General features: G+C 67.8%; 59 protein-coding genes and 1 pseudogene (1 of these 60 only partly in view). 24 read left to right on the forward strand and 36 right to left on the reverse strand.

Annotated features, from left to right (window positions below):
• Positions 1-931, reverse strand: partial view of a uroporphyrinogen decarboxylase gene (hemE, locus tag AU187_RS10725; protein ID WP_059099859.1) — the 5' portion only. 134 nt of this gene lie to the left of the window's left edge; the window shows 931 of its 1,065 coding nt (coding positions 1-931); its start codon is at positions 929-931; its stop codon lies off the left edge, out of view.
• Positions 932-1,096: 165 nt separating this feature from the next.
• Here hemE and AU187_RS10730 point away from each other — a divergent pair, with 165 nt between their 5' ends.
• Together AU187_RS10730 and AU187_RS10735 are read left to right on the forward strand one after the other, a co-directional pair.
• Positions 1,097-1,633 carry a DUF3000 domain-containing protein gene (locus AU187_RS10730; protein WP_231740335.1) on the forward strand — a complete coding sequence of 179 codons (537 nt, stop codon included), beginning with the start codon at positions 1,097-1,099 and terminating at the stop codon, positions 1,631-1,633.
• Between the two features lie 2 nt (positions 1,634-1,635).
• A complete protein-coding gene (locus AU187_RS10735; protein WP_059099857.1) occupies positions 1,636-2,916 on the forward strand; it encodes an HRDC domain-containing protein in 1,281 nt (426 codons plus the stop codon).
• Here the strand turns inward: AU187_RS10735 and AU187_RS10740 are convergent.
• The 5 genes from AU187_RS10740 to AU187_RS10760 all read right to left on the reverse strand — a co-directional run bounded on the left by AU187_RS10740 (position 2,913) and on the right by AU187_RS10760 (position 9,446).
• Positions 2,913-3,824 carry an alpha/beta fold hydrolase gene (locus AU187_RS10740; RefSeq protein WP_059099856.1) on the reverse strand — a complete coding sequence of 304 codons (912 nt, stop codon included), beginning with the start codon at positions 3,822-3,824 and terminating at the stop codon, positions 2,913-2,915. The two genes, AU187_RS10735 and AU187_RS10740, sit on opposite strands and share 4 nt — an antisense overlap.
• Before the next feature lie 13 nt (positions 3,825-3,837).
• Positions 3,838-5,028: an alpha/beta hydrolase family protein gene (locus tag AU187_RS10745; RefSeq protein ID WP_059099855.1), complete on the reverse strand. Its 1,191-nt coding sequence runs from the start codon at positions 5,026-5,028 to the stop codon at positions 3,838-3,840.
• 103 nt (positions 5,029-5,131) lie between these two features.
• Positions 5,132-7,045 carry a 1-deoxy-D-xylulose-5-phosphate synthase gene (gene dxs / locus AU187_RS10750; RefSeq protein WP_059099854.1) on the reverse strand — a complete coding sequence of 638 codons (1,914 nt, stop codon included), beginning with the start codon at positions 7,043-7,045 and terminating at the stop codon, positions 5,132-5,134.
• 28 nt (positions 7,046-7,073) lie between these two features.
• Complete coding sequence (nhaA, locus tag AU187_RS10755) at positions 7,074-8,402, reverse strand: Na+/H+ antiporter NhaA (protein WP_059099853.1); 1,329 nt, start codon at positions 8,400-8,402, stop codon at positions 7,074-7,076.
• A 177-nt stretch (positions 8,403-8,579) separates the two neighbouring features.
• The gene (locus tag AU187_RS10760; protein ID WP_059100142.1) at positions 8,580-9,446 is read right to left on the reverse strand and encodes an SAM-dependent methyltransferase; all 867 of its coding nucleotides are present in this window, start codon (positions 9,444-9,446) and stop codon (positions 8,580-8,582) included.
• A gap of 119 nt (positions 9,447-9,565) precedes the next feature.
• On the opposite strand from AU187_RS10760, the gene AU187_RS10765 reads away from it, so the two are divergent.
• Positions 9,566-10,030 carry an Rv1443c family protein gene (locus AU187_RS10765; RefSeq protein ID WP_059166683.1) on the forward strand — a complete coding sequence of 155 codons (465 nt, stop codon included), beginning with the start codon at positions 9,566-9,568 and terminating at the stop codon, positions 10,028-10,030.
• On the opposite strand, the gene AU187_RS10770 is transcribed toward AU187_RS10765, so the two are convergent.
• The 3 genes from AU187_RS10770 to AU187_RS10780 are packed head-to-tail and all read right to left on the reverse strand — an operon-like array spanning position 10,012 to position 12,409.
• Positions 10,012-10,770 carry an Rv2686c family ABC transporter permease subunit gene (locus tag AU187_RS10770; RefSeq protein WP_059099851.1) on the reverse strand — a complete coding sequence of 253 codons (759 nt, stop codon included), beginning with the start codon at positions 10,768-10,770 and terminating at the stop codon, positions 10,012-10,014. The genes AU187_RS10765 and AU187_RS10770 overlap by 19 nt on opposite strands.
• Positions 10,767-11,507 (reverse strand): fluoroquinolone export ABC transporter permease subunit, encoded by a 741-nt coding sequence (locus tag AU187_RS10775; protein WP_059099850.1) that lies wholly within the window; start codon positions 11,505-11,507, stop codon positions 10,767-10,769. Before AU187_RS10775 ends, AU187_RS10770 begins: the two co-directional genes overlap by 4 nt.
• A complete protein-coding gene (locus AU187_RS10780) occupies positions 11,504-12,409 on the reverse strand; it encodes an ABC transporter ATP-binding protein (RefSeq protein WP_059099849.1) in 906 nt (301 codons plus the stop codon). Before AU187_RS10780 ends, AU187_RS10775 begins: the two co-directional genes overlap by 4 nt.
• 208 nt (positions 12,410-12,617) lie before the next feature.
• Here AU187_RS10780 and AU187_RS10785 point away from each other — a divergent pair, with 208 nt between their 5' ends.
• Positions 12,618-13,031 carry a GbsR/MarR family transcriptional regulator gene (locus AU187_RS10785; RefSeq protein ID WP_082683910.1) on the forward strand — a complete coding sequence of 138 codons (414 nt, stop codon included), beginning with the start codon at positions 12,618-12,620 and terminating at the stop codon, positions 13,029-13,031.
• On the opposite strand, the pseudogene AU187_RS24965 reads toward AU187_RS10785, so the two are convergent.
• The 4 genes and pseudogenes from AU187_RS24965 to AU187_RS10800 all read right to left on the reverse strand — a co-directional run bounded on the left by AU187_RS24965 (position 12,986) and on the right by AU187_RS10800 (position 18,828).
• A pseudogene (locus tag AU187_RS24965) lies at positions 12,986-13,466 on the reverse strand (MSMEG_6728 family protein). The gene AU187_RS10785 and the pseudogene AU187_RS24965 overlap by 46 nt on opposite strands.
• 4 nt (positions 13,467-13,470) lie before the next feature.
• Positions 13,471-15,579, reverse strand: coding sequence for a catalase (locus tag AU187_RS10790; protein WP_059099847.1), 2,109 nt, complete (start codon positions 15,577-15,579; stop codon positions 13,471-13,473).
• A 19-nt stretch (positions 15,580-15,598) separates the two neighbouring features.
• Positions 15,599-16,846: a class I SAM-dependent RNA methyltransferase gene (locus AU187_RS10795; RefSeq protein WP_502687752.1), complete on the reverse strand. Its 1,248-nt coding sequence runs from the start codon at positions 16,844-16,846 to the stop codon at positions 15,599-15,601.
• A complete protein-coding gene (locus AU187_RS10800) occupies positions 16,834-18,828 on the reverse strand; it encodes an APC family permease (protein ID WP_059100141.1) in 1,995 nt (664 codons plus the stop codon). Before AU187_RS10800 ends, AU187_RS10795 begins: the two co-directional genes overlap by 13 nt.
• Before the next feature lie 86 nt (positions 18,829-18,914).
• On the opposite strand from AU187_RS10800, the gene AU187_RS10805 reads away from it, so the two are divergent.
• A complete protein-coding gene (locus AU187_RS10805; protein ID WP_059099845.1) occupies positions 18,915-19,586 on the forward strand; it encodes a potassium channel family protein in 672 nt (223 codons plus the stop codon).
• 37 nt (positions 19,587-19,623) lie between these two features.
• Entirely contained in the window at positions 19,624-20,289 is a 666-nt protein-coding gene (locus tag AU187_RS10810) for a potassium channel family protein (protein WP_059099844.1), read from the forward strand.
• Positions 20,290-20,316: 27 nt separating this feature from the next.
• On the opposite strand, the gene AU187_RS10815 is transcribed toward AU187_RS10810, so the two are convergent.
• Both AU187_RS10815 and AU187_RS10820 read right to left on the reverse strand, forming a co-directional pair.
• The gene (locus AU187_RS10815) at positions 20,317-21,021 is read right to left on the reverse strand and encodes a DUF3159 domain-containing protein (RefSeq protein ID WP_059099843.1); all 705 of its coding nucleotides are present in this window, start codon (positions 21,019-21,021) and stop codon (positions 20,317-20,319) included.
• The gene (locus AU187_RS10820) at positions 21,018-21,389 is read right to left on the reverse strand and encodes an OB-fold nucleic acid binding domain-containing protein (RefSeq protein ID WP_059099842.1); all 372 of its coding nucleotides are present in this window, start codon (positions 21,387-21,389) and stop codon (positions 21,018-21,020) included. The genes AU187_RS10815 and AU187_RS10820 overlap by 4 nt, the downstream gene beginning before the upstream one ends.
• Before the next feature lie 134 nt (positions 21,390-21,523).
• On the opposite strand from AU187_RS10820, the gene AU187_RS10825 reads away from it, so the two are divergent.
• Positions 21,524-22,225: an alpha/beta fold hydrolase gene (locus AU187_RS10825; RefSeq protein WP_059099841.1), complete on the forward strand. Its 702-nt coding sequence runs from the start codon at positions 21,524-21,526 to the stop codon at positions 22,223-22,225.
• 107 nt (positions 22,226-22,332) lie between these two features.
• Here AU187_RS10825 and AU187_RS10830 read toward each other — a convergent pair whose 3' ends face one another.
• Both AU187_RS10830 and dut read right to left on the reverse strand, forming a co-directional pair.
• Complete coding sequence (locus tag AU187_RS10830) at positions 22,333-23,133, reverse strand: DUF3710 domain-containing protein (RefSeq protein WP_059099840.1); 801 nt, start codon at positions 23,131-23,133, stop codon at positions 22,333-22,335.
• Position 23,134: 1 nt separating this feature from the next.
• Positions 23,135-23,599: a dUTP diphosphatase gene (gene dut / locus AU187_RS10835; RefSeq protein ID WP_059099839.1), complete on the reverse strand. Its 465-nt coding sequence runs from the start codon at positions 23,597-23,599 to the stop codon at positions 23,135-23,137.
• Between the two features lie 25 nt (positions 23,600-23,624).
• Here dut and AU187_RS10840 point away from each other — a divergent pair, with 25 nt between their 5' ends.
• Positions 23,625-24,101, forward strand: coding sequence for a DUF3093 domain-containing protein (locus tag AU187_RS10840; protein WP_059099838.1), 477 nt, complete (start codon positions 23,625-23,627; stop codon positions 24,099-24,101).
• A gap of 22 nt (positions 24,102-24,123) precedes the next feature.
• Here the strand turns inward: AU187_RS10840 and AU187_RS10845 are convergent, their stop codons facing one another.
• On the reverse strand, positions 24,124-24,426 hold the full coding sequence (locus AU187_RS10845; RefSeq protein ID WP_014815424.1) for a DUF4193 domain-containing protein: 303 nt from the start codon (positions 24,424-24,426) through the stop codon (positions 24,124-24,126).
• Positions 24,427-24,591: 165 nt separating this feature from the next.
• Here AU187_RS10845 and cei point away from each other — a divergent pair, with 165 nt between their 5' ends.
• A complete protein-coding gene (gene cei, locus AU187_RS10850) occupies positions 24,592-25,248 on the forward strand; it encodes an envelope integrity protein Cei (RefSeq protein ID WP_059099837.1) in 657 nt (218 codons plus the stop codon).
• Between the two features lie 38 nt (positions 25,249-25,286).
• Here cei and AU187_RS10855 read toward each other — a convergent pair whose 3' ends face one another.
• Positions 25,287-26,135: an inositol monophosphatase family protein gene (locus tag AU187_RS10855; RefSeq protein WP_059099836.1), complete on the reverse strand. Its 849-nt coding sequence runs from the start codon at positions 26,133-26,135 to the stop codon at positions 25,287-25,289.
• Between the two features lie 135 nt (positions 26,136-26,270).
• Between AU187_RS10855 and ppgK the strand changes: the two genes are divergently transcribed.
• Positions 26,271-27,077: a polyphosphate--glucose phosphotransferase gene (ppgK, locus tag AU187_RS10860; RefSeq protein WP_059099835.1), complete on the forward strand. Its 807-nt coding sequence runs from the start codon at positions 26,271-26,273 to the stop codon at positions 27,075-27,077.
• A gap of 179 nt (positions 27,078-27,256) precedes the next feature.
• Positions 27,257-28,786: an RNA polymerase sigma factor gene (locus AU187_RS10865; protein WP_059100140.1), complete on the forward strand. Its 1,530-nt coding sequence runs from the start codon at positions 27,257-27,259 to the stop codon at positions 28,784-28,786.
• 4 nt (positions 28,787-28,790) lie between these two features.
• Here AU187_RS10865 and AU187_RS10870 read toward each other — a convergent pair whose 3' ends face one another.
• The 3 genes from AU187_RS10870 to AU187_RS10880 form a co-directional block, all read right to left on the reverse strand.
• Entirely contained in the window at positions 28,791-29,270 is a 480-nt protein-coding gene (locus AU187_RS10870; protein ID WP_059099834.1) for a hypothetical protein, read from the reverse strand.
• Positions 29,271-29,429: 159 nt separating this feature from the next.
• Positions 29,430-30,212 (reverse strand): hypothetical protein, encoded by a 783-nt coding sequence (locus AU187_RS10875; protein ID WP_059099833.1) that lies wholly within the window; start codon positions 30,210-30,212, stop codon positions 29,430-29,432.
• Positions 30,213-30,279: 67 nt separating this feature from the next.
• Positions 30,280-30,639, reverse strand: coding sequence for a DUF952 domain-containing protein (locus AU187_RS10880; RefSeq protein WP_059099832.1), 360 nt, complete (start codon positions 30,637-30,639; stop codon positions 30,280-30,282).
• 131 nt (positions 30,640-30,770) lie between these two features.
• On the opposite strand from AU187_RS10880, the gene AU187_RS10885 reads away from it, so the two are divergent.
• Together AU187_RS10885 and AU187_RS10890 are read left to right on the forward strand one after the other, a co-directional pair.
• Positions 30,771-30,965: a DUF7455 domain-containing protein gene (locus tag AU187_RS10885; RefSeq protein ID WP_059099831.1), complete on the forward strand. Its 195-nt coding sequence runs from the start codon at positions 30,771-30,773 to the stop codon at positions 30,963-30,965.
• Positions 30,966-31,029: 64 nt separating this feature from the next.
• Positions 31,030-32,019: a YihY/virulence factor BrkB family protein gene (locus AU187_RS10890; RefSeq protein WP_059099830.1), complete on the forward strand. Its 990-nt coding sequence runs from the start codon at positions 31,030-31,032 to the stop codon at positions 32,017-32,019.
• Here the strand turns inward: AU187_RS10890 and AU187_RS10895 are convergent.
• A complete protein-coding gene (locus AU187_RS10895) occupies positions 32,009-32,245 on the reverse strand; it encodes a DUF3039 domain-containing protein (RefSeq protein WP_059099829.1) in 237 nt (78 codons plus the stop codon). The two genes, AU187_RS10890 and AU187_RS10895, sit on opposite strands and share 11 nt — an antisense overlap.
• A 66-nt stretch (positions 32,246-32,311) precedes the next feature.
• Between AU187_RS10895 and AU187_RS10900 the strand changes: the two genes are divergently transcribed.
• The 3 genes from AU187_RS10900 (at position 32,312) to AU187_RS10910 (ending at position 34,662) form a co-directional block, all read left to right on the forward strand.
• Positions 32,312-32,725 (forward strand): DUF3099 domain-containing protein, encoded by a 414-nt coding sequence (locus AU187_RS10900; protein WP_059166684.1) that lies wholly within the window; start codon positions 32,312-32,314, stop codon positions 32,723-32,725.
• A gap of 147 nt (positions 32,726-32,872) precedes the next feature.
• On the forward strand, positions 32,873-33,832 hold the full coding sequence (gene sigB, locus AU187_RS10905) for a sigma-70 family RNA polymerase sigma factor SigB (protein ID WP_059099827.1): 960 nt from the start codon (positions 32,873-32,875) through the stop codon (positions 33,830-33,832).
• Positions 33,833-33,969: 137 nt separating this feature from the next.
• A complete protein-coding gene (locus AU187_RS10910; protein WP_059099826.1) occupies positions 33,970-34,662 on the forward strand; it encodes an iron-dependent transcriptional repressor DtxR in 693 nt (230 codons plus the stop codon).
• Positions 34,663-34,705: 43 nt separating this feature from the next.
• Here the strand turns inward: AU187_RS10910 and AU187_RS10915 are convergent, their stop codons facing one another.
• Positions 34,706-35,746, reverse strand: a complete 1,041-nt coding sequence (locus tag AU187_RS10915) for a DUF4192 domain-containing protein (protein WP_059100139.1) — start codon at positions 35,744-35,746, stop codon at positions 34,706-34,708.
• A gap of 171 nt (positions 35,747-35,917) precedes the next feature.
• On the opposite strand from AU187_RS10915, the gene sthA reads away from it, so the two are divergent.
• The 4 genes from sthA (at position 35,918) to AU187_RS10935 (ending at position 40,342) form a co-directional block, all read left to right on the forward strand.
• A complete protein-coding gene (gene sthA / locus AU187_RS10920; protein ID WP_172800232.1) occupies positions 35,918-37,324 on the forward strand; it encodes a Si-specific NAD(P)(+) transhydrogenase in 1,407 nt (468 codons plus the stop codon).
• Positions 37,325-37,510: 186 nt separating this feature from the next.
• On the forward strand, positions 37,511-38,509 hold the full coding sequence (locus AU187_RS10925; protein WP_059166685.1) for a proteasome assembly chaperone family protein: 999 nt from the start codon (positions 37,511-37,513) through the stop codon (positions 38,507-38,509).
• 65 nt (positions 38,510-38,574) lie between these two features.
• Entirely contained in the window at positions 38,575-39,597 is a 1,023-nt protein-coding gene (locus AU187_RS10930; protein WP_059099824.1) for an alpha/beta fold hydrolase, read from the forward strand.
• A gap of 58 nt (positions 39,598-39,655) precedes the next feature.
• Positions 39,656-40,342, forward strand: a complete 687-nt coding sequence (locus AU187_RS10935) for a PhzF family phenazine biosynthesis protein (RefSeq protein ID WP_059166686.1) — start codon at positions 39,656-39,658, stop codon at positions 40,340-40,342.
• 19 nt (positions 40,343-40,361) lie between these two features.
• Here AU187_RS10935 and nrdR read toward each other — a convergent pair whose 3' ends face one another.
• A complete protein-coding gene (gene nrdR, locus AU187_RS10940; protein WP_059100137.1) occupies positions 40,362-40,832 on the reverse strand; it encodes a transcriptional regulator NrdR in 471 nt (156 codons plus the stop codon).
• A 159-nt stretch (positions 40,833-40,991) separates the two neighbouring features.
• Positions 40,992-41,444 carry a LysM peptidoglycan-binding domain-containing protein gene (locus tag AU187_RS10945; RefSeq protein ID WP_059100136.1) on the reverse strand — a complete coding sequence of 151 codons (453 nt, stop codon included), beginning with the start codon at positions 41,442-41,444 and terminating at the stop codon, positions 40,992-40,994.
• Positions 41,445-41,663: 219 nt separating this feature from the next.
• On the opposite strand from AU187_RS10945, the gene lexA reads away from it, so the two are divergent.
• On the forward strand, positions 41,664-42,356 hold the full coding sequence (lexA, locus tag AU187_RS10950; protein WP_059099822.1) for a transcriptional repressor LexA: 693 nt from the start codon (positions 41,664-41,666) through the stop codon (positions 42,354-42,356).
• Here lexA and AU187_RS10955 read toward each other — a convergent pair.
• Positions 42,353-44,434 (reverse strand): LGFP repeat-containing protein, encoded by a 2,082-nt coding sequence (locus tag AU187_RS10955; protein ID WP_172800217.1) that lies wholly within the window; start codon positions 44,432-44,434, stop codon positions 42,353-42,355. The two genes, lexA and AU187_RS10955, sit on opposite strands and share 4 nt — an antisense overlap.
• 610 nt (positions 44,435-45,044) lie before the next feature.
• Here AU187_RS10955 and mbp1 point away from each other — a divergent pair.
• Complete coding sequence (mbp1, locus tag AU187_RS10960) at positions 45,045-45,305, forward strand: microaggregate-binding protein 1 (protein ID WP_059099821.1); 261 nt, start codon at positions 45,045-45,047, stop codon at positions 45,303-45,305.
• A gap of 63 nt (positions 45,306-45,368) precedes the next feature.
• Here the strand turns inward: mbp1 and hflX are convergent, their stop codons facing one another.
• The 5 genes from hflX to AU187_RS10985 are packed head-to-tail and all read right to left on the reverse strand — an operon-like array spanning position 45,369 to position 50,220.
• The gene (gene hflX, locus AU187_RS10965; protein ID WP_059099820.1) at positions 45,369-46,814 is read right to left on the reverse strand and encodes a GTPase HflX; all 1,446 of its coding nucleotides are present in this window, start codon (positions 46,812-46,814) and stop codon (positions 45,369-45,371) included.
• 45 nt (positions 46,815-46,859) lie between these two features.
• Complete coding sequence (dapF, locus tag AU187_RS10970) at positions 46,860-47,732, reverse strand: diaminopimelate epimerase (protein ID WP_059099819.1); 873 nt, start codon at positions 47,730-47,732, stop codon at positions 46,860-46,862.
• Between the two features lie 4 nt (positions 47,733-47,736).
• Positions 47,737-48,645: a tRNA (adenosine(37)-N6)-dimethylallyltransferase MiaA gene (gene miaA / locus AU187_RS10975; RefSeq protein ID WP_059099818.1), complete on the reverse strand. Its 909-nt coding sequence runs from the start codon at positions 48,643-48,645 to the stop codon at positions 47,737-47,739.
• Positions 48,642-49,322 carry a class III extradiol ring-cleavage dioxygenase family protein gene (locus AU187_RS10980; protein ID WP_059100134.1) on the reverse strand — a complete coding sequence of 227 codons (681 nt, stop codon included), beginning with the start codon at positions 49,320-49,322 and terminating at the stop codon, positions 48,642-48,644. Before AU187_RS10980 ends, miaA begins: the two co-directional genes overlap by 4 nt.
• A gap of 10 nt (positions 49,323-49,332) precedes the next feature.
• Positions 49,333-50,220, reverse strand: coding sequence for a DMT family transporter (locus AU187_RS10985; RefSeq protein ID WP_059100133.1), 888 nt, complete (start codon positions 50,218-50,220; stop codon positions 49,333-49,335).
• Between the two features lie 159 nt (positions 50,221-50,379).
• Between AU187_RS10985 and AU187_RS10990 the strand changes: the two genes are divergently transcribed.
• Positions 50,380-51,705 (forward strand): DUF349 domain-containing protein, encoded by a 1,326-nt coding sequence (locus tag AU187_RS10990; protein ID WP_082683894.1) that lies wholly within the window; start codon positions 50,380-50,382, stop codon positions 51,703-51,705.
• A gap of 4 nt (positions 51,706-51,709) precedes the next feature.
• On the opposite strand, the gene AU187_RS10995 is transcribed toward AU187_RS10990, so the two are convergent.
• Positions 51,710-52,123, reverse strand: a complete 414-nt coding sequence (locus AU187_RS10995) for a lipoprotein LpqH (RefSeq protein ID WP_059099816.1) — start codon at positions 52,121-52,123, stop codon at positions 51,710-51,712.
• Positions 52,124-52,267: 144 nt separating this feature from the next.
• Here AU187_RS10995 and AU187_RS11000 point away from each other — a divergent pair, with 144 nt between their 5' ends.
• Complete coding sequence (locus AU187_RS11000; RefSeq protein ID WP_059099815.1) at positions 52,268-52,705, forward strand: lipoprotein LpqH; 438 nt, start codon at positions 52,268-52,270, stop codon at positions 52,703-52,705.
• Here the strand turns inward: AU187_RS11000 and AU187_RS11005 are convergent.
• From AU187_RS11005 to AU187_RS11015, 3 genes are all read right to left on the reverse strand, one after another.
• Entirely contained in the window at positions 52,702-53,781 is a 1,080-nt protein-coding gene (locus AU187_RS11005) for a S1C family serine protease (protein ID WP_231740325.1), read from the reverse strand. The genes AU187_RS11000 and AU187_RS11005 overlap by 4 nt on opposite strands.
• 92 nt (positions 53,782-53,873) lie before the next feature.
• A complete protein-coding gene (locus tag AU187_RS11010) occupies positions 53,874-54,200 on the reverse strand; it encodes a hypothetical protein (RefSeq protein ID WP_231740324.1) in 327 nt (108 codons plus the stop codon).
• A gap of 14 nt (positions 54,201-54,214) precedes the next feature.
• Positions 54,215-55,072: a SigB/SigF/SigG family RNA polymerase sigma factor gene (locus AU187_RS11015; protein ID WP_286131902.1), complete on the reverse strand. Its 858-nt coding sequence runs from the start codon at positions 55,070-55,072 to the stop codon at positions 54,215-54,217.
• Positions 55,073-55,129: the final 57 nt, after the last annotated feature.

Genomic DNA, 55,129 nt, shown 5'->3' on the forward strand with positions numbered 1-55,129 from the left:
CACGCGCTGCGCGTTCCGCGACCGGCCAGCCCGCCAGCAACACCACCGGGTCGAGGTTGCCCTGCAACGCCGTCCCGGGCACGACTCGGGCGGCGGCGTCGGACAGCGACGTGCGCCAGTCGACCCCGACGACGGCCGGGGCGCCGTGGCCGGAGGCCGCCTGCGACATCGCGCCCAGCAGTTCGGCGGTACCCACCCCGAAGTGCGTCATCGGCACCCCGGCGCCGGCCAACGTCGCGAACACCCGGGCGCTGTGCGGCAGCACGTAGCTGCGGTAATCGGCCAGCGACAGGGTGCCCGCCCACGAGTCGAACACCTGGATCGCGTCCACGCCGGCGTTCACCTGGACCTGCAGAAACGCGATCGTGATGTCGGTCAGCGCCGTCATCAATGCATGCCAGGTGTCGGGTTCGCCGAACATCATCGCCTTGGTGCGCTCGTGGTTGCGGCTCGGTCCCCCTTCGACCAGGTAGGACGCCAACGTGAACGGCGCCCCGGCGAACCCGATCAACGGCACGTCGCCGAGCTCGGACACCAACATGCTGACGGCCTCGACGACCGGCGCGACCTGCTGCGGCTCGAGCGGCCTGAGGGTGGCGACGTCGCCGGCAGTGCGGATCGGATGCTCGATCACCGGGCCGACGTCGGGCACGATGTCGAGGTCGATACCGGAAGCCCGCAGCGGCACCACGATGTCGGAGAACAGGATGGCGGCGTCGACCCCGTGCCTGCGGACCGGCTGCAGCGTGATCTCGGTGATCAGCCCGGCATCGAAGCAGGCCTGCATCATCGTGTTCTTCGCCCGCAGCGCGCGGTATTCCGGCAACGACCGGCCGGCCTGTCGCATGAACCACACCGGCACACGACTGGGTTTGCGGCCGCTCGCGGCGGCCAGATACGGCGACTCGGGCAGCTCACGGCGGATGTTCATCGCTTTCAATGCTGCCATGCGGACCGCCAACGACCGCCCTCGCCTCGAGGCGGACCGATGCCCGGCCGAATCGGCGCGCCATGCGCACAGACCAGCTCAGATCGGCTAGCGTGGATCGTCGTGACCACCGCCGAACCGGCTCAGTTCCGCGAAGCGGTGGCGGCAATGACTGCCACCACCGTCCGACCGGAGATCGAGCTCGGCCCGATCCGCCCGCCGCAGCGTCTGGCGCCGTTCAGCTATGCGTTGGGCGCCGAGGTCCGACATCCCGAAACGGTGATCGTCCCGGAGCGCTCGGAAGGCGATGCGTTCGGTCGGCTGATTCTGCTGCACGACCCCGAAGGCGCCGAGGCCTGGGACGGCACCATGCGGCTGGTCGCCTACATCCAAGCCGACCTGGACCCCAGCGAGGCGGTCGATCCGCTGCTGCCCGAAGTGGCGTGGAGCTGGCTCGTCGACGCGCTCGAGGAGAGGGCCGAACACGTCACCGCGCTGGGCGGCACCGTCACCGCCACCACCTCGGTGCGCTACGGCGACATCTCCGGCCCCCCGCGCGCTCATCAGCTCGAACTGCGAGCCTCGTGGACGGCGACGACGCTCGAGTTGGGGCCGCACGTCGAGGCGTTCTGCGAGGTGCTCGAGCACGCGGCCGGTCTGCCTCCTCAAGGCGTCACCGACCTGGGCTCGCGCACCCGCGCTTGACGATGACCAAGGCTTCATCGGAGGCATCTGGGGCCGAACACGCCGAGCCGGAAGCCACGCCGCTGCTGAGACCGCACGGCGGGGTGCCCCAACTGTCGAGCAGCGTCAGCGAAATCCGCAGGGCCGCCGACCTTCTGGCGTCCGGCCACGGGCCGTTTGCGGTGGACGCCGAACGCGCATCCGGGTTCCGTTACTCCAACCGCGCCTACCTCGTGCAGATCCGGCGCGACGGCGCGGGCACCGTCTTGATCGACCCGGTGAGCCACGGCGCCGATCCGGTCGAGACCTTGGCGCCGGTGGCCGAGGTGCTGGCCAGCGACGAGTGGGTGCTGCACGCCGCCGACCAGGATCTGCCGTGCCTGGCCGAACTCGGTATCCGGCCGGTCACCGTGTACGACACCGAGTTGGCCGGCCGACTGGCCGGCTTCGAGAAGGTCAACCTCGCCGCGATGGTGCAGCGCCTGCTGGGCCTGCAACTCATGAAGGGGCACGGCGCCGCCGACTGGTCCCGGCGACCGTTGCCCGACGAATGGCTCAACTATGCGGCGCTGGACGTCGAGGTGCTGATCGACCTGCGCGACGCGATCGCCGCGGAACTCGAGAAGCAGGGGAAAACCGACTGGGCGGCACAAGAATTCGACCAGCTGCGAAACTTCGAGGGGGCACCGACGCGGCGTGACCGCTGGCGGCGCACATCGGGCATCCACAAGGTCCGCGACCCGCACGCCCTGGCCGCGGTGCGCGAACTGTGGACCACCCGCGACCATATTGCCCAGCGTCGCGACATCGCGCCCGGCCGCATCCTGCCCGACTCGGCGATCATCAACGCCGCCACCGCCGATCCCGACACCGTCGAGAAGCTGACCGCGCTCCCGGTGTTCGGCGGAAACCGGCAGCGGCGCAGCGCGAAGGTGTGGCTGGACGCGCTCGCGCGGGCGCGCACCACGCAGGACCTGCCGTCGTCGCAGGAGCCCTCGAACGGGCCACCGCCCGCATCCCGGTGGGTCAGGCGCAAACCCGAAGCCGCCGCCCGGTTGGAGGCGGCACGGGCCGCGATATCCGAGGTGTCGCAGCGGGTTTCGGTGCCGCCGGAGAATCTCGTCTCCCCCGACGTCGTGCGCCGGTTGTGCTGGGATTGGGAGCCGCCGCGGGACTCGACCGTCGCCGCGGCGGTCGAGGAGTTTCTCCGCGAGGCGCGGGCCCGCCCGTGGCAACGCGAGTTGACCGTGCCGGTGCTGGCCGACGCTTTGGAGCGCACGCCAAGCCCCGGCGAGCCGAGTTAGCCGGTCACCTTATCGACGTGGGCGAAGAAGTGGCGCACCACTTCTGCGGGCGCCTCGAGTTGCGGCCAGTGACCGATGTCGTCGGCAAGCATCACGACGTCGGCATCGGGAATCACCTCGGCGTAGCGACGGGCCATGTGGGCGCCGGAGTTCGGGTCGACCGGGCCGTCGATCAGGCGCATCGGCACCGCGGTTTCCCGCATCGCGCGCACCCAGCGGTTGCGATGCGTGTAGCGGTCGCCGAGGAAACGTCCGACCTTGTGCAGCACCCGTTTCCCGTCGTTGTACTCGAGGATCTGGTGGAAGCGGTCCATCAGCTCACGTGACGGTTTGGTGTTCGGGCCGAACATCTCGTTGATCGTGGACTCGAGCAGGCGCCGCGACAGCGGGCTGCCCTGCAGCGGGCTCATCAACCCGCCCAACGGTGTTGCCGACATCAGCTTCTGCATGGTGCGCGGCGTGTACGCCTCGTTGAACAGCCCACCGTTGAGCCAGGTGATCGACTGGTACTGCACCGACCCGTAAGCCTGTTCGCGAAATTCGCTGCGGGCCAGCAGTTCCTGACCGACCGAATCGCCGAGGTCGTGGACCAGCACGTGGCAGCTCTCGACGCGCAGATGGTCGAGCAGCGCCTCGTGCATGTCGGCGTGATCGGCCACCGAGTACCGGTAGGCAGCCGGTTTCGCCGAGAACCCCAAGCCGATCATGTCCGGCGCGATGACGGTGAAGCGCTCTGTGAGCGTCGGCCAGATCAGCGACCAGTCCCACGAGTTGAACGGATAGCCGTGGATGGTCAGCAGCGTCGGCGCCTCGCCGAGCGGCGGACCGTCGACCCGGTAGAAGATGTCGAAGCCGAGGTAGTCGAAGTATCGGCCCGCGGCCTTCCAGCTCTTCAGCTCCGCATCCATCACCGCAGCCTAGTCAGCGGAACTGCTGCGCCAAGAACGGCGTGGAATCCGGCAGCGAAGCCAACACGGTGCCGCTGTGGTCCTCGTCGGGGTAAACCTTCAACGTGACGTCTTGACCGTTGGCGGTGAGCCGGTCGTTGAACCGCAACGTCAGGCTCGGCGGCACGTCGCGATCGAGCAGTCCGACGCCGAGAAATATCGGCCGGTCATACCCGTCCGCGGGGATTCCCATGAACGCGTCGACGGCCTCGACAGCGCCCGGAATCGACGCCAGGGGTTCATCGAAGAAGCCGGGCACCGTCATGTCGGCCAACGCCGCGGACAGCTCAGCGACACACACGGTTTCGGCCTGATCGGCGGCGGCGCGGCCGGCCGGGGTGAGGATGCGGTTGATGTCGAGGTCGGGGCGAGCCTCCCGCAGCGCGGCCACGATGTAGGCGGTGTAGGCGTTGGCGACCGGACCGAGTTCCGGGGGGACAGCCATGTTCGGGCCTGCCTGCTTGACGATGCTCTCGACATCGGCGGGGGTTCCGGTGGCGACAACTGCGCGATAGTCGAGACCCGAACCGGCACTGAACTCCGTGGCCCATCGGGCGGTGGCGACGGCTGCTCCACCGCCCTGCGACTGACCCACCACAGCCCATTTGGGTGACAGCGGCAGACCCATCTGGTGTGCCGCGATCATCGAATCCACCACGCCTCGGGCCGTGGTGACGCTGTTGAGGTAGCTCATCAATCCCGGGGTGCCCAGTCCCGCGTAGTCGCTGCCGACGACCGCGTAGCCCTGGTTCAGCCAATGCGTCAGGTACTCGTTGTCGCGTTCACTGCGCGGCTGTGCCGACGGCGTGCAGGCGTCACCGAGCCCGACAGTCCCGTGCGCCCAGGCGATGACGGGCCAGCCGCCCTGTGGCGGAGGGTTTTTCGGAGTGAAGACGACTGCCGTGCTCACCGCGGGGCGGTCGTGCTGGTCGATGGTGGCGTACAGGATGCGATAGGCCTCACCGGCTCCGGCCACCGAGAGAGCAGGGTCGAGCGGGACCGTCTCGATCAAACCGCCCGGCGCCGGGATCGGACCGTCGTAGGCGCGCGCATCGAGACCCGACCACTGCGGCGCCGCAGCCGATGCCGTGCCGGTTGTCCCCACCAGTGCGACCGCACACACCAGCGCGACAATCAGAACACGAACTACCCCAGCGAATTTCATTTCTACAGCCTAGACGCCTGCCCCCTACCGAGCTGACCAGACGCTAATTGCCCCAATACGGCGGCGTTTCGGGGCATTCTGCGTCTGCTCGCGCTGTCAACGACTAGTCGAACCGCTCGCTGACTTCGGGCTCGGTGGCCGCCGCGCCCTGCGCGGCGACCCACCCGGTGATCTGGCGGGCCACGGTGCGATCGGTCAAGCCGACCTCCGCGAGCACCTCGCTGCGGGACGCCTGCGCGAAGAACTCCTGCGGAAGGCCCACGTCGCGGCACGGCACGTCGATCTCCGCGCGACGCAGCGCCGCCGAGACCGCCGACCCGACACCGCCGTTGACGCCGTTGTCCTCGAGCGTCACGACGAGTTTGTGCTCGCGCGCCAGCCCGGCGATCGCCTCCGGCACGGGCAGCACCCACCGCGGGTCGACGACCGTCACGCCGATGCCCTGGTTGCGCAGCAGTTCGGCGATGGCTAACGCCATTGACGCGAACGGGCCGACCGCCACCAACAGCACGTCGTCGGCGAGACCGTCGGCGGGCACGGCCAGCACGTCGACGCCGCCGCGCCGTTCGACAGCCGAAATGTCTTCGCCGACATCGCCTTTCGGGAACCGGATGGCGGTCGGACCGTCATTGATGTCGAGGGCCTCGCCGAGTTCCTCACGTAGCCGGGTGCCGTCACGCGGTGCGGCCACCCGTATACCGGGCACGATGCCCAGCATCGACAGGTCCCACATGCCGTTGTGGCTGGCGCCGTCGGGGCCGGTGATCCCGGAGCGGTCCAACACCATCGTCACGGGCAACTTGTGCAGCGCCACGTCCATCATGACCTGGTCGAACGCGCGGTTCAGGAACGTCGAGTAGATCGCGACCACCGGATGCAGCCCACCCATCGCCAGCCCCGCCGCCGACGTCATCGCATGCTGCTCGGCGATGCCGACGTCGAAGAACCGGTCCGGGAAGCGCTGCCGGAACGCGCTGAGCCCCGTCGGGCCGGACATCGCCGCGGTGATCGCCACGACGTCGCGACGACGGGCGGCATAGCCGACGAGCGCCTCGGAAAACGTCGACGTCCAGCCGGGGCCGGGCACCGACGTCGCCAACCCGGTCTCGGGATCGATGACGCCGCACGAGTGCATCTGGTCGGCTTCGTCGTTCTCCGCGGGCGCGTAGCCCATGCCCTTACGGGTGACGACGTGCACTATGACGGGCCTGCTGAAGCCCCGCGCCCGGCGCAGCGCGATCTCCACCGCATGCTCGTCGTGGCCGTCGATCGGGCCGACGTACTTCAGCCCGAGGTCGGTGAACATCACCTGCGGCGACAACGCGTCCTTGATGCCGGCCTTGATGGAGTGCATGCTCTGATAGCACAGCTCACCGATGATCGGGACGCCGCGCACCGCCTTGCGGCCCTCTTCGAGCACCCGTTCGTAGCCCGGTTGCAGCCGCAGGCCGGCCAGGTGCTCGGCGAGACCGCCGATCGTCGGCGCGTAGCTGCGGCCGTTGTCGTTGACGACGATCACGACCGGCCGTCGCGCGGCGGCGATGTTGTTCAGCGCCTCCCAGCACATGCCGCCGGTCAGGGCGCCGTCGCCGACGACGGCGACCACGTGCCGGTTGCGGTGCCCCGACAACTCGAACGCCTTGGCCAGCCCGTCGGCGTACGACAGCGCCGAACTGGCGTGGCTGGACTCCACCCAGTCGTGCTCGCTCTCCTCGCGCGACGGGTAGCCCGACAGGCCGCCCTTCTTGCGCAGCGTGTCGAACTCGTGGCTGCGTCCGGTCAGCATCTTGTGCACGTACGACTGGTGTCCGGTGTCGAAGACGATCGGGTCGTGCGGCGAATCGAACACCCGGTGCAGCGCGAGCGTGAGCTCGACGACGCCGAGGTTCGGGCCGAGATGTCCGCCGGTCGCAGCAACCTTGTGGATCAGAAACTCGCGGATCTCACGTGCCAGATCGCTTAGTTGCGACTGCGTCAGGTGCTGCAGATCGGCGGGACCGCGGATCTGTTCAAGCATTCGTTCAGTTTACGCACGCCTGTGGTGGTCAGTCGTGTCGAGCTTCATAGATGTCGGGCACACCGTCGCGGTCAGTGTCGGCGGTCTCCAGCCGCCAGATGGCCCGGTAGCGGCGGTTGCGCAGCCGTAACAGCACCGCCGCCAGCAGCGCCGCGCACACCGATCCGGTCAGCACGCCGATCTTCACGAATTCGTCACGTTCCGACCCGATGCCGTAGGCGAGGTCCCCGATGAGCAACGACACGGTGAACCCGATTCCGGCCAGCATTGCGATGCCGAGCACGTCGATCCACCGGAGCGCCTCGTCGAGGTTGGCGCGCGTGACCGCGGCCAGCACTCTGGTGGTCAGGTAGATGCCCACGGGTTTGCCCACTACCAGCCCGAGCACGATGCCGAGCGTGATGGGATCGCCGAGCGCCCGGGTGAAGCCCTCGACACCGCCGATGCCCACACCGGCGGCGAAGAAGGCGAACACCGGCACCGCGACACCCGCCGACAGCGGGCGCAGGCGGTGTTCGAAAAGTTCGGCAAGGCCCGGTCCGGCCTCCGGCCCGCCCGCCGCAGCGGAGCGGATCACCGGCACCGTGAAGCCGAGCAGCACACCGGCCACCGTGGCGTGGATGCCCGATTCGTGCATCAACGCCCATGTCGCGACCCCGAGCGGTACCAACAGCCACCACGACCGGACCCGGCGTTGCACGCAAACCGCGAAAATAGCCAGCGGCGCGAACGCGGCCAACAGTGCCGCCCCGTTGATGCCTTCTGTATAGAAGACCGCAATCACCAACACCGCGAGCAGATCGTCGACGACCGCGAGAGTCAACAAGAACGTGCGCAGGGCCGAGGGCAGGTGGGTTGAGACGACCGCCAGCACCGCGACCGCGAACGCGATGTCGGTTGCGGTCGGGATGGCCCAACCTCGGGTGGCGCCGTCGCCGACGTGCGCCGTCGCCGCGACGAAGATCAGGGCGGGTACCACCATTCCGCCGACGGCGGCGGCGATCGGCAGTGCCGCGCGGGCGGGGTCGCGTAGATCGCCGGCCACGAACTCCCGCTTGAGTTCGAGACCGACCACGAAGAAGAACACCGCCAGCAATCCGTCGGCCGCCCACGTGCCCAGAGCGAGGTCCAAGTGCAGGCCGAACGGCTCTGCGCCCACTTTCAGATCTCGCAGCGCGAAATAGCTCTCGGACCAGGGGGTGTTGGCCCAGACGAGGGCCACAGCCGCCGCCAGGAGCAGGATCGCGCCGCCGACCGTTTCCTTGCGCAGAATCGCGGCGATGCGGTTCGTCTCGGACCACGACCCCCGCGAGAACAACGTCCGACGTGCGAACCGACGGGGTTGATTGGCGGTCAAGGCAAGTCCCGATCTGTGGCTGCGGTTGACAAAGAATCGCCGACCAGACTTCCCGGCACACCTGCAATCAGCTTATGCCACCGATAGGTAGGTCTGCGGCGGCGGGTCTCGTGCGCCCAGCGGACGCGAGTGCATTCCTCGCTAGGTGCGCGCTACTTCGTGCTCGCCTGACGGAGCTCAGCGCTCGGCATAGACGGCACGCTCGATCTCCGAGACCCCGTCGTCACGGCCGGCAGGCTTGAGATACCGGGACGCGTATTCATCGGGCCCGACCTGTTCGACCTCATGCCAGCCGTATTCGGCGAGGAATCCGCTCACTTGATCGGGATTCAGTCCGAAGTGCCAGAGTCCCCGTTTCACCACGGCTTCTTCGTGGATACCGCCCGCTCCATACCTTTCGTGGCCGTCCAGAAAGTCCCTGCGAATGAAGGTGAAAATCAGCCTGCTGCCGGGCGCCGCGCCCGACAGGTATTCCATCGTCTTGCGCACGGCCGGCTCGGTGAGATACATGGTCACGCCCTCCCAGATGTAGAAGATGCGCTTGTCTGGTCCGAAACCTTCTCGCGTGAGAGCCTCTGCGAGACTGTCGGATTCGAAATCGACGGCCAACAACCTCACGTGCGTCGGCACGCAATCGAAGCACCGCCGCACCGCGGCCGCCTTTTGTGCGACGTTACCGGGCAAGTCGACTTCGCAGACCGGGACAGTCGCCAACTCGGATAGGCGATACGCGCGGGTGTCGAAACCGGCGCCCAGAATGACGACCGCGTCGATGCCTTCGTCGACAGCGCTGAGCAGTTGATCGTCGACGTACCGCTTCCGGCACAAGAAGTTGGACCAGCCGCCGCCTATGCGCCTGTCGGTTATCGCCTTGAACGCACGTCGAGCCGCTGCCCACCGGGTCGACGATGCGGCGAACCGGCCGCCTAAAGGCAGTATCTTCGCGGCCCACGGATCGACGACCAAGGGCGGAGTTTCGTACTGGTCCGCCGCGACGATCACCATCGGACCGATAGCGGTTCGCTCAGCAGGATTCTTCACGATGTGCTCCCTGTTAGTCGGAATCGAATTGCCGACCAGGCTTCCCGGCACACCGCTGCCCAACCTAGCAGTGCATGCGGTGGCGCCCCGGGACCCGGCCACGTCGAATACCGTCAGAGGGCATGATCATCGAGCGCCAGAGCATCGTCGAGGCACCCGCCGAAGCGGTATGGGCCCGCGTGGTCACCCCGGAAGGCATCAACGACGAACTGCGGCCGTGGATGACGATGTCGATGCCGCGCGGCGCCGGGGATCTGACGGTCGACACTGTTCCGGTCGGCACTCCGGTCGGCCGGTGCTGGCTGCGGCTGTTCGGCGTGGTGCCCTTCGACTACGACGACCTCACGATCGCCGAGCTGTGGCCCGGGCGAGGCTTCCACGAGGAGTCGACGATGCTGTCCATGCGGCGCTGGCGCCATGAGCGCACCATCGAGTCCACCGCCGACGGCAAAACCATTGTGCGCGACCGCCTCACGTTCGACCTCAGAGCGCCTTTACGGCTTTTCACACCGCTCGTCGGGGCAGGCATCGGCGCGCTGTTCGGCCACCGGCACCGACGGCTGGCACGCTACTTCGCCGGACGCTGAGCCTTCGCCATGAAGCGCTGGAACAACATCCAGGCGACGGTCACGTTGTACACGACGCCACCAACGAGATATGGCCACCAGACGCCATGATCACTGGCTACCCAGAACGCCTTGGCAGCCCAGTAGGGCGGCAACACTCCAAAGGCCAGGTTCCACGCCGAGTCGATGAACCACGGCAGGCAGGGCAGCCCGGCGATCAGCATGCCAAGGGCGCGAATCATCGCGATGCCCTGAATCTTGTTGCTCGCCACCGCGACGATCAGCAGCAGCGTCACCACAGCCGACAACCCCGCCACCAGCCCGATCGGAATGAGGACAGGAATTAGCCCAGGCTCCAAAATTCCGCTGAAACCCATCGTTGCGACCACATAGATGGTGGTCACCACCATGACGGTGCCCGCACGATAGGCGAAGTAGGTAACCAGCGGTACCGGCGTCACCCGCAGCGCGGCCATCGTGCCGCCGTCCAGCTCGTCCAACACCAACATCGCCGCCAACCCGCCGACGATGATGATGCTCGTCAGCAGCAGGAACGCGGTGAGCACCAAGGGGTAGTACGGCACCAGGTCGAAACCGTAACGCTGCGAGAGCATCTCGGTGAACATCGGTGTCAGAAACGCCACCCCGGCAGTCCAGATGACGGGTGCGAGGACGACCATCACCAGCAGCGGTTCCCGATAGGTGCCGCGAATGTCGTTGCGGCCGAAGGCGGCCAGTGCGTTCGCCGATGCCGCCCTCACAGCACACCCGACCTCTCGACGACGTACCGGTCGAAGGCCGCCTTCGCCACCCAGCACAGTCCGGCCACGCAAACAAGCGGATACAGCACCGCATAGAGGACTTGCCACGGCGCGAGCGTCACCTGACCGAACGCCGAACCCAGCAGCAGCAGCGGCCCCTGCGAGGGGATGAGGTACATCACCGGGTTCGGCCACACGCCGGCGTAGAAGAGAATCGGCAAGCTCAACACCGCGAGCGGGATGGTCGCGGCGAGGAACCAGTCGGTCACCGACGAAAACGGCAGTGAGCTGATGAAACTCACCAGGAGCATCACCAGCGTGCCCAGCACAACACCGACGACCACGCGAACAGGGTCATAGCCGAACCCACTGGAGATCGTCGCCACGACAACCGCCACGAAGAGTGAAACAAACACCAGCACTGCGATTTTCGCAGACAGATACTCCCAGAACCGCAGCGGGGTGGAGACGATGGCGCCGATCGTGCGCTCCTGCTTCTCGAAGAAGACGATGCCCCCGATGAAGAAGAACCCGATGATCGAGATGTCGCCGAAGAGAACGTAGGGTTCGGTGACCGGGCGCAGGCTTCGCGGCATCGGCAACAACACCGCCAGCCACATCAGCCCGGAGAAGACGCCCGCGTGCAGGAACTTCTGCCTGTACTGCAGCGTCGCCTCGATGCGCACCGCACTGATCCACCTGGCCCAATGTCGCCGGAGTCCCGGCTCCGGTGTCATGTCAGTTGCCTTCCGGTGGTCTCGACGAAGACGTCGTCAAGCGTCGCCTCCCTGCTGTGGATCGTCTCGACGTGTTGGTTGCGGAGTACGGCGTGAAAGCCCGGGTCGTCTGCGAGCCCGTCCATACCGAACTCGGCCACATCGAGGCGTCCGCCTTCGCCGCGGTACTCCACGCGCACGCGCCGCTGGCTGCGGGCGATCTTGAGCTCGGCCGGGGTATCGAGCGCGACGATCCGGCCGTCGACGACGAAAGCCACTCTGTCGCAGAGCTCATCGGCGGTTGACATGTCGTGAGTGGTCAGAAAGATCGTTCGACCCCGCGCCTTCAGATCCAGGATGATGTCTTTGACCTTGCGCGCGTTGACCGGATCGAGACCCGAGGTGGGCTCGTCGAGGAACAGCAGCTCGGGGTCGTTGATCAGCGACCGGACGAACGTCAGCCGCATCTGCATTCCCTTGGAGTACTTGCCAACCCGCGTGTGCGCGTCGTCGGCCAGGCCCACCGCCTCCAGCAGTGCCACCGGGTCCGCCCTTTGGCCGCTGTAGAGCGAAGCGAAGAACTGCAGATTCTCCAGCCCGGTGAGCTTTTGGTAGTGATTCGGTAGCTCGAACGAGACGCCGATGCGCTCGTAATAGTCGGATCCCCAGGCCCGCGGATCCTTGCCCCACACCGTGGCATCTCCGCCGTGGCCATGCAGCAGACCGATCAGCAGTTTCTGGGTGGTCGACTTTCCGGCACCGCTGGGTCCGAGAAAGCCGAAGATCTCGCCCCGGCCGACGGCGAAGTCCATGCCGCGTATCGCCGGCTCGGCGGCCTCTGGATAGGTGAACGTCAGTCCACGGACACTTATCACGTCGGTTTCGACCCCACAGGGTGCGCCGGCCGATTCGGCAGTGTGCATCGCTGGTCAGATCCCTTCTGCGAACGAGTCAACAAAGATTCCGACCAGACTTCCCGGAGCGCCGCCCGCTAATATACTGAACTTTCAGAGAATTCTGAAGACGATTGTCGTTCAAGGCTTTGAGAGGAGTGCGGTGCCGGAAGCGCGCGACCAACAGGAGGCCGCCGAACGGCTCGCCCTGGTGTTGACCGATCACGGTCTGCAACGGATGACGGCTCGCGTTCTGTCCACGCTGCTGTGCACCGAGCAATCGGCGATGACTGCCGGCGAGCTGGCGGATCGCTTACAGGCAAGCTCCGGCGCGATTTCGGGTGCGGTCAAGATGCTCACCTCCGTCGGACTTGTCGAGCGCGTGCCCGTGCCGGCGAGCCGGCGCGACCACTACCGGTTGCGCGATGACGCGTGGGCCACTTTGTATACCGCGCAGAACGACGTGATCGGCGCGATGCAGGCGGCGGCAGATGACGCAATCGCTGTTACCGGCCGCGACAGCACTGCCGGGCAGCGGCTGACGCAGATGCGCGACTTCTACGCCTTCCTCATGGATGAACTTCCGGCGCTGCTGGACCGGTGGCGTCAGATCGACACCCGTCGGACGCGGTCTGACGCGGGCCAGACATAGGGCAGATCGTCGGGCACGTCGGGGAAAGAACCGGCGGTAGTGCTGCGGGTCCTTGCGCACCAGCACCGACTGGTGGCTGCGGTGAAACGCCGGATCGCCCAGCCACGGCGGCACCTCCCCCGCCGCCACCAGCTCCTCCTGCGTGCGCGGCGTGCCGATCCCGGTGCCGGTGGCGAGGTCGCTGACCATCGTCGCCGCGCACGTGTCGGCATGGCCCAGTCGACACCATGCAGCGCAGATGTCGAGCCCGTAGCGGACCAGGGCCTCTTCGTAGCCGGCCCACATCGCCGCGGCGGGGTGATGGCGCCACCCGTAACCCGGGACCGTCAGCGCCCGGACCACCTGGATGGCCTCCACCCGCTGCTTGCCCAGCCGCTTCGTGTCCAGGACGCCGGCGGTGTCGCCGAAGCCCGGGTAGGGCAGGAAGGTCTGCACGCGATCAGGCCGGTACCGGATCGGTCTCCCGGTCCCACGCCCGATGTTGGGCCAGCACCGAAGCCAGCGCCTCGGCGAACTCGTCGGTGAGGTCGCCGGCGGCCGCGGCGGTCGAGACAACGCCGTGGGACACAACGACGTTCGTGTCGTCGGCGAGTTCTTCGGCGACGCCGGCCTTGGGCAGCAGGTCCACGCCGGAACCCCATGCGCCGACGGCCTTGAGATGCTTGTACGCCTCGGTGATGAAGTGCATCGCATACCCGTCACCGGAGAGCGTCTGCGCCGAATCCGGCCCGCACGGCACGATCACCGCGTCGTACAGCACCGAAGCCATCGTCGTGATCGCGCGGTCGACGGGCAGTTCGCCGCCCGATCCGCCGGACAGCGTGCCGCCCGCGACCGGCGCCAACACCTCGACCACCGCACCGCGTTGCTGCAGCGCCTCGATGGTTCGCTGCGCGCCCTCCACGTCGACGCCGTCCGCGGCCAGCACCGCGATCTTGCGGGTGGCGATGCTGTCGGTCGCCGTGTTCAGCTGCGACAACGCCGGTGACGCGGGCATCTTGTCGTCCACCGCCTGCTCGGCGGGTTCGGGTAGCCCCAGCTTGCCTGCGACCTGCGCGGCCAGGTCGTGATCGACCTGGTTGAGCTGTTCGACGGTGCGCGCCCGAATCTCCTCCACCTCGACCTTGCCGAGTTCGAACGCGAACGCCGCGACGATGTGCTTGGCCTCCGGCGCGGACATGCTCTTCCAGAACATGCGCGCCTGGCTGTAGTGATCCTCGAAACTCTTGGCGCGCTGGCGGATCTTGTTGCCGTCGACTTTCTCGGTGTAGTGGCGGAACACGTTCTCGTCGGCCAGTGCCGGGCAGCCGCCCCCGAGGCTGTTCGGGAAGTAACTGGAGCGTCCCCGCGGTATCGCGTGCTGTCCGTAGCCGTCGTGCTGATTGTTGCGGACGTCTGCCAGCGGTCGGTTGACCGGCAGCTGCGCGAAGTTGGGCCCGCCCAGCCGGATCAGCTGGGTGTCGAGGTAGGAGAAGTTGCGGAACTGCAGCAGCGGATCGTTGGTGAAATCGATGCCGGGCACCACGTTGGCGGTGTGGAACGCGACCTGCTCGGTTTCGGCGAAGAAGTTGTCCGGGTTGAGGTTGAGCACCATCTTGCCGACGGGCCGGACGGGAACCTGTTCCTCCGGAATGATCTTGGTGGCGTCGAGCAGATCGAAGTCGAAGTTGAACTCGTCGCTCTCGGGCACCAGCTGCACGCCCAGCTCGTACTCGGGGAACTGGCCGGCCTCGATGCTGTCCCACAGGTCGCGCCGGTTGAAGTCGGGGTCCTTGCCCGCGATTTTCTGGCACTCGTCCCACACCAGCGAATGCACACCCAGGCGCGGCTTCCAGTGGAATTTCACGAAAGTGCCTTCGCCGCGGGCGTTGACGAACCGGAAGGTGTGCACGCCGAAGCCCTGCATCATCCGGTAGCTGCGCGGCAGCGCCCGGTCCGACATCAGCCACATGATCGTGTGCAACGTCTCCGGTTGCAGCGACACGAAGTCCCACAATGTGTCGTGCGCGGACTGCGCCTGCGGAATTTCGTTGTGTGGCTCGGGCTTGACGGCGTGCACGAAGTCGGGGAACTTGATCCCGTCCTGGATGAAGAACACCGGAAAGTTGTTTCCCACCAGGTCGTAGTTGCCTTGGTCGGTGTAGAACTTCGTGGCGAAGCCGCGCACGTCGCGCACGGTGTCGGCCGACCCGCGGGAGCCGGCCACCGTGGAGAACCGCACGAAGACCGGCGTCTGCTTGCCTGGCGTGGTGAGGAACTTCGCGACGGTGTATTCGGCGAGCGAATCGTCGTACGGCTCGAAGTAGCCGTATGCGCCGGCGCCGCGGGCGTGCACGACCCGCTCCGGGATGCGTTCGTGGTCGAAGTGGGTGATCTTCTCCCGGGCGTGGAAGTCCTCGAGCAGCGTGGGCCCGCGCTCCCCGACCGTCAGCGCGTCGTCGGTGTGGTCGACCCGCACCCCCTGCTGCGTGGTCAGGTAGCCCGTCGTCTTGTCGAACCGGGATCCGTCGAGCTGTTCTTGCTTTGCGTTCTGGCCATTGTCCGTCATGCCGGGGCGGGTACCCAGATCAGCGGGTGAGAACCGCGATGCACTCGACGTGATGCGTCAACGGGAACGAGTCGAAGACCCGCAGCGCCTGCACCGCATAGCCGTGCCCCTGGTACAGCCCGATGTCGCGGGCGAAAGAGGCTGCCTCACATCCGATGTGGATCACCCGCGGCACCCCGGCGCCGGCCAGCAGGTCGATCACCTCGCGACCCGCCCCCGTCCGCGGCGGATCCAGCACCGCGACGTCGGCCCGCTCAGGCTGGGCCATCAGCGCGCGGCGCACGGAGTCGGTGATGACCGACACCCAACCCATGTCGGCCAACGCGGCGCGTGCCGCCCGCGACGACCCCCGCGACGTGTCGACGCTGACGACCTTGCCCGTCTCGCCGACCTGCTGCCCCAGGACCGCTGCGAAAACCCCTGCCCCGCCGTACAAGTCCCATGCCGTCATTCCGTGGCTCAACTGCGCCCACTCGGCGATCAGGTCGCTGTAGAGCCGTGCCGCGTCCCGGTGCGACTGCCAGAACGCGGTCACCGGCACCCGCCAGGTCCGGTGCCCGACGCGCTGGACGGCTTCGTACTCGCCCTCGATCACCTGCGTATGGGCCTTGCGTCCACCCTTGTGTCGCGCCCGCGGCCCGGACTGCACGACGTGGCGCGCGCCGTCGTCGTCGAGCGCGACGTGCAGCGCCGCGCCAGGCGGCCAACTCCGGTCGGCCAGTCCGTCGAGCATGCCCGCGGGCAACTGCGCGCAGTCCAGCTCGGTGATCAGTTCGGCGCTGTGGAAGCGGTGAAAGCCCGCTCGCCCGTCGGGGGTGGTGTCCAGTCGCACCCGTGTGCGCCACCCCGTGGCGCCGGCGTCTCCGACCGGTTCGGCGGTCGCGTCGGTCTCGTCGCGCCAGTGGTAGCCGCCCAATCGCGTCAGCTGGTTGGCGACGACCGCGCCCTTGAGCCTGCGTACCGCCGCGGGTTCGGCGAACGCCATGTCGCAGCAGCCCGCACCGTCCGCACCGGCGATCGGGCACAGGGACGCGATCCGGTCGGGGGACGGCTCGAGGATCTCGACAGCGTCGGCGTGCCAATACTTTCCGTGGTCCGCTCGCACCCGGACTCTGACCCGCTCACCGGGCAGCGCGTATCGGACGAACACGACCCGGCCGTCGTGTCGCGCCACACAGCTGCCGCCGTTGGCGGGCGGCCCGGCGGTCAGCGTGAGTTCCAACGGCGGTCCTGGCGAACCGCCGGGGTCGTCGGTCAATCGAGGAATCCCCTGCGCGCGTCGCCGGGGGCGGACTGCGGCTGCAGCGTCTTGAGCCGCTCCGACGAGCTCAACTGCCACGGAACAGAGGTCACCATGACGTTCGGCTCGAACAGCAGTCGGCCCTTGAGCCGCAGCGCGCTCTGGTTGTGCAGCACCTGCTCCCACCAGTGGCCGACGACGTACTCGGGGATGAACACGGTGACAACGGTGCGCGGCGACTCCCTGCTGACCCGCTTGACGTACTCGAGCACCGGGCGGGTGATCTCCCGGTACGGCGAGGCGATCACCTTCAGCGGGACGCTGATGTCGCTGTCCTCCCACTTGTGCACGAGTGCCCGCGTCTCGCCGTCGTCGACGCTGACGGTGATCGCTTCCAGCGTGTCCGGCCGGGTGGCCCTGGCGTACGCCAGCGCACGCAGCGTCGGCAGGTGCAGTTTGGACACCAGCACGATCGCATGATTGCGGCTCGGTAGCACCATGTCGCTTTCGGCGGCGGCCTGCTCCTCGAGTTCGCGCGTCACGGTGTCGTAGTGCCGATGGATCAGCTTCATCATCCCGAAGAGCGCGCCCATCGCCAGGATCGCAATCCACGCTCCGACAAGGAATTTGGACACTACGACGACCACCAGCACCGTCGCGGTGCAGATGCAACCGATCGAGTTGATCACCCGCGACCGCATCATCTTGCGCCGGACCACGGGCTCGGTCTCGGTGCGCAGCAACCGCGTCCAGTGTCGGACCATGCCGACCTGGCTGAGCGTGAAGGAGACGAACACCCCGACGATGTAGAGCTGGATCAGCGCGGTGACCTCGGCGCGGAATGCCACCACGAACGCGATCGCCGCGAACGCGAGGAACAGGATGCCGTTGGAGAACGCGAGCCGGTCACCGCGGGTGTGCAACTGGCGCGGCAGATACCGGTCCTGAGCGAGGATCGATCCGAGCACCGGGAATCCGTTGAACGCGGTGTTGGCAGCCAGCAGCAGGATCAACGCGGTGACACCGGCGATGATGAACAGCCCGGCGCTGAAGTCGTGGAACACCGCGTCGGCCAACTGCGCGATCAACGTCTTCTGGTGGTAGTCCGCCGGCGCGCCGACCAGTTGTTCGTGTGGGCGCTCGGCCAGCTGCACACCGGTTTCCTTGGCCAGCATGACGATGCCCATGAACAGCGTGACCGCGATCAGCCCGAGCAGCGCCAGCGTCGTTGCGGCGTTGCGCGACTTCGGCTTACGGAACGCCGGCACCCCGTTGCTGACGGCTTCCACACCGGTCAGCGCCGCACTTCCCGACGAGAACGCCCGCGCGACGAGCAGAACCAGCGCGAAGCCGAGGATTTCGCCGTGCTCGGAATGCATCTCGAAGTCCGCGGATTCGGCCTGCAGTGGCTCGCCGAGCGCGTAGAGCTGGAAGAACCCCCAGCCGAGCATCACGAACATGCCGACGATGAACGCGTAGGTGGGGATGGCGAACGCGGTTCCGGACTCCCGGATGCCGCGCAGGTTCAGCGCCGCCAGCACCAGGATCGCGATGACGGCGAACAGCACCTTGTGGTCGTTGATGAACGGCACGGCCGAGCCGATGTTCGACATCGCCGAGGACATCGACACCGCGACCGTGAGTACGTAGTCGACCAGCAGCGCGCTCGCCACCGTCAGGCCGGCAGTCGGCCCGAGATTGGTGTTGACCACCTCGTAGTCCCCGCCGCCCGACGGGTAGGCGTGCACGTTCTGCCGGTAGCTGGCGATGACGATCAACATGACCGCCGCGACGGCCACGGCGATCCACGGCGCCATCGAGTAGGCGGCCAACCCGGCGACCGAGAGCACGAGAAAGATCTCCTCGGGCGCGTACGCCGTCGACGACAGCGCGTCCGAGGCGAACACCGGAAGGGCGATCCGCTTGGGCAGCAGGGTGTGCGAAATCCTGTCGCTGCGAAACGGCCTGCCGAGGACCAACCGCCGCGCGAACCTGGATAGCTTGGACACGAGTGCCAAGAGTAAGCCCAGCGGCAAATGGCCGTCAGGAAGCTGTAGCGTTCCGACTGCGCGGGTTCGACAGGAAGGACCGTGGAGTGCGTGTAGTGGTGATGGGCTGCGGCCGGGTGGGTGCGTCGCTGTCGGACAGCCTGGCCCGGATCGGTCACGACGTCGCGGTCATCGACCGTGACAGCACGGCATTTCACCGGCTGTCTCCGGAGTTCTCCGGCGAACGGGTGCTCGGTATGGGCTTCGACCGCGACGTGCTGCTGCGGGCAGGCATCGAGGAAGCCGGCGCCTTCGCGGCGGTCTCGTCCGGCGACAACTCCAACATCATCTCGGCGCGAGTGGCCCGCGAGACGTTCGGGGTGGAGCGTGTGGTCGCCCGTATCTACGACGCGAAGCGCGCGGCGGTCTACGAACGGTTGGGCATCCCGACGGTGGCCACCGTGCCGTGGACGACCGACCGGCTGCTCAACGTGCTGACCCGGGAAACCGAGACCGCCCGATGGCGCGACCCCACCGGCAACGTCGGCGTGACCGAACTGGCCATGCACGAGTCGTGGGTGGGTCGGCGGATCACGGATCTGGAGACGGCCACCGGCGGCCGGGTGGCGTTCCTGATCCGCTTCGGCGCGGGCCTGCTGCCCGACGGCAAAACCGTCATCCAGGCCAGCGACCAGGTGTTCATGGCCGCGATCGCCGGCCACATCGCCGAAGCGCTGGCCATCGCCGCCCTGCCGCCCAGCGAGGATCTCGAGAGCTGATGAAGCGCGCCGACGACGACATCGAGGAGTGGCGTAGTTGAAAGTCGCCATCGCCGGGGCCGGCGCCGTCGGCCGATCCATCGCACGCGAGCTCGTCGACGCCCACGAAGTGACGTTGCTCGAACGCAACCCCGACCACATCGACGTCGACGCGATTCCCGCCGCGCAGTGGCGGCTGGGCGACGCGTGCGAGCTGAGCCTGCTCGAGTCGGTGCAGCTCGAGGAGTTCGACGTCGTGATCGCCGCCACCGGCGACGACAAGGTCAACGTGGTGGTCAGCCTGCTGGCCAAGACCGAATTCGCGGTGCAGCGGGTGGTCGCGCGCGTCAACGACCCCCGCAACGAGTGGCTGTTCGACGAGAGCTGGGGAGTCGACGTGGCGGTGTCGACGCCCCGCATGTTGGCCTCCCTGGTGGAGGAGGCCGTCGCGGTCGGCGACCTGGTGCGGTTGATGGAGTTCCGCAAGGGGCAGGCCAACCTCGTCGAGATCACGCTGCCCGACGACACCCCGTGGGGCGGTAAGCCCGTCAAACGCCTCGAGTTGCCCCGCGACTGCGCGCTGGTGACGATCCTGCGGGGCCCGCGGGTGATCGTGCCGGAGTCCGACGAGCCGCTCGAGGGCGGCGACGAGTTGCTGTTCGTGGCCGTCGCCGAGGTCGAGGATCAGTTGCAGGATCTGCTGCTGCACCCGCAGCCGCGCTGACTCGCCGTGAGCGACGCGCCGCTGTTCTCAGCCGGCGTCGGGTCGGGTCGTCTCGGGCACCGCGTCGCGGAGATCCTCTGAAGCCTGGTCGCCGGTGAGGGCTTTCTGCGCCGTCCGGATGGCCAAATAGGTCACCAGCGCGGCGACCGCCGTCAGCGGCCACCCCATGGAGATGCGCGCGACGCCCAGCCAGCCGGTCTGTCCGGCATCGTAGAGATGCTGCTGCACGACGAACCGCGAGGCGAACACCAGCACCCAGAACAGGGTGGCGATGTCGAACGCCGTCAGCGCCCTGCGCACCCGGCGCCAGTCCGTGCCGCCGCCGCTGACCCAGCTCCACACGTAGCCGACGACGGGACGCCGGATCAGCACCGAGATCGTGAACACCGTCGCCCACAACAGCGACATCCAGATGCCCCAGAGGAAGTAGCCCTCCGACTCCCCGGTCACGTAGGCGATCAGCGCGCAGATTCCCACCCCGAAGAAGCCCGAGACCGCCGGCTGGGTGGACTCGCGGCGAGCCAGTCGCCACGCCAGGATCACCGTCGCCACGCCGAGGGCCGCGATGATCGCGGGCATCAACCCGAAGATCTGGGAGACCGGAACGAATGCCAAAACGGGCAGCGAGGAGTAGATCAGCCCGCTGACGCCGCCCATCTGTCGCAGGACTGCGTGGGCCTTGCTGGTCTGTTCGGTGGAGGGCTTCCCCGGTTCGGTTCCGGGATCGCTCACTTCTGAATCTCGTAGTGGGGGTTGTAGATCGCCTTGGCGCCGTTGTCGAGCTTGCCGACGCGGCCGTGCACCTTCAGCGTGCGCCCCGACTCGATGCCGGGGATGCGCCGCTGGCCGAGCCAGACCAGCATCACCGAGTCCGTACCGTCGAACAATTCGGCCTTCACACCGCCGGCACACGCCTTGCCGTTGCATTCGACGCTGCGCAGTGTGCCGACCATCGTGACTTCCTGACCGCGTTGACAGTCAATCGCCTTCTGGGCGCCGGTCGAGGCGACTTCGTCACTGAGTTCCTCGACGTCGAGCTGCTCGGGATCTTCTGTCAGCCGCCGGGTGAGCCGGCGCAGATACCCTTCGGCCGTAGCCATGGCCTCTCCTGACCTATCGCAGATCCACTATGGATCTACCCAATCCAACGCCACGCTAGACCTCTTGGTTCCGATTTGCCACGCGGGGTCGGGTCGGCGCGCCGAGCGGTCACCGGGCCGGGCACGATCAACGCATGACGGTCAATCTGCGCGGCGTCCCCACGGTGCTGTTGCCCGGCACGGGTTCCGACGACGACTTCGTCTACCGGGCGTTTTCCCCCGCCCTGCGTGACCGCGGCGCGACGGTCATCACCCCGGCGCCGCAACCACACCGACTGGTCGAGGGTTACCGCGCCGCCCTCGAGGACGCGGCCGTGACGGGGCCCATAGCCGTCGGCGGCGTGTCGATCGGCGCCGCCGTGGCCGTCTCGTGGGCGCTGGCACATCCCGGTCGGACGGTCGGTGTGCTCGCCGCCTTGCCGGCGTGGACGGGCGCGCCGCTGCGGGCGCCCGCAGCGGCCGCGGCGCGGCATTCCGCAGAGGTGCTGCGCCGCGACGGGCTGGCCGCCGCCACCGCAGCGATGCAGGCGTCGAGCCCGCAGTGGCTGGCCGACGAGCTGACCCGGTCATGGCTGGCCCAGTGGCCCGCACTGCCCGATGCGATGGAGGAGGCGGCGCGCTACGTCGCACCGAGCTGTCCGGAGTTGGCGCGGTTGACCGTGCCGCTCGGCGTCGCCGCGGCAACCGACGACCCGGTGCATCCCCTCGAGGTCGCGATCGAGTGGGTGACGGCGGCTCCGAAGGCGGCGTTGCGCACGTTCACACTCGATGAGATGGGCGCCGATCCAGCGGTGGTCGGCGCGGCATGTGTGGCGGCGTTGAGCGACGTTGACTAGCGAGCGGAGGACGGCGACCACGCGCGCGACCGTTCAGGTGGCACTGACTGGTGGATTGCATGCACCCGATGCGTGGGATCAACCCGTCAGTCGCAAAGTCCGAAGGGTCAGCCGCCGGTGATGGTGCGCAACTGCTGCATCGCCGAGCCCTGAGCGCTGCGCCGCGCCACGGGCTGCGCGGGCGGCGGCTCCTGCTGCTGCCCCTCCTGCTGACCTTGCTGCGCCTGTTGGGCAGCCTGTTCGGCGGCGGCGCGCAGCTGGTTGGCCATCGGCTCGGGCAACTCGACCGGCAGCGGAGTCCGCACCGGCAACGGGGTGTCACCGCGACGAACCACGGTGTCGGCCAACGCTTCTCGCGCTTCGGCTGCGAGCGCGTCGAAATGTTCCTCAGGGCCGTTGACGACGCAGCGGATCATCCAGCGGTAGCCGTCGACCCCGATGAAGCGCACCGCGCCGGGCTGACCCTGCTGCGCGGCCTCGCCCTGCTGCGCGGCCGCCACGCCGACGACCTCGCGGCCCCACGGCCCGTCCTTGATCGACACCTGGGCGCCGTCCTTGCGCAACGAGTCGGCCAGTTCGGTGGCGATCTCGCGCCACAGGCCGGCGGTCTTCGGAGCGGCGTAGGCGGCGACGGTGAACCGGCCGTGGGGTGTGACGACCCACACGGCGCTCGGCACCCCCTGCTGCGTGAGCTCGACCTGCACCTGACCGGCCGCTGGCAGCGGGATCAGGACCGAGCCCAGATTCAGCCGGCCGGTGGCGGCCGCCTCCGGGTCGTCGAAGTCCTCGATGTCGAAGGGGCCCTCCAGTCCGCTCTCGACCTCGTCGCCGGTCTCCTGCCCAGCACCGGTTCGATCGGCCAGGTCGCCGCCGATGTCGTCGTTGTCCTTGCGTTTACCGAATGCCATTTCACAAACTCGCATGTCCGCCGGAGGAGCCGTGGCCACCATCGCCACGGGATGTGTCACCGAGACCGGCCTCGTCGAAGGACGTGACCTCGACCAGCTCGGGCAGCTCGACCCGCTGGACCAGCAACTGCGCGATGCGGTCCCCGCGGTGCACGACGATCGGCACCTGCGGATCGAGGTTGATCAGCGCCACCTTGATTTCACCGCGGTACCCGGCGTCGATCGTCCCCGGGCTGTTGACGATCGAAAGCCCAACGCGGGCAGCCAAACCCGAGCGCGGGTGCACCAGACCGACCATCCCGTGCGGAATGGCCGCCGCGATGCCGGTCGGCACCAGCGCACGCTGGCCGGGGGCCAGTTCGATGTCGAGCGCACTGAATAGGTCGATGCCCGCGTCGCCGTGATGGGCGCGGCTGGGCATCGGCAGATCAGGGTCGAGGCGGACGACCGCCAGGGTGGTGGGCACGACGTCAGAGATTACTCTTGGCCGCGTGTCCGACACGCGCGCCACGTCGCAATCCGTGCGCTACCGCGAGCGGCTTTGGGTGCCGTGGTGGTGGTGGCCGCCGGGCCTGGGCCTCGCGGCGTTGATCGCCGTCGAAATCGAGATGGGCGTGCCCGGGGTGCCCGGATGGCTGCCTTATGCCCTGCTGCTGCCGGTCGCGGCCGTCGTCCTGCTGTGGCTGGGCCGGACCGAGGTGCGGGTCGTCGGCGGACCGGACGGCACCGAGCTCTGGGCCGGGGCCGCGCACCTTCCTGTCGATGTGGTCGCGCGCTCGGCCGAAGTGCCGCGCAGCGCCAAATCCGCGGCGCTGGGCCGTCAGCTGGACCCGGCCGCCTTCGTCGTACATCGCGCCTGGGTGGGTCCGATGGTTCTGCTGGTGCTCGACGATCCAGATGATCCGACCCCGTATTGGCTGGTCAGTTGCCGGCATCCGGACCGGGTGCTGTCCGCTCTGCGCAGTTGAACTGCGAATCCAGACCGCGCAGCTAGGCCGCGCAGTCCGAGCAGATCATGACGCCGTTCTTCTCGCTGGCCAGACGGCTGCGGTGGTGTACCAAAAAGCAGCTCGAGCAGGTGAACTCGTCGGCCTGCTTGGGAATCACCCGCACCGACAGTTCTTCGCCGGACAGGTCAGCGCCGGGCAATTCGAAGGACTCCGCGGACTCCGACTCGTCGACATCGACAACCGCCGACTGGGCCTCGTTACGCCGCGCCTTCAACTCCTCGAGCGAGTCTTCCGAGACGTCATCGGTCTCGGTCCGCCGTGGGGCGTCGTAATCGGTAGCCATCTCGTCCCCTCCGAATAAAGCTTGTGCGACAGAGCTTTGTACCAGCGTCGAACGCATCCGCCAAACGATTCGTGCCCGTATTGATACCCGTTCCACTGTGATTTATGTCACAGGTCGTATCGTGCCACGCGAACAAGGCGGCACCTGGGGCTTTAGAGTGCACTCGTGGTCGCGCAAATCACCGAGGGAACCGCGTTCGACGAGCACGGTCGCCCCTTCCGCCGGCGGTACTACCTGCCGGGAATCGTGTTGTTCGTCGCGCTGTCGGTGGTGACGCTGTTCGTCTGGGTCGTCGCGCTGAACCGTCCCGCCGACGTGCAGGAGGCGGCCATCTGCAATCCGCCGCCCGCGCCCGCCGACCCGGCCGCGCCCGCCCCGACGCTCGGTGAACAGGTCTCGCGCGCCGACATGGTCGACGTGGCTCCCGCCCGCCTCGCCGATACGAAGATCAAGGTGCTCAACGCCAGTGGCCAGGGTGGACAGGCCGCCGAGGTGGCCAGTGCGCTGAAGGATCTGGGGTTCGCCGAACCGACCGCGGCCAACGATCCGCTCTATGCCACCGCCCGCCTCGAGTGCCAAGGCCAGATCCGGTTCGGCGAGGCCGGACGCGCCGCGGCGGCCGCGGTGTGGCTGGTCGCGCCGTGCACCGAACTGTTCCAGGACGGCCGCGGCGACGACAGCGTGGACCTCGCCCTCGGTACCGAGTTCACCGAGCTGAGCAGCAGTGACGCCATCGAGGCGGTGCTCGCGAGCCTGCGCCCGGATGCCACCCAGCCGGCCGATCCGGATCTGTTGTCGGAGATCCACTCGGGCGCCTGCTGAGCCTGTAATCGGTTGTCCGGCAACCGCTTCTCGAAGACCTACACCGCGCCCGCGCGGCGCAGCGCGGCGTCCAGGGCGGCCGCGACGGCCGGCGCTGCGGCCACGATGAAGCCGGGACCGCCCGCCGACCCCTCCCCCGGCGGCAGGCGCAACGTGGCGCCCGCTTCGGCGGCGATCAGCGCCCCGGCCGCCCAGTCCCACAGGTGCACGCCGTCCTCGTAATAGGCATCGAGTTGACCCGCCGCCACCATGCACAGATCCAGCGCACACGAGCCGATGCGGCGCACGTCACGCACCGCGGGAAGCATCCGGGTCAGCACCTCGGCCTGTCGGGCCCGCTGCTCGCGGTCATAGGAAAATCCGGTGCCCAGCAACGACATTGACAAATCGTCGGCTGTGGTTGTGCGCAGCGGCGTGGTCGCGTCCGCGTGTCGCCGATGCGCGCCGTGGCCGACCGCCGCCGAGTACACCGCGCCGGTCGGCACGTTCGCGACGGCACCGGCCAACGAGACGCCGTCGCGTTGCACGGCGACCGAGACCGCATAGGCGTCCAACCCGTAGACGAAGTTCACCGTGCCGTCGATCGGGTCGAGCACCCAGGTCAGTTCGCCCTCTTGGGCCGGAGTCCCGCCTTCTTCTTCGCCGAGCACATGTTCGCCGGGACGGAGCACGGCAAGCCGGTCGCGGATCAGCCGTTCGGTTTCGGTGTCGACGATCGTGACCGGGTCGGTCGGCGAGCTCTTGGTCCTTACCCCGGGCGTGTCCGGTGACGACGCGGCGTCACCGAAAACCTCTGCGCGACGGCGTCGCACGAAGGCGGCCGCCTCGGTGGCCAGTTGCTCGGCGACCGAGCGCAGCAGGACGGGATCGGCGTCGTTGTCGGGCATTGACCCATCGCAGCATGTCCGGCCGACGTTGTCGCGACCTGCTCGCCCGACAGCCACGCGCAGCCTTCCGCGAGCCACTAAGGTGTGGGTCGCACGAAATCTCGGGCACGCCCTGGCTGAACTGGAGGAGCGCTCATGACCGCGACCGATTCGCCCTCCGTCGCGCCGAGCACCGCCGAGGGCCAACGCCGCGGGTTCGGCGTCGATGTGGGCGGCAGCGGCGTCAAGGGCGGCATCGTCGACCTGGACACCGGCCAGTTGATCGGTGAGCGGTTCAAGCTGCCCACGCCCCAGCCGGCGACGCCCGACGCGGTCGCCGAGACCGTCGCCGCGGTGGTCCGTGAGTTCGGGTGGACCGACAAGCTGGGGGTCACCTATCCCGGCGTGGTGACCGACGGGATCGTGCGCACCGCGGCCAACGTCGACAAGCGCTGGATCGGCGTGAACGCCCGCGATGCGATCGTGAACCATCTCGGCGGGCAGCAGGTGACGGTTCTCAACGACGCCGACGCCGCCGGGCTGGCCGAGGAGAAGTTCGGCGCGGGCCGGGACAACACCGGCGTCATCGTGCTGTTGACCTTCGGCACGGGCATCGGTTCGGCGGTCATCCACAATGGTGTCCTGCTGCCCAACACCGAGTTCGGTCACATCGAGGTCGGCGGCAAGGAAGCCGAGCACCGTGCGGCGTCGTCGGTCAAGGAACGCAAGGACTGGAGCTACGAACGCTGGACCGTCGAGGTGACAAAGGTGCTGGTAGCGATCGAGAACGCGATCTGGCCCGACCTGTTCATCGCGGGCGGCGGCATCAGCCGAAAGGCCGAGAAGTGGATTCCACTGCTGAAGAACCGCACGCCGGTGGTCGCCGCGGCGCTGCAGAACACCGCGGGCATCGTCGGTGCCGCGATGGCTGCTGCGGTGGACGTCACAGCTACTGCCAAGTAGCCACGCCCGGAACCTGCAATTTGCCGCTCGAGGCGGCGTTATCCCACACTGTCGTTACAATGGTCGACGGCGGCCGCAGCCCGGATAGCGGCGATTATCAACCGCCAATATTCGACAGCCGACGCTCCTCGATGGGGACACCCATGCCCACCGACGAGTAGCACAAGGAAAGGGTGTACGTGGCAGCGACAAAGGCAAGCCCGGCGACCGATGAGCCGGTGAAGCGCACCGCTACCAAGGCCGCCCCCGCCAAGAAGACAGCGGCGAAGCCCGCCAATGCGACGGCGCCGGCCAAGAAGGGCGCCAAGGCGCGCACGGCTACCAAGGCACCCGCAAAGAAGGCCGCCAAGACCGCGGTGAGCCGCGAAACGGGTGCCACCGCGACCAAGGCACCGGCCAAGCGAGCGACGAAGGCCGCGAAGTCAGCTGCGCCCCGCGGTCGCGCCAAAAAGGCCACCGCCGCCGATCCGGACACCACCAAGACCGACGTCGAGTCCGACGAACTCGAGACCGACGAGCTGGAAGCCGAGCCCGGCGACGACCTCGCGGTCGAGGAGGCCGACATCGACCTCGACGATCTCGAGGACGCCGTCGACGAGCCTGCCGAGGACGTTGCCGAGGCCGCCGACGGCGACGCCCCCGTGGCGGAGTCCGCCGATGAGGCTGCCGCTGCCGAGGACGACGAGATCGCCGAGCCGTCGGAGAAAGACAAGGCCTCCGGTGACTTCGTCTGGGATGAGGAGGAGTCCGAGGCGCTGCGGCAGGCTCGCAAGGACGCCGAGCTCACCGCGTCGGCCGACTCGGTCCGCGCCTACCTCAAGCAGATCGGCAAGGTCGCGCTGCTCAATGCCGAGGAAGAGGTCGAGCTGGCCAAGCGCATCGAGGCCGGTCTCTACGCCACCCAGCTGATGGCCGAGATGACCGAGCGCGGCGAGAAGCTGCCCGCCGCGCAGCGCCGCGACATGATGTGGATCTGTCGCGACGGTGACCGCGCGAAAAACCATCTGCTGGAAGCGAACTTGCGTCTGGTGGTGTCGCTGGCCAAGCGCTACACCGGCCGCGGCATGGCGTTCCTGGACCTCATCCAGGAAGGCAACCTGGGTCTGATCCGTGCCGTCGAGAAGTTCGACTACACCAAGGGTTACAAGTTCTCCACCTACGCCACCTGGTGGATCCGCCAGGCGATCACCCGCGCGATGGCCGACCAGGCGCGCACCATCCGTATTCCGGTGCACATGGTCGAGGTGATCAACAAGCTCGGCCGCATTCAGCGTGAGCTGCTGCAGGATCTGGGCCGCGAGCCGACACCCGAAGAGCTGGCCAAAGAGATGGACATCACGCCGGAGAAGGTGCTGGAGATCCAGCAGTACGCGCGTGAGCCGATCTCGTTGGATCAGACCATCGGTGACGAAGGTGATTCGCAGCTCGGTGATTTCATCGAGGATTCCGAGGCTGTGGTGGCCGTCGACGCGGTGTCCTTCACGCTGCTGCAGGATCAGTTGCAGTCGGTGCTCGAGACGCTGTCCGAGCGTGAGGCCGGCGTCGTGCGGCTGCGGTTCGGGCTCACCGACGGGCAGCCCCGCACGCTCGACGAGATCGGTCAGGTGTACGGCGTGACGCGCGAGCGTATCCGCCAGATCGAATCGAAGACGATGTCGAAGTTGCGCCACCCCAGCCGTTCTCAGGTGCTGCGCGACTACCTGGACTGAACGCCTACGTCGGCGTCGGCGTCGGCGCGGGTCCGGTCTTGGTCAGCATCATGTCGTTGTAACCGTTGTACGCCTCGCCACATATCCCGGGTTCGTAGAAGGACTGCACGGCCTCACCCGTCGCGGCGTCCCATGCGTAGTTCATCGGCAGATCGTGCTTCGAGCCGTCCTCGCACACGAGCGCATCACGGGTCAGGGCTTCGCGGGCGATCCACCAGCCGACCTGCCAGTAGGCGTTCGCACTCCATACCGGGGACTTCCGCTCGGTGTCGGCCGGATCGTATTCGGTGACATGCACACACTGGAACGCGTCGCCCTCGCAGGGTGTGACGACCCACGTCTTCGTACCCCACTCGTATTCGGCGTCGTACGTGCCGACCGCATTCGCCGTGATCTGGTCCGTGCCGTATGCCGGCGCAGCGAACGCAACCGCGACTACGCCCGCCGCGAGAACAGACGCCGGAGTTGCTCCCCTGAATCCCATGGCGCTCCTCGATATCTGCCGCTGCGTAGAGGGAAGTATGCATCACGGGCAAGCGAGCCCGGACGGAAGTCGCGAGTGTCGGGTTGTTACACGCGATTTCGCGTCAGGCGTGTATCAACCACACACTCGTCGTGAATTGGGTGCCGGGTCCGATCGGGATCATCGCTTCTTGTCGCGCACCTTGTACGTCGACGGCCAGGACTCGCGAGTCTCGTCACCGGTCAACGGAATTCCCTTGCTGCCGATTTTGATGTCGTAAGCCTCCTTGCCCGGGCCAACCTCGCGATTGGCGTGTTCGGTGGCCAGGTATATCAACTGATCGATCTCCGCCTCCGCGAACGCGACGAACGACGTCTTGCGGACGATGTCGTCCGCACCGGCCGCGATCCGGTCCGGTAGCACCCTCGTCGCAAACGCCGCGGCGGCCAACAACGCGAACGGGATCACCCAGTAGCAGATGAACGACAGCGGGGTCTTGGTGTCCAGGATGGTCGCGTCGCCGTACACGATCGGCGGGATCGCCGACGACAGCGTCATGCCGCCGAACGCCGCCACCCAGATCCAGGTCAGCAGCGAGGTGATCTTCGCGAAGAGGTCGCTTTTGACGACGTGTGGCGGCTGGCCGACCTCGGCGAACTCACGCACAAACGGCTTGCCGATCAGCACGCCGGTGAGTGTCACCAGGAAGATGCCGGCGCTGCTCAGCGGCTGCATCCACTGTTCCATGAACGACCGGTCGAGCGTGAAGGTCAACACGGTCAACACCAAAAAGGTTGCCAGCGCGCCTATTTCGAGTACCCGACCCGGTCCGCCGCGCACCTGCCCCAGCACGAATGCCGCGACCGCGACCGCCAGGGCGGTCAGTACCGCGACGGTGAACGGAACGTTGCCGATGAGCACCCAGTAGACGATCCAGGGTGCGAGACCTAACAGAATGCCCACGATTTGTAAGTGTACGTAGAAGCCCTCGGGCCGCGGACCGTGAACACCACGGCGCGGGCGAGGCCGCCTAGGGTGTGAGCGGAGCGAACCGGCCGTCGGCCCCGGGCAGATACGGCGTGACGCGTATCACAGCGTCCGTTGGCAAAGGCCCATACAGATGTGGGAACACCATTCCCACTGGATCAGCGGGCATACCGGGTTCCCAGCGAACGGGAGAGGACAGTTGCGCGGCGTCGATGTGCAGCAGCACCAGGTCGGTACGACCGGCGTAGAGCCGGTTGGCCGGCAGGTGTACCTGCTCGGCCGTCGAGAGGTGGACAAACCCGTTCGCGCCGAGCGAATCGGGGCGATGCGCGCCGAGCGCTTGTGCCGATCGCCACTCGTCCGTGCTACACAGGTGGACCAGCACTGGCGGCGAGTGGTTCATATCGCCAGCCTGCCGTGTCGGCAACTCGAGGTAACGGTGAGACACGACACACCGGTAAACCCCTTGGGAACAACGCCGGAAGCCAATACGTCTGAGACAGTAGATGCACGCGAACAGTACGGAGGTCCGCAATGACGAACGCAACGCTCACTAGTCCCCCGTTGAGCCGGGCTGACCGCTGCGATCGTTGCGGTGCCGCCGCCCGGGTTCGCGCGACGCTTCCGTCGGGAGCGGAGTTGCTCTTCTGCCAGCACCACGCCAACGAGCACGAGACCAAGCTGATCGAATTGGCCGCCGTTCTCGAAGTCAGCCCGGTGGAGGCATAACGCCCGACACGGCGCAGAGCCGCACTGGGCAGGAGCACACTTCGTCAGGAATGCTGGACTGGTCATGACCGACCAGCCCCAGCCGTTGCCGCGCAAGCCGTCACGCCACCACATTCGACACATTCTGCGGCGCACCTTGTCGAAGAGCTGGGACGATTCGATCTTCTCGGAGTCCGCGCAAGCTGCGTTCTGGTCAGCGTTGTCGCTGCCGCCGCTGCTGCTCGGCATGCTCGGCAGCTTGGCGTACATCGCTCCGCTGTTCGGTCCGGAGACTCTTCCGACCATCGAGACCCAGATCATCGACACGGCCGGCAGGTTCTTCTCGACCAATGTCGTCGCCGAGATCATCGAGCCGACGATCCGCGACATCGTCAAGGGCGCCCGCGGTGAAGTGGTCTCGGTCGGCTTCGTGATCTCGCTGTGGGCGGGCTCGTCGGCGATCTCGGCGTTCGTCGACTCCATCACCGAGGCTCACGACCAGACTCCGCTGCGCCATCCGGTCCGCCAGCGGTTCTACGCGCTCGGCCTCTATGTGGTGATGTTGGTCGTCGCGATCCTGACCGCGCCGTTCATCGCGTTGGGCCCGCGCAAGATCGCCGAGTACCTACCCGACAGCTGGGACCGCATCCTGCAGTTCGGCTACTACCCGGTGCTGATCTTCGGGCTGGTCGTGGCGGTCAACATCCTCTACCGGGTGTCGCTGCCGAAACCGTTGCCGTCGCACCGGCTTCTGCTGGGCTCGATACTGGCCACCGCGGTGTTCCTGGCGGCGACGTTCGGGCTGCGCTTCTACCTGACGTGGATCACCGCGACCGGCTACACCTACGGCGCCCTGGCGACGCCGATCGCCTTCCTGTTGTTCGCGTTCTTCCTCGGGTTCGCAATCATGATCGGCGCCGAACTCAACGCCGCCGTGCAGGAGGAGTGGCCGGCCGCCGAGACGCATGCCAAGCGGTTCCGCTGGTGGCTCGAAGAGAAGGCCGAGTCACGCAATGGGGCGCGGACGACCGAGGGGGTCTCACCCGAGACGGCAGCAGACGGGATTACTTCTTGAGCTTCTCGTAGATGCGCTTGCACTCCGGGCACACCGGCGAGCCCGGTTTGGCCGACTTCGTCACCGGAAAGACCTCGCCGCACAGTGCGACGACGTGGGTGCCCATCACTGCGCTCTCGGCGATCTTGTCCTTCTTGACGTAATGGAAGTACTTCGGGATGTCGCTGTCGGTCCCGTCGTCGACGCGTTCGTCGGTGTCGGTGCGCTCGATGGTCTGGGTCTGCATGACAACCATTTTGCCCGTAAGGAAACCGACCCGTACAGCGGAGCGACAATGTGCGACAGTGGAGGTATGAAACACGGCCCCGAGCTGAGTTTCGACGACGACGGCCGGCCCGTCTTGATCACTCGCGCCGCGCCCGCCTACGAAGAACAACACCGTCAACGGGTACGCAAGTACCTGACCATCATGTCGTTTCGCATTCCGGCTCTGGTGCTGGCTGCGATCGCGTACGGCATCTGGCACAACGGCTTGATCTCGTTGGGAATTCTGGTGGCCTCGATTCCGCTGCCATGGATCGCCGTGCTCATCGCCAACGACCGTCCGCCGCGGCGTCCGGAGGAACCGCGGCGCTACGACGCGCAGCGCCGCGCTGCGCAGTTCCCGACCGCCGAACGGCCGGCGTTGGAACACGGCCTGAAAAGTGACGGGGTCTCCCCGCCGCAACCGGATGGACCCGCCCGCTACGGCGATGTTCCCAGCTGAGCCGCTTCTGTTCCTTTTCTAAGGACATTCTCAGGTCGGCGGCGAGAAACCGCTGATCAGAAGGTGTGAACCGGTCGAGGGCCGGGAACTCTTACGTCCTCGTGGGCGTTGTAGCTCATGACAGTGCGACTTGATCAGGAGGCCGTCATGGCAAATGCCAGCACCATCCGCGTCGACCAGGACCTGGACGCGCAGAGTCCAGCGGCTGACCTCGTACGCGTGTATCTGAATGGCATCGGCAAAACGGCCTTGCTCAACGCCGCCGACGAGGTCGAGCTCGCAAAACGCATCGAGGCAGGGCTTTACGCCAAGCATCTGCTCGAAACACGGAAGCGCTTGGGCGAGAACCGCAAACGTGATCTTGCCGCGGTGGTCCGCGACGGTGAGGCTGCGCGACGCCATCTGCTGGAAGCCAACCTGCGCCTTGTGGTGTCGCTGGCGAAGCGCTACACCGGCCGCGGCATGCCGCTGCTGGATCTGATCCAGGAAGGCAACCTGGGTTTGATCCGCGCGATGGAAAAGTTCGACTACAGCAAGGGATTCAAGTTCTCGACGTACGCCACGTGGTGGATCCGGCAGGCGATCACCCGTGGGATGGCCGATCAGAGTCGCACGATCCGGCTGCCGGTGCACCTCGTCGAGCAGGTGAACAAGCTCGCCCGGATCAAGCGTGAGATGCATCAGAACCTCGGCCGCGAAGCGACCGACGAGGAACTGGCGGCCGAGTCCGGCATTCCCGTGGAGAAGATCACCGATCTGCTGGAACACAGCCGCGACCCGGTGAGCCTCGACATGCCGGTCGGCAGCGACGAGGAAGCGCCGCTGGGCGACTTCATCGAGGATGCCGAGGCGATGTCCGCCGAGAACGCCGTGATCTCCGAACTGCTGCACACCGACATCCGGCACGTGCTCGCGACCCTCGACGAACGCGAGCAGCAGGTGATCCGGTTGCGCTTCGGCCTCGACGACGGTCAGCCCCGCACTCTCGACCAGATCGGCAAGCTCTTCGGGCTCTCCCGTGAGCGGGTGCGACAGATCGAGCGCGAGGTCATGGCCAAGCTGCGCAACGGTGACCGCGCCGACCGCTTGCGGTCGTACGCCAGCTAGTCCGTCGACGACGCCTCCCCGCCGGGACGACCGGCGGGGACGCGTCTCGTCGCGCGCCCAGGGGCCGGTGTCGCGGACGTAACAACGCAGTTCAGGCCCTCACACCGGTAGACTCATCGCTGACGGAGGGTTAGCGAATGAATGATCTAGTCGACACCACAGAGATGTACCTGCGGACGATCTACGACCTCGAAGAAGAGGGCGTGGTGCCTTTGCGTGCACGCATCGCGGAGCGTCTGGATCAGAGCGGCCCCACCGTCAGCCAGACCGTGTCCCGCATGGAGCGCGACGGCCTACTGCACGTCGCCGGCGATCGCCACCTCGAGCTCACCGACAAGGGCCGCGCCCTGGCCGTGGCCGTCATGCGCAAGCACCGGCTCGCCGAGCGACTGCTTGTCGACGTGATCGGGTTGCCCTGGGAGGAGGTCCACGCCGAGGCCTGCCGGTGGGAACACGTGATGAGCGAAGACGTCGAACGCCGACTCGTTCAGGTTCTCAACAACCCCACCACCTCGCCCTTCGGTAACCCGATTCCCGGCCTCTCGGAGTTGGGCCTGATCAACTCGTCGCCGGGCGACGGATTGAACTTGGTCCGGCTCACCGAGCTGCCCGCCGGTATGCCCGTCGCGGTCGTGGTGCGGCAGCTGACCGAGCACGTCCAGGGTGACGTCGATCTGATCAGCAGGCTCAAGGATGCGGGCGTGGTGCCCAACGCCCGCGTGACCGTGCAGACCAACGAGCACGGCGGGGTGATGATCGTGATCCCCGGCCACGAGCAGGTCGAGTTGCCCCACCACATGGCGCACGCCGTCAAGGTCGAGAAGGTCTGACCCGCGATCTGATTCGCCGGAGCGAGCGCCCGCCGGGCCGCGGTCAACCGGCCCGCCGACCGAACACCTGTCGCGCCGGTAAGCGCACTCCCAGTTGGTCGGCCAACCGGTAGCCCGTGGTGGCCAGCTCACGAATGCGTTCGGGCCGCAACCCCGATTGCAGCGCGGTGTCGAGCATGCCCGCCATCCGATGCGTGCCGTCGCACCGTAGCGCCGCCTCCAGCGACACCCCCGCCAGCGGACCGTCACCCCGCGAATAAGCCGAAAAAGCCAGCAGCACAAGCGCTTCCACCCGCCACGGTTCGGGGAGCCGCCGGGACAGCTCAGCCCACAACGACTCCGCGGCTGTCGCGCTCTCCCCGACCGCCAGCGCGTAGAGCGTGTCGCGCACCTGCAGGTCGGTCAGCGCGGCCGCGATCCGGGCCACAACTGGATCCGGCAACTCTTCACCGTCGGCGACCCGGGCCGCCGTTGCGATGACGGACTCGATATCCCGGCGCGCGTCGGCGTGCGACCGACCCGACTGCGCGTCGGCGATGGATCCGGCCAACGCCGCGGCGCGGGCGGAATCGGTGACCGCTATCACGTCCTGAAGCTCGGCGCGCCGGGCGTAGAGCCTGCGCCCGTCGAGCACGGCGGCCATCGCGAGCGGCGACGCCGACGGGTCCTCCACGGTGCCCGCCTCGCCGCAACCGTCGGCGCAGTGCCACCGCCCTCCTGCCGCGACGCGGTCGACGACGTGCGCGGCGAGCAGTTCGATGCCGTGTCCGGCCAGGGCCGCCGCCAACATCGCGGCGAGTTCGCCGTACTCGTCGTTACACAGGCGGCAGCCGGCGCCGTCCTCGTCGACGATGACGGCGATCGCCGAGTCCGGTCTGGCGGCTGCGGCCACCTCGGCGATGTGGTCGACGGACTCGGGCAACTCATCGGAGAGGTCCACACGCATGACGCATCCCAGCGCGCCACGCTCCACGGTTACGAGCACGAGGGATTTCTCCGGGACGAAACCCAGGACGGCGGGCAGCGCCGCGATGAGGACTGCGGGGCGGTTCAGTTGGAAATCGGGTGATGGTGAGGTCGTCATGGGCCGACCTTCCCCGGCCGCTCGGACGCCCAGCGTCCGTCGCGGGTCGCAGCCGGCGAAGCTGTGGATCAATTCGAGGTTGGGGATGAAACTCATCCCCGGTGCCGCCTGTCGGCCTGCGGAATCCGCCCAACCGGCGTACACCTTGTTGCTATGGGTGCCGTGGGTTCCATGCTGGAGTACGACCTCGTTGTCCTCGGTTCCGGTCCCGGCGGTCAGAAAGCCGCGATCGCCGCTGCGAAGCTCGGCAAGACGGTCGCCGTCGTCGAGCGGGGCCGGATGCTGGGCGGTGTTTGCGTGAACACCGGAACCATCCCCTCCAAGACGCTTCGCGAGGCGGTCGTCTACCTCACCGGCATGAGCCAGCGCGAGTTGTACGGCGCCAGCTACCGCGTCAAGGAGAAAATCACGCCCGCCGACCTGCTTGCGCGCACGGCGCACGTGATCGGCAAGGAGCAGGACGTCGTCCGCTCGCAGTTGATACGCAACCGCATCGACCTCTTCCAGGGCCACGGCCGGTTCATCGATCCGCACACCGTGCTGGTCGAGGAACCCACCCGCGGTGAGCGCACCACGGTCAGCGGCGAATACGTCGTGATCGCCACCGGCACCAAACCGGCCCGGCCGGCCGGCGTCGAGTTCGACGAGGACCGCGTGCTCGACTCCGACGGGATCCTTGACCTCAAGTCGCTGCCCGCGACGATGGTCGTGGTCGGCGCGGGGGTGATCGGGATCGAGTACGCGTCGATGTTCGCCGCGCTCGGCACCAAGGTCACCGTGGTGGAAAAGCGCGACACCATGCTGGATTTCTGCGACCCGGAGATCGTGGAAGCGCTCAAGTTCCACCTGCGCGACTTGGCGGTGACGTTCCGGTTCGGCGAGGAGGTGACGGCCGTGGACGTCGGCGCGGCGGGCACCGTCACCACGCTCGCCAGCGGCAAGCAGATCCCCGCCGAGACCGTGATGTACTCGGCAGGCAGGCAGGGCCAGACCGAACACCTCGACCTGGCCAACGCGGGCCTGGAAACCGACGCGCGCGGCCGCATCGACGTCGACAGCAACTACCAGACAAAGGTCGACCACGTCTATGCCGTCGGCGACGTGATCGGCTTTCCGGCGTTGGCCGCCACCTCGATGGACCAGGGCAGGCTCGCGGCCTACCACGCGTTCGGCGAGCCCGCCAAGGGCATGACCGATCTGCAGCCGATCGGCATCTATTCGATTCCGGAGGTGTCCTATGTCGGCGCCACCGAGGTCGAGTTGACCCGCAACGCGATCCCGTACGAAGTCGGGGTGTCGCGCTACCGGGAGTTGGCCAGGGGCCAGATCGCCGGTGACTCCTACGGCATGCTCAAGCTGCTGGTCTCGACCGACGACCTGAAGCTGCTCGGCGTGCACATCTTCGGCACCAGCGCCACCGAGATGGTGCACATCGGTCAGGCCGTCATGGGCTGCGGGGGCACCGTCGAGTACCTTGTCGACGCTGTGTTCAACTACCCCACCTTCTCCGAGGCCTACAAAGTCGCCGCGCTGGACGTGATGAACAAGCTGCGGGCGCTCAACCAGTTCCGCACCTAGCCGCGCGACGATCAAGCGGCGAGGGACGAGCCGCGTTGAGGAGTGCGGCCATCGGATACACCGGCAAACAATTCGCTGGATCGGGCGTGGGATGACCGGCAACGGGAACGCAACGTGCGCGAGACTAGTTGTCACAGGTACGGAGGCACTCACTGTCTTGGCACCACCGCGAGGAGGCGAGGTTCGATGGCTGACCGCCCAGAACACCCTGGTAACCCCGACCAGCACTACCAGCCGGAACAATCCGGCATGTATGAGCTGGAGTTCCCCGCACCCCAACTGTCCTCGACGGATGGCCGCGGCCCGGTGCTCATCCATGCCCTGGAGGGGTTCTCCGACGCCGGACACGCCATCCGGTTGGCCGCCCAGCACCTCAAAGACAGGCTCGACACCGAGCTGGTGGCGTCGTTCGCGATCGACGAGCTGCTGGATTACCGATCCCGACGTCCGTTGATGACCTTCAAGACCGACCACTTCACGCACTACGAGGACCCCGAACTCAACCTGTACGCGATGCGCGACAGCGTCGGCACCCCCTTCCTGCTTCTCGCCGGGCTGGAACCCGACCTGCGCTGGGAGCGGTTCATCACCGCCGTTCGGCTACTGGCCGAACGGCTCGACGTCCGCCGGGTCGTCGGACTGGGCACCATCCCGATGGCCGTGCCGCACACCCGACCCATCACCATGACCGCGCACTCCAGCGACAAGGAGCTCATCGCCGACCACCAGCCGTGGGTGGGAGAAGTACAGGTCCCCGCCAGCGTGTCGAATCTGCTCGAGTTCCGGATGTCGCAGCACGGACACGAAGCCGTCGGGTTCACCGTGCACGTACCGCACTACCTCGCGCAGACCGACTACCCCGCCGCGGCAGAGGCGTTGCTCGCCGAGGTGGCCAGGAACGCTTCGCTGGAGATCCCACTGGAGGCACTGGTGGCGGCGGGTGCCGAAGTGCTGGCCAAGATCAACGAGCAGGTCGAACAGAGCCCCGAGGTCGCGCAGGTGGTGGCCGCCCTCGAGCGCCAGTACGACGCCTTCGTCGCCGCCCAGGAGAACCGGTCGCTGCTGGCCAGCGACGAGGACCTGCCCAGCGGCGAAGAACTCGGCGCGGAGTTCGAACGGTTCCTCGCCCAGCAGGCCGAGAAGAAGTCCAGGGATCCGTTCCAGGACGGCGACGACGCCGGTTGACCACGTCGCTCGACAATCAGCGTCAATAATTAGCGCGTCTCGCGAACGCCAGCTAAGTTGGCGCAATGGCCGCGCGAAAGCCGAACCTCCGCCCGGTACGGGAACTGACGCCGATCCTGCAGTACCGCACCATCCACGGCTATCGCCGGGCGTACCGCGTGGCGGGTTCGGGCCCCGCGATCCTGCTGATCCACGGCATCGGCGACAACTCCACCACCTGGAATGCGGTGCAGGCGAAGCTCGCCCAGCGGTTCACCGTCATCGCGCCCGACCTTCTGGGCCACGGAAAATCCGACAAACCGCGCGCGGATTACTCGGTCGCCGCCTACGCCAACGGGATGCGCGACCTGATGAGCGTCCTGGACATCGACCGGGTCACGGTAATCGGTCATTCCCTCGGTGGCGGGGTGGCCATGCAGTTCGCCTACCAGTTCCCGCAACTGGTCGACCGGCTCATCCTGGTCGGAGCGGGCGGGGTCACCAGGGACGTCAACATCGCGCTGCGCTTTGCTTCGCTGCCGATGGGCAGTGAGGCACTGGCGCTGCTACGACTGCCGCTGGTGCTGCCGACACTGCAGGTGGTGGGCCGCGTCGCCGGCGGGGTGTTCGGATCCACCGGCCTGGGCCGCGACCTGCCCCAGGTGTTGCGCATTCTCAATGACCTGCCCGAACCGACTGCGTCTTCGGCGTTCGCCCGCACACTGCGTGCCGTCGTGGACTGGCGCGGTCAGGTCGTGACCATGCTGGACCGCTGCTACCTGACGCAATCGGTTCCGGTGCAATTGATCTGGGGCAGCGGTGACGCCGTGATCCCGGTAAGTCACGCCCGGATGGCACACGCCGCGATGCCCGGTTCGCGGTTGGAAATCTTCGAGGGTTCCGGCCATTTCCCGTTCCACGACGACCCTGACCGTTTTGTCGAGGTGGTGGAGAAGTTCATCGACGGCACCGAACCAGCGGTCTACGACCAGGAGTACCTACGCGGGCTGTTACGGGCGGGCGTCGACCAGGGCACGATCTCCGGCTCGGTCGACACCCGGGTCGCGGTGCTCGACGCGATCGGCGCCGACGAGCGCAGCGCCACCTGACCGCCGGACCGACCGCGGCCTCGCCGCTGCGATGCCACTAAGAAGTAGCATCGGCCCCATGGCTATCGACGTGAGCGTGCTGCGCGTCTTCACCGACCCTGACGGCAACTACGGAAACCCGCTCGGCGTCATCGACGCCAGCGTCGTCGACCCGGACGCCCGCCAACGGATAGCGACCCAATTGGGTTACAGCGAAACGGTATTCATCGATTTGCCGACAGCCGGCACCAGCACGGCGCACGCCCACATCCACACGCCGGCCGTCGAACTGCCGTTCGCGGGACATCCCACCGTCGGCGCGGCCTGGTGGCTTCGCGAACGAGGCACGCCAATTCACACGCTGAGGGTTCACGCCGGCATTGTGCAGGTGTCCTACACCGACGACCTCACCTCGGTCAGGGCGCGAGCGGAGTGGGCGCCGGAATTCGCCGTCCACGACGTCGCCTCCGTCGACGACCTCCTCGCTGCCGACCCGGCCGATTACCCGGACGACGTCAACCACTACCTGTGGACGTGGGTCGACCGGGAACAGGGGATGGTGCGGGCGCGGATGTTCGCCACCGACCTCGGCGTGCCCGAGGACGAGGCCACCGGCTCCGCCGCCGTCCGGATCACCGACTATCTGAGCCGCGACCTCACGATCGTGCAAGGGAAGGGTTCGCACATCCACACCGAGTGGAGCCCCGATGGCTGGGTGCGCGTCGCGGGCCGCGTCGTCAGCGACGGCGTCAAGCAGATCGATTGAGTTTCGCCCCTGCGGCTGCTCAGCTGGCGGTCGGCTGCGGTGAATCGCGATGCGCGCGCAGCGCCTCGATTTCGCGCTCGAAGTCTTCCGCCGAGGTGAACCCCCGGTACACCGAGGCGAAGCGCAGGTACGCCACTTCGTCGAGGTCACGCAGCGGGCCCAGGATGGCCAGGCCCACGTCGTGGCTCGGCACCTCGGGCGAACCGGCGGCGCGCACAGTGTCCTCGACCTGCTGCGCCAGCAGGTTCAGCGCATCGTCGTCGACCTGGCGGCCCTGGCACGCTCGACGTACGCCCTTGACCACCTTCTCGCGGCTGAACGGCTCGGTGACACCGCTGCGTTTGACGACCGCCAACACCGCGGTCTCCACCGTGGTGAACCGTCTTCCGCATTCGGGGCAGGAGCGCCGCCGCCGGATCGCCTGACCTTCGTCGGTTTCACGCGAGTCGACCACTCGTGAATCGGGGTGACGGCAGAACGGACAATGCATCACCGCTCCTTCGCCGCGCCAACAAACGACCAACTCGAACCTCTCCGAGCGTACCTGCGGCACGCTCCTGAAACCCGTGACCGGGGTGATCGGCACGTAGGCCGACGATCTGTCGGTGAACACGATTGCGCGCCAGGCGTTCCACGAGCCGGCCGGCGATCAGCCGACCGGGGCGATGAGCGTCTGCCCCGCATCCAGCGCAGCCGAGTCGAGCTGGTTGAGCTCGCGAATCCGGTCCGCCACCTGACCCACCGGGGCGTCGGGCGCCACCCGCTGCGCCACCTGGTGCAGGCTCTCGCCGCTCTGCACCTGGACCACTGCGAGCCGATCGGGAACGGCTTCCGCGCCGGCGCCGACCACCCCGCCGAACTGTGCCACCAGGCCGAGCCAAACCGTGATCCCGGCGGCCACCAGCGCCAGGAGCACCGTGGTGCCCGGGGTGATGGGCCGCCGGCGGTGCGAGGCGCGCGACATCAGCACGCCGGTACCGCGGTACCGGACCGATGCTCCGCGGGGCCTGCCGGGCCGCGGGCCCCGCCGGGCGTCGGTGGGCCTGATACGGGGCCTGACCACCGGCGGGCCCTGAAATTCCCTGGTGTCGAGAGTCGTCATCGTGATGCCTTCCGGTCCGCTGCTTTCGCTCCTGTGTTCGAACATACTCGCTCATGCGTTCGAGCGATAGAACATGTGATCGAACTGTTGCCAACGATAAAACAGGCCACCGACAAAAAATTTGGGTCCGCTTTCGGGGGGCTCAAGTGGGCTCAAATGGTCCGACACACCTCGAACACATGTTTGATTAATCGCGTGCCGCGGGTTACATTCGGCGTCATGGATTCCAGCAGCGGTACTTCGGACGGCGCCGGCGGGGGGCGGGCACTCGATGGCCTAACCGAACGCCAGCGCACCATTCTCGACGTGATCCGGACATCGGTCACCACACGCGGCTATCCCCCGAGCATCAGGGAGATCGGCAACGCAGTCGGGCTGACTTCGACGTCGTCGGTGGCGCATCAACTGCGCACCCTGGAACGGAAGGGTTACCTGCGGCGTGACCCCAACCGACCGCGCGCCGTCGACGTGCGTGCTGCCGACGAGGCAGTGACCGCCATCGTCGCCACCGAGGTCGCGGGCTCCGACGCGCTACCGGAGCCGACGTTCGTGCCTGTGCTCGGACGGATTGCCGCCGGCGGGCCGATCCTCGCCGAAGAGGCTGTCGAGGACGTCTTTCCGCTGCCGCGCGAGCTGGTGGGTGAGGGCTCGCTCTTCCTACTCAAAGTCGTCGGCGACTCGATGGTCGACGCGGCGATCTGCGACGGCGATTGGGTGGTCGTGCGTCAGCAGAACGTCGCAGACAACGGCGACATCGTGGCCGCGATGATCGACGGCGAGGCCACCGTGAAGACGTTCAAGCGCACCCGCGGCCAAGTGTGGCTGATGCCGCACAACCCGGCCTTCGATCCGATCCCGGGTAACGACGCCGCGGTTCTCGGCAAGGTCGTCACCGTCATCCGGAAGATCTAGTCGGCTTTGACGAACCCGTTCGTGCGCGCGAATTCCTCGCTGGAGAACCAAATCTCGGCGCGCACCTCGTCGTAGTCGGCGGTGCCCGGCAGCCAGTACCGGCCGGACTGGGTGTCGGCCTTGATCGGGTATCCCTGCGGCGCCTCATCGGAACCGCCGACCGGTAGGCGGAATGCGGGACTCGGCACTTCCGGTTCGTCGACGATGATCTTGGCGTGACGGCCGGTGTCGGTCAGTGGATCCCGTTGGAAGCGTTCGGGTTCGGACTCAGGTTCGACTGGTTCGGCGAACGTATCGTGTCCGGCGGAAGGCTCGTCATCGATCGGTCCGTCGATCGGTTCGCCGGTCGTATCGCGCTCGACGACCGTCGGCGGTATCAGCGTCGGGGCTGTATCGACGTTGTCGGGATTCTCCTCCGGCTCGCCAGCGCCCTCGCCGAGACCCTCGCCAAGGCCATCGTCGACGCCCTCGGCGGCGTGGCCCGGCGCTGCCGCCTCGTCGCCGCGTTGCGGCGCCCCCCAGGGGTCGAAGGACGAGCCGGCAGACTCCCCCGATGGTGCGAGCGCCCCAAGCCCCTCGCTGGCATACCGGTCGCCGAACATCGCCGCGGAGTAGTCGCCGCCGCTGGATGCCTGCTCCCCGGCGCCCGCCGTGCTGTAGACCGGCTCGCCGTCGGCGCCGTACCGGCCGTAGTCCTCGTCGAAGCCGGGATGATCGTCGGCGCCGTGGCGGCGGTTACGCATGGCCGCGAACGCCACCAGGGCGAGGAGCACGAGCACCGGCACGATCGCCAGCAGCCACCACCAACTCCACTCGAACCAGCCGTTGTCGCCGGCGGAGTCCGAGGCCTGCGGCGCGCCCGGTGTTTCGGGGGTCTGCTGGGCGGGCACCTCGAGGCCGGCCAACCCGGCCGCCAGATTGGCCGGCTCGGTGCTGAACTCGCCGGTCGACCGGTCCCAGGAGATCACCCCGCCGCTGAACCGCTGGGTGACGACGTCGCCCTTCTCGGTCTGGTCGGCCACCGGTGCGCCGAGCTTGCCCTCGGCGCCGTCGAGCTTGTCCCAGGCTGCGCTCATCGCGCCGCGCACCAGGACCGCGCCATGATCCGGCGTCCAGAAGATCACCGGCTTGTCTTCGGCGGCGAACCTCGCCACGCGACTTGCGGTGGGCAGTCCTCCGTCGGCCTCGCTGGACACCGGGAACCCGAGCTCCCCCTCGGGCCCACCGAGGCTTTCGTACTTGGCGAGAACCTGACCGGTGACCACCCTCGCGCCGGTGGCCGGACTGTAGAAGATCTTGCCGCCGGCGAAGTTCTGCCCGAGGCCGTCCTCGCCGATCTGATAAGGCGGTCCTTCCGCGGCGCCGAGCGGTCCCAGCGGTCCGCCGGCAGCGCGGCGGGCCGCATTGATCTGCGCAGTCGGATCGTCCGGCACCTGCAGATCGGTCAACTGCTCGGCCAGTTCGGGCGGCACGGTGGTGAACGTCTTGTCGCGGGTGTTGTAGGTCAGCTCGCCGCCGGTGAACTTCTGGGAGATGAGATCTCCGCGGTAGGTCTCGTCGCCGGCGGGCACTCCCAACGCTCCCGTCGAGCCGCCCAACTTGTCCCACGCGGCGTTGATCGGGCCACGCACCACCCGCGCGCCGGTCTCCTGCGTCCAGAAGATCACCGGCTTGTCGCTGGCGCTGAACGTGGAGTTGAAGCTGCCCGGAGCGCGTCCGGGCCCGTCGTCGATGGTGGGGAAACCCAAGTCGCTGTCCGCGGGCCCACCGAGCGATTCGTACTTCTCCAGGATGGCGCCGCGCATGTAGTGGGCGCCGGTCTCGGGCGTGAAGAACATCTTGCCGCCGGCGAAGTTCTGCGCGAAGCCCTTACCCGCCGGATACACATCGCCCTGTTTGGGTCCCAGCGGGTCGCCGTCGCCGCCGCTGGCTTCCCAGGCCGCCGTGATGGCCGCATTGGCGGCATCGGATTCCGGCGTCGCGCCGGCCACCGGCGCCAAGAGCAGGGCGACGGCTGCGAGCAGACCTATCGCCATCCGGCCCCACACCGTCGTGCCTCGGCTGTTCTGCCCGATCATTCGTCCTCCCTGGTCGGCACGAAATTTCGCTCGAAGATTTCGCGCCCGTCAACTGTGTTGTCAGCAGACGTCAATAACCAACGAACACGCCGATCTTGGAAAGAAAATACCCGCCAATCCCCCGTTCGCTGTGGATAACCCCGCCGTGCCGCTCGGATTTGTCTGGAAACAACCCCAAGCCCGAGGCCGATGACTTTGCCCATGCGCCACCGTCTGCGAACCCCAAACAGTTTGCGCGTGTGCACCGTTGGAGCCTCGTGCCACGCGATATCACGGATATACCCGTAGCCAGCGCGCAATTGCGAGTCCCCCGATGATCATTTCCGCGTGCATTTCCGACGAATACGATTTCGTCCACGGCGCTGAGCCCATCTGATCGACATCGTCCCTCCGCCGGCGGCTGATCGCCGACACAGCGAGCCGAACAGATCGGCTGCGACGGAAGGATCTCGATCAGCCCAATCAGAGCTCGTTCTGGCGCGCAGTACCCGACAGCGGAATGGTTCGACATCCAGCGACCAAAGGAGTGTGACCTAGCCCACTCTTCGTTTGCCGGACAACGCGCTCAGGGAACCCCTGGGCCACTACCGAACCGAAGGGGAGGAACACCGTGTCCGACAAGAACAACAGTGGGCCAGAAGAAGCCGTCAAGGGTGTCGTCGAAGGCGTGAAAGGCAAGGCCAAAGAGGTCCTCGGTGCCGTCGCGGGCCGCGACGACCTGTACCGCGAGGGTCAGGCGCAGCAGGACAAGGCAGACGCGCAGCGCAACGCCGCTCAGAAGGAAGCCGAAGCCGAGAGCGCCCGCGCCGCCGCGAAGACCGCCGAGAAGCGTCAAGAGGCCGAGCAGCGGCCATCGGGCGAGCGCGACTAGTTCGGACCACAGGAAAGGCGCAGAGGGGCAATCCCTCTGCGCCTCTTCGCTTGTGGGGACGGTTTAGAACGTCGCGTAGTCGCGCAGGGCGGCGGCCAGCGGGACCGGCACCCGGGCCTTGATCCGAGTGCCCTCAGCGGTGTGCTCGGTGGCGTCGACCCGCCCGTCGGCGTGCACCCGGTTCACCAGATCCCCTCGGTCGTACGGGATCGTCACGTCGACCATCGCGTCCGTCGGCGTGATCAATTCCGCCATCCGCTGCTGCAGCCGATCCAGCCCGTCACCGGTGCGGGCAGAAACGAACACGGCATCAGGCAGGGCGCGGCGCAACTGTGCCAGAGTGAGACCGTCGGCGGCGTCGATCTTGTTGACCACCAACAGTTCCGGTGCCGGGGCGCCGTCGTGGTCGGCCTCGCTCGATGTCGCCGCCGGAGCGGCTCCCATGACGTCGTTGACCACTTCGCGCACCGCATTGATCTGGGCCAGCGGGTTGGCGTCGGACCCGTCGACGACATGCACCAGCAGATCGGCGTCGACGACCTCTTCCAACGTGGAGCGGAACGCCTCCACCAGCTGGGTCGGCAGGTGGCGCACGAATCCGACCGTGTCGGTCAGCACGAACGGCCTGCCATCGGCGAATTCGCCTCGGCGCGTTGTCGGTTCGAGGGTGGCGAACAACGCGTTCTCGACCAGGACCCCCGCGCCGGTCAGCGCGTTGAGCAGACTCGACTTGCCCGCGTTGGTGTATCCGACGATGGCGATCGACGGGACCTCGCTGCGGCGCCTGCCACTGCGCTGCGTATCGCGGATCTTCTTCATGTCCTTGATGTCTCGGCGCAGTTTGGCCATCCGCTCGCGGATGCGGCGACGGTCGGTCTCGATCTTGGTCTCACCGGGACCGCGGGTACCCACGCCGCCGCCGGCTCCGCCGGCGCGACCGCCGGCCTGTCGCGACATCGACTCGCCCCAGCCGCGCAGCCTGGGCAACATGTACTCCATCTGCGCCAGCGTGACCTGCGCTTTGCCTTCCCGGCTGGTCGCGTGCTGGGCGAAGATGTCGAGGATGAGCGCCGTGCGGTCGATCACCTTGACCTTGACCGCCTTCTCCAACGCCGTCAGCTGGGCGGGGCTGAGTTCACCGTCACAAATGACGGTGTCCGCGCCGGTCGCGAGCACGATCTCGCGCAGTTCGGCGGCCTTCCCCGAGCCGATGTAGGTGGAGGCGTCCGGTTTGTCCCGTCGCTGAATCAGTCCTTCGAGCACCTCCGAGCCGGCGGTCTCGGCGAGCGCGGCCAGTTCGGCCAGGCTGGCCTCGGCGTCGGCAGAGCTGCCTTCGGTCCAAACCCCTACCAGCACAACGCGTTCCAAGCGCAGTTGGCGATACTCGACCTCGGAGACATCGGCGAGTTCGGTCGACAGACCGGCCACGCGGCGCAGCGCCGTGCGGTCTTCGAGGGCCAGCTCGCCCGCGCTCGGGGTGTCGCGGATCGGGAAATCGGGATACGTCATGGGCGAATAGAGATTCGCACGGAGATCACTTTTCATGCACCCCAATTAACGTTGCGCAACGCTCCACCATTCCTCGGACAGCTCGCCGTGCGCCACCAGAATCGACGGGCCACGCAGGTAACTGCTGGCCTCGGTGATGGTGACGCAGACCTCGCCGCCCGGAATCCGCACGTCGAGGGTGCCGGTGGTGACACCGGAGAACGCCAGCGCCGCGACCGCGGCCGCGACGGTGCCGGTACCGCATGACCGGGTCTCCCCGACGCCGCGCTCGTGCACCCGCATGGACACCGCACCGTCGTGGGGCGCCGTCAGGACCTCGATGTTCACGCCCTCGGGGAACTGCGCATCGTCGAACGACACCGGCGCTGCAACATCGAGCGCGAGCAACTCTTCGAGCGTCATGTCCGGGTCCACGCACGCCAGGTGCGGGTTGCCGACGTCCACCGCCAGGCCGGCGAACGGCCGTCCGCCGACGATCGCCTCGCCGCCACCCAACTGGTTCACCTTGCCCATCTCGACGGTGACGTCGGCGGTCGTCGTGTCCCAGTCGTGCAGCACCACCGGCCGCGGGCCAGCCAGCGAGCCGACCACGAACTCATCGGTGGGCTCCAAGCCGGTGGCACGCAGGTAATGGGCGAACACCCGCACGCCGTTGCCGCACATCTGGGCGATCGAGCCGTCGGCGTTGCGGTAGTCCATGTACCAGTGCTCGGCCTCGACGCCCTCGGGCAGCTGTTCGAACAGCCCGGCTCGCCGGGCCGCTTCGGCGGTGGTCACCCGCAGCACACCGTCGGCGCCCAGCCCGCGGCGCCGGTCGCACAGTGCGGCCACCACTTCCGGAGACAGCTTCAACTCGAAGTCGATGTCGGGGAGCAGCACGAAGTCGTTCTGCGTGCCGTGTCCCTTGGCGAACTTCACGTGTTCAGGGTACGTCGCGCCACACCCGCAGCGTGTCCTCGACCAGATCCGATGCGGCGCCGTCGAGCCAGGTGATTCGGTGGTCGCGGCGGAACCACGACCGCTGCCGCCGGACGTAGCGTCGGGTGCCGACGAACGTCGGTTCCCGGGCGGCGGTGCCGTCGCCACCGGCGTCGAGGTCGGCGAGCACCTGTGCATAACCCAGCGCCCGTGAGGCGGTGACACCCTCGCGCAGTCCGCGAGCGAGCAGTGTTTGCACCTCGTCGACGAGCCCGTCGGCGAACATCTTGTCGGTCCGTTTTGCCAACCGGTCGTCCAGAGACGTTGTCTCCCAATCGAGCCCGATTATCGCGGTGTCCCAGCGCGGGGTGCCGATCGGCGGGAACGACGCCGCGAACGGCTGGCCGGTCAGTTCGACGACCTCGAGCGCGCGCACGATGCGACGCGCGTCGGTGGGCATGATGGCCGCGGCGGCGTCGGCGTCGACCCGCGCCAGCTCCTCATGCAGCGCGCTCACCCCGACCTCGGCGAGCCGCTGCTCCCACCGGGCGCGCACCGCCGGGTCGGTGGCCGGGAAGGTCCAGTCGTCGAGCAGCGACTGGACGTACATCATCGAGCCGCCGACCACCACCGGCACGGCACCGCGATTCCCGATCGCCTCGACGTCGGCGGCGGCCGCCTGCTGGTAACGAGCGACGCTGGCCGTTTCCGTCACGTCCAGCACGTCGAGTTGGTGGTGCGGGATGCCGCGACGCTCGTCGACCGTCAGCTTCGCGGTGCCGATGTCCATGCCGCGGTACATCTGCATCGCGTCCGCATTGACGATCTCGCCGCCGAGCCGCTCGGCGACGGCCAACGCCAGCGCCGACTTGCCGGTGCCGGTCGAGCCGACGATCGCGATCGGCCGGTTCACGGCTGCCAGACGCCGGCGAAATACCCGACGCCGTAGGGCGCGCCGCGGTAGAGCTCCTTGGCCGACCGCGGTTCAGCCAGGCCGGCGAGCACCTGGTAGGCCACTCGGCCGACGACGTTGCCGGGCAGCCGGGCCAGTGCCGCGGCGTCGCCAGTCGCCAACGCCTCGTCCAGCTCGGCCTGCACGGAGACGGATTCGGGGTCGAAACCGCCGGGCGCGGACTGGGTCAAAGTGGTCAGCCCGTCGGCGACGACCAGCACCCCGATGGCGTCGGCGGCCTCGTCGATCTCGGCCCGCAACCGCCTGCCGCGGGCCAGTGCGGTGTCGGCGTCGTGCGCGTCGGAGTAGACCCGCACGTCGGCGCGGGCGTCGGCGCGCGCCGCACCGCGCACCCAACCGGTGATCAACGCGCACAACGGCAGTGCGGCCGGGTCTCCGTCGGCGCCGGGCGACAACGAGACCCGCAGATCGACGCCGTAGCCGGCGAACGTGCCGACACGGTGGGCACCGATGTCGGCGTCGGTGTGCCCTACCCCGACGGCGATCCAGCGCGGCGGCAGCCCGGCGACCGCCGTGAACACGGCGTCGCGAAGATCGGCCAGCTCAGGGGCGGCCCCCGCGGCCAGTTCGGGCACCATGACCGGTGGCGACGGGACGATCGCGATCGCGCTCAGCACGCCGTCCACGCTAATGCGGGGCGACGGCCCGGTCCGCGCTGACCGCCTCGCCACGGGCCAGCGCGGCGGTCGCCACGACCATCACCGTCACGGCCGCGATCAACGTCAGCCAACCCGCCTCCCCCGGCCGCAGCGCCTCTCCCAGCACGACGACCCCGAGCACCGACGCGACCATCGGTTCGGCGACCGTCATCGTCGGCAGCGACGCGGTCAGCGACCCCGCCCGGAAGGACGCCTGCTGCCATGCCGTCCCGGTGAGGGCGACCAGCGCCCACACGTACAACTCGGGCGTGCGCAGCAGCTCCCACAGCCCGTCGTCGAGCCGGTCCACCACGCCCTTGGTCAGCACCGCGAACAGGCCCCACAGCGCCCCGGACGCCAGCGCGAGCAACACCGCGCTCACGGGGCCCTTCCAGATGCTGGCGCCGATCACGCACAGCACCAGCGCCGGACCCAGCACGGCGACCACCGCCGCCCACGTCTCCCACGAGGCGCGGGAGTGGCCCGCGGTCGGGTTGCCCACAGTCACGATCACCGCGACCGAAGCCGCCAGCAGCACGGCCCAGGTCCACTCCCAGCGCGTCACCCGGCGCCGCTCCTGCCGGGCGTGGATCGGCAGCGCGAACAGCAGCGACGTGACCAGCAGCGCCTGCACGAGCAAAACCGAACCGAGGCCCAGCGCCGCAGCCTGCAATGCGAACCCGCCGGCCGCGACGGCGCTACCGAGCCACCACCGCCGATCGCGAAGCAGCCGTGCGAACAGCGCCATGTGGCTGACCGATTCGTCGGTGACCTCCTGGGCCTGGCGCAGGTGAATCACATCGCCGATCGCGACGAACAACGCCGCGCCGAGCGCGAGCAGAGCAGCGAGGTCCGCCTCCCCGTTCAGTCCGGTCATCGCAGTGCTCTCGCCACAGCCGCTGAGCTTAGGCAAGTCCTGGCGAAACCCGTGCGCATGCGTCGCGGCGACCTGTTTGAATAGCGTTCGACAGCGATCAGGCGCCGCGGTGCGCGGCAGGTGCGCGGTGGTCCGCGCGGAGGGCACGAGGATAGGGACATGACGACCAGCGAGCCAGGAGGCCAGTCCTCCTCGCCCAAACCCGCTCCCCGGCCCGGTCCGCCGCGTCCCGTCCCCCGGCCAGGGCGCCCCGCGCCGACGGTGGCCGCGCCGCCGTCCAGCGATCCGCACCGGTTCGGCCGCGTCGACCCCGACGGCACGGTGTGGCTCATCACCGGCTCAGGTGAGCGGGTCATCGGATCCTGGCAGGCCGGCGACACCGAGGCGGCGTTCGCGCACTTCGGTAGGCGCTTCGACGATCTGCACACCGAGGTGGCGCTGATGGAACGCCGGTTGGAGTCCGGCACCGGCGACGCCCGCAAGATCAAGGCGGCCGCCCAGGCGCTGGCCGAGACACTGCCGACCGCTCATGTGCTCGGCGACGTCGACGCGATCGCCGCCCGACTGCAGGCGATCATCGCCCACGCCGACGAGACCGCGCAGGCCGACAAAGCGCGCCGCGAGGAGCACCGCGCCGCCCAGACCGCCCGCAAGGAGGCATTGGCCGCCGAGGCCGAGGACCTCGCCGCCAACGCCACCCAATGGAAGGTCGCCGGCGACCGGCTGCGCGAGATTCTCGACGAGTGGCGCACAATAAGCGGATTGGACCGCAAGACCGACGACGCGCTGTGGAAGCGTTACTCGGCCGCGCGCGAGCAGTTCAACCGAAGGCGCGGTTCGCATTTCGCCGAACTCGACCGTGAGCGCGCCGGTGCCCGCCAGGCCAAGGAGGCGCTGTGCGTGCGCGCCGAGGAGTTGGCCGATTCGACGGACTGGGGCCCGACGAGCGCGGCGTTCCGCGAATTGCTGACCGAGTGGAAGGCGGCGGGCCGCGCGGCCAAGGATGTCGACGACGCGCTGTGGCAGCGGTTCAAGGCGGCTCAGGACAAGTTCTTCACCGCCCGCAACGCTGTCACCGCCGAACGCGACGCCGAGTTCCGCGCCAACGCCGAGGCCAAGGAGGCGCTGCTGGCCGAGGCGGAGAAGATCGACACCTCCGATCTCGATGCGGCGCGGGCCGCGCTTCGCGTGATCGGGGACAAGTGGGACGCGATCGGCAAAGTGCCCCGCGAGCGCGGCGCCGACTTGGAGCGGCGACTGCGGGCGATCGAGAAGAAGGTGCGCGAGGCGCCGACGCACGGCGTGGACCCGGAAGCGCAGGCGCGCGCCGACCAGTTCCGTGCGCGCGCAGAACAATTCGAGCGCCAGGCCGAGAAGGCGGCCGCGGCCGGGCGGGACAAGGACGCCGCGGAGGCGCGGGCCAGCGCCGAACAGTGGCGGCAGTGGGCCGACGCGGCCGCCGAGGCCCTGAGCAAGGGCCGCTGAGTGCTCAGCAGTCGGTGGAGATCTCGAACGGCGCTTTGGTGCGTTCGCCCGGATCGTCGTGGAAGAACCCGACCGCCGTGCCGGTGATCGTGAACTTGCCGTCCACCAGGCTGGCTTCGGCCTCGCCGGTGGTCTTGTCCCAATAGCTGCCCGTGAACCCGCCCAGGTTGTTGATCTGCACCGATCGTGCGACGACCGGATCTCCGGTGCGAACCTGAGCGATGAGGCCGGGCGTCTGCTCGAGCGTCTCGAGATTCCACAGCCACCCCACCTGGGTGCACTCGACGAGGTGCCCGCCGGCGTCCTTCCCGTCGATGCTCACGTGGACGAGGTGCTTGGCCAGCAGTTCCGGGCCCGACGCGCATCCCGTCGGGATCATCAGCACGGCTGCTGTTGCAACGGCGAATCGTTTGTCCATGGTGCCGCCTCGATGACTTCCCGGCTACTCGTCTTCGCCGGGCGTTGACATTCGCATTCCCCACGGAGATTTGCTGTATACCTCCGGCGTATGGCCGGCAGCCATTGCGGGTATCACTTTGACCCGACTCCCGAAGGTCCGGTCATGGTCGAAGATGTCAGCGTCGCGCGCACCGCGGCAGCGCTGTTGCTGACCGCATGGCTCTCGGGCTGCTCGTCGCCACCGCCGGCTTCACCCGACACCATGGGCGGCACCGCGACGGTGTCCATCAACTCGCATCCCACCGGTGATCGGCACTACGTCAGCTGCGCCAAGGTGAATTGGCTGCTGACCATCGAAAGCGGGGACACCGACACGGGTTTCACGGCCATCGTCGATACGGACGGCGGCCCCGACGCGCAGGTCGTCAAGATCCGCGACCTCGGCGGGTTCACCGGTTCCGCGTGGACGGGTGGCGTCGGTCAACTGCGGGCAACCCGCGACAACGGCCGGATCACGATCAGCGGCACCGGTTACGGGTACTTCGCCGACGACCGTCACCGCCCGGCGACCGCGGCGTTCGACATCACGGCCGGATGCTAGCCCGGTTGTGAGAGCGAGCCCGTACGCGAACCGATCGTCACGGTCGTTTGCTCACGGTCACCGCCGCGCATGAACGCCATCGATTGCTCGGAACCCGGCTGCGTCTGGCGCAAGCCACCGAGTAGGTCCTCGACGGAATGCACCGGCTTGCCGGCGAACTCGACGATCACGTCGCCGGGCCGAAGCCCCGCACGGGCGGCCGGTGCGCCGGGATCGACGCTGGTCACCAACGCGCCGCGGTCGACCTGCACGCCCCGCAACTGCTGGATCGCCGGGGTCAGCCGGCCCAGGGAGATACCGAGGTACGGGTGCGTGGCTTCGCCGTCGGCGAGGAGTTGATTCGCCACGTCGAGCACCGTTGCCGCGGGAATCGCGAACCCCAACGACACCGCGCCCACCGCCGGCGGAATGTACGCCTCGTTGATCCCCACTACTCGACCCTCGGCGTCGAGCAAGGCGCCGCCGGAGTTACCCGGCGAGATGGGCGCGTCGGTCTGGATCAGATCCACCAACGACTGCGTTTTCGCCGCCGAGCCGGGGATGTCTCGGTGCAGGCCCGAGATGACGCCGACGGTGACGGAGTTCTGGAACCCCAGCGGACTCCCGATCGCGACGGCGACCTCGCCGGGCCGGGGTAGATCCTCACGGAACTGCGGTACCGGCAGGTCCTGGCCTTGCGTGCGCACCACGGCGAGGTCGGTCACCTCGTCCGTGCCCACCACGACGCCGGGCGAGCGTTCCTCGTCGGCGGTTATGACGGTCACTTCGCGGGCGTCTCCGACGACATGCGCATTGGTCACCACCACGTCGGGGCGAAGCACCACACCGCTGCCGACGCCGCCGTCGCGCTCGACGGTCACCACGCTCGGGCTGACGCGTTCCACCAGATCGGCGTAGCCGGTGCGGTCCAGCGCCGAAGGCGGGGAAGCCTCGGTCAACGGCGTCGATGCCGGAGTCGGTGTCGACGCCGGAGTCGATGTCGACGCGTCTTGCGTACTGGACTGCACCGTGCAGCCGGCGACCGCCACGAGCGCTGCCGCGGCAGCCGCTCCGACGCGAAAATGCTTGGCCTGCAAAGGTTTACCTCCTGAATTCAGTATGCACACGGCACGGTCCGGCCGCCGGCGGTAAGCGGCGGCTCGGACTGCCGAAGCGGTGGACGGGCCGGCTACGTGGACCGCGCGCCTCGCTTCCAGCGGGCACCCAGCGCGAGCGCACCGGCGGCGGCGACTGCACCGGCGACCGCCAGCGTGATCGTCCAGATCCGCCGATCCTCGAGATTCATCTGACACAGCCGCGTGAAGTCGGTGTCGGCGACCACCCCACCGGGAACCGGGATGTTGGCTGCGCTGCCGTCGTCGTGGGCGCGGGCGGCGGACAGGTCGGGCGCCACGGCGCTGCCGCACTCGATCGTCAGATTCTCGGGTGATGCCGAAACGGGAGTGAACAAGCCCGCGACGCCGACGATCGCCGCGACGACACCAACGAAAAGCACTATCCGTAGCACAATCATGCGACTGACATACCCATTGCCGCGGATTCCTCGCGGCAAGATTGCCGCAGCCGCTCCAGCGTCGCGGCGAGCAGCCGCGATACCTGTACCTGCGATACGCCGAGGCGCCGGCCGATTTGACTCTGCGGCAGGTTCTCACAGAACCTCAGCCGCAGGATCAGCCGTTCACGATCGGAGAGCGTGCTCACCAGTCCGGCGACGGTCAGCGCGTCCTCGATGCTGTTGTAGCGCGGGTCGTCGAGGCCTTGTCGTGCGGCGACCGGTTCGGATTTCCCGTCACCGGGGGCCGCCGCGTCGAGCGAGGACGGTCGGTACGCGACGGCCGCGTCGACCGACTGCACCACCTCGTCTCGGTCGACACCGAGTTCGGCGGCCAGTTCGGTGGCCGACGGCGCTCGGCCGAGACGCTGTGACATCGGACCGATGGCGGCGCGCACGCGCTGGCGGGTGTCCTTGATCCTGCGGGGCACGTGCATGACCCAGGTGTGGTCGCGGAAGTGGCGGCGAACCTCGCCCATGATCGTCGGTACGGCGTAGCCGAGAAACGGCCCCTTACCTGGGTCGTAGCGGTCGATCGCCTTGATCAGGCCCAGCCGGGCCACCTGCCTCAGGTCGTCGGCCGATTCGCCGCGGCCGACGAAACGGCCGGCGATATGGTCGGCCAGCGGCAAACATCTGGTGATGATCTGGCAACGAAGCGAGTCCCGTCGCGCCCCCTCCGGGGTGCGGCGGAGCTCGCAACACTGCGGGTGCACGTCGTCGTAGTCGTCGTCGTGAGTCCCCCCCGCGTCCGCGTAACCCATCGGTTCCACGAAATCCACGCGATTGTCAGCCTCCAGCAGGGCCGATACCATGACGGCCTCCCCTCTCGGTATTGACGTCGGACCGGGCTGCCCACTGTTCGACTGGGC

The organism is Mycobacterium sp. IS-1556 (assembly GCF_001499985.1).
GTDB lineage: Bacteria > Actinomycetota > Actinomycetes > Mycobacteriales > Mycobacteriaceae > Mycobacterium.

What these genes read in the sequence shown, in the direction of transcription:
- AU187_RS10730 (WP_231740335.1), top strand. Translation starts at nt 1,097, where the DNA reads ATGACTGCCACCACCGTCCGACCGGAGATCGAGCTCGGCCCGATCCGC.
- AU187_RS10735 (WP_059099857.1), top strand. Translation starts at nt 1,636, where the DNA reads ATGACCAAGGCTTCATCGGAGGCATCTGGGGCCGAACACGCCGAGCCG.
- AU187_RS10740 (WP_059099856.1), bottom strand. Translation starts at nt 3,824, where the DNA reads ATGGATGCGGAGCTGAAGAGCTGGAAGGCCGCGGGCCGATACTTCGAC.
- AU187_RS10745 (WP_059099855.1), bottom strand. Translation starts at nt 5,028, where the DNA reads ATGAAATTCGCTGGGGTAGTTCGTGTTCTGATTGTCGCGCTGGTGTGT.
- dxs (WP_059099854.1), bottom strand. Translation starts at nt 7,045, where the DNA reads ATGCTTGAACAGATCCGCGGTCCCGCCGATCTGCAGCACCTGACGCAG.
- AU187_RS10765 (WP_059166683.1), top strand. Translation starts at nt 9,566, where the DNA reads ATGATCATCGAGCGCCAGAGCATCGTCGAGGCACCCGCCGAAGCGGTA.
- AU187_RS10775 (WP_059099850.1), bottom strand. Translation starts at nt 11,507, where the DNA reads ATGACACCGGAGCCGGGACTCCGGCGACATTGGGCCAGGTGGATCAGT.
- AU187_RS10780 (WP_059099849.1), bottom strand. Translation starts at nt 12,409, where the DNA reads ATGCACACTGCCGAATCGGCCGGCGCACCCTGTGGGGTCGAAACCGAC.
- AU187_RS10785 (WP_082683910.1), top strand. Translation starts at nt 12,618, where the DNA reads ATGACGGCTCGCGTTCTGTCCACGCTGCTGTGCACCGAGCAATCGGCG.
- AU187_RS10790 (WP_059099847.1), bottom strand. Translation starts at nt 15,579, where the DNA reads ATGACGGACAATGGCCAGAACGCAAAGCAAGAACAGCTCGACGGATCC.
- AU187_RS10820 (WP_059099842.1), bottom strand. Translation starts at nt 21,389, where the DNA reads ATGGCTACGGCCGAAGGGTATCTGCGCCGGCTCACCCGGCGGCTGACA.
- AU187_RS10825 (WP_059099841.1), top strand. Translation starts at nt 21,524, where the DNA reads ATGACGGTCAATCTGCGCGGCGTCCCCACGGTGCTGTTGCCCGGCACG.
- AU187_RS10830 (WP_059099840.1), bottom strand. Translation starts at nt 23,133, where the DNA reads ATGGCATTCGGTAAACGCAAGGACAACGACGACATCGGCGGCGACCTG.
- AU187_RS10845 (WP_014815424.1), bottom strand. Translation starts at nt 24,426, where the DNA reads ATGGCTACCGATTACGACGCCCCACGGCGGACCGAGACCGATGACGTC.
- AU187_RS10855 (WP_059099836.1), bottom strand. Translation starts at nt 26,135, where the DNA reads ATGCCCGACAACGACGCCGATCCCGTCCTGCTGCGCTCGGTCGCCGAG.
- ppgK (WP_059099835.1), top strand. Translation starts at nt 26,271, where the DNA reads ATGACCGCGACCGATTCGCCCTCCGTCGCGCCGAGCACCGCCGAGGGC.
- AU187_RS10870 (WP_059099834.1), bottom strand. Translation starts at nt 29,270, where the DNA reads ATGGGATTCAGGGGAGCAACTCCGGCGTCTGTTCTCGCGGCGGGCGTA.
- AU187_RS10880 (WP_059099832.1), bottom strand. Translation starts at nt 30,639, where the DNA reads ATGAACCACTCGCCGCCAGTGCTGGTCCACCTGTGTAGCACGGACGAG.
- AU187_RS10885 (WP_059099831.1), top strand. Translation starts at nt 30,771, where the DNA reads ATGACGAACGCAACGCTCACTAGTCCCCCGTTGAGCCGGGCTGACCGC.
- AU187_RS10890 (WP_059099830.1), top strand. Translation starts at nt 31,030, where the DNA reads ATGACCGACCAGCCCCAGCCGTTGCCGCGCAAGCCGTCACGCCACCAC.
- AU187_RS10895 (WP_059099829.1), bottom strand. Translation starts at nt 32,245, where the DNA reads ATGCAGACCCAGACCATCGAGCGCACCGACACCGACGAACGCGTCGAC.
- AU187_RS10900 (WP_059166684.1), top strand. Translation starts at nt 32,312, where the DNA reads ATGAAACACGGCCCCGAGCTGAGTTTCGACGACGACGGCCGGCCCGTC.
- sigB (WP_059099827.1), top strand. Translation starts at nt 32,873, where the DNA reads ATGGCAAATGCCAGCACCATCCGCGTCGACCAGGACCTGGACGCGCAG.
- AU187_RS10910 (WP_059099826.1), top strand. Translation starts at nt 33,970, where the DNA reads ATGAATGATCTAGTCGACACCACAGAGATGTACCTGCGGACGATCTAC.
- AU187_RS10915 (WP_059100139.1), bottom strand. Translation starts at nt 35,746, where the DNA reads ATGACGACCTCACCATCACCCGATTTCCAACTGAACCGCCCCGCAGTC.
- sthA (WP_172800232.1), top strand. Translation starts at nt 35,918, where the DNA reads ATGCTGGAGTACGACCTCGTTGTCCTCGGTTCCGGTCCCGGCGGTCAG.
- AU187_RS10925 (WP_059166685.1), top strand. Translation starts at nt 37,511, where the DNA reads ATGGCTGACCGCCCAGAACACCCTGGTAACCCCGACCAGCACTACCAG.
- AU187_RS10930 (WP_059099824.1), top strand. Translation starts at nt 38,575, where the DNA reads ATGGCCGCGCGAAAGCCGAACCTCCGCCCGGTACGGGAACTGACGCCG.
- AU187_RS10935 (WP_059166686.1), top strand. Translation starts at nt 39,656, where the DNA reads ATGGCTATCGACGTGAGCGTGCTGCGCGTCTTCACCGACCCTGACGGC.
- nrdR (WP_059100137.1), bottom strand. Translation starts at nt 40,832, where the DNA reads ATGCATTGTCCGTTCTGCCGTCACCCCGATTCACGAGTGGTCGACTCG.
- AU187_RS10945 (WP_059100136.1), bottom strand. Translation starts at nt 41,444, where the DNA reads ATGACGACTCTCGACACCAGGGAATTTCAGGGCCCGCCGGTGGTCAGG.
- lexA (WP_059099822.1), top strand. Translation starts at nt 41,664, where the DNA reads ATGGATTCCAGCAGCGGTACTTCGGACGGCGCCGGCGGGGGGCGGGCA.
- AU187_RS10955 (WP_172800217.1), bottom strand. Translation starts at nt 44,434, where the DNA reads ATGATCGGGCAGAACAGCCGAGGCACGACGGTGTGGGGCCGGATGGCG.
- hflX (WP_059099820.1), bottom strand. Translation starts at nt 46,814, where the DNA reads ATGACGTATCCCGATTTCCCGATCCGCGACACCCCGAGCGCGGGCGAG.
- AU187_RS10985 (WP_059100133.1), bottom strand. Translation starts at nt 50,220, where the DNA reads ATGACCGGACTGAACGGGGAGGCGGACCTCGCTGCTCTGCTCGCGCTC.
- AU187_RS10990 (WP_082683894.1), top strand. Translation starts at nt 50,380, where the DNA reads ATGACGACCAGCGAGCCAGGAGGCCAGTCCTCCTCGCCCAAACCCGCT.
- AU187_RS10995 (WP_059099816.1), bottom strand. Translation starts at nt 52,123, where the DNA reads ATGGACAAACGATTCGCCGTTGCAACAGCAGCCGTGCTGATGATCCCG.
- AU187_RS11000 (WP_059099815.1), top strand. Translation starts at nt 52,268, where the DNA reads ATGGTCGAAGATGTCAGCGTCGCGCGCACCGCGGCAGCGCTGTTGCTG.
- AU187_RS11015 (WP_286131902.1), bottom strand. Translation starts at nt 55,072, where the DNA reads ATGGTATCGGCCCTGCTGGAGGCTGACAATCGCGTGGATTTCGTGGAA.